At 32.1% G+C, this 57,671-nt stretch carries 56 protein-coding genes and 1 pseudogene (1 of these 57 running past the window's edge); 32 read left to right on the top strand and 25 right to left on the bottom strand.

Translation table 11 applies throughout. From position 1 onward, the window contains the following. The 3 genes in view from ACY3JJ_RS00285 to ACY3JJ_RS00275 are tightly spaced (at most 29 nt apart) and all read left to right on the top strand, a layout consistent with a single transcriptional unit that may run on beyond the window. A protein-coding gene (locus tag ACY3JJ_RS00285) for a competence/damage-inducible protein A (RefSeq protein ID WP_463091825.1) crosses the window boundary here: on the top strand, nt 1-265 show its 3' portion. It extends 971 nt beyond the left edge of the window; only the last 265 of its 1,236 coding nucleotides appear in the window; the start codon falls outside the window, past its left edge; its stop codon occupies nt 263-265. 29 nt (nt 266-294) lie between these two features. After that, a complete protein-coding gene (locus ACY3JJ_RS00280; RefSeq protein WP_463091824.1) occupies nt 295-753 on the top strand; it encodes a TspO/MBR family protein in 459 nt (152 codons plus the stop codon). Between the two features lie 20 nt (nt 754-773). Then, nucleotides 774-1,778 carry a helix-turn-helix transcriptional regulator gene (locus ACY3JJ_RS00275; protein ID WP_463091823.1) on the top strand — a complete coding sequence of 335 codons (1,005 nt, stop codon included), beginning with the start codon at nt 774-776 and terminating at the stop codon, nt 1,776-1,778. A gap of 46 nt (nt 1,779-1,824) precedes the next feature. Here ACY3JJ_RS00275 and ACY3JJ_RS00270 read toward each other — a convergent pair whose 3' ends face one another. The 3 genes from ACY3JJ_RS00270 to ACY3JJ_RS00260 are packed head-to-tail and all read right to left on the bottom strand — an operon-like array spanning nt 1,825 to nt 3,866. Then, a complete protein-coding gene (locus ACY3JJ_RS00270; RefSeq protein ID WP_463091822.1) occupies nt 1,825-2,607 on the bottom strand; it encodes an ABC transporter permease in 783 nt (260 codons plus the stop codon). Between the two features lies 1 nt (nt 2,608). Next, nucleotides 2,609-3,625 (bottom strand): ATP-binding cassette domain-containing protein, encoded by a 1,017-nt coding sequence (locus ACY3JJ_RS00265; RefSeq protein WP_463091821.1) that lies wholly within the window; start codon nt 3,623-3,625, stop codon nt 2,609-2,611. Further along, nucleotides 3,612-3,866, bottom strand: coding sequence for an AbrB/MazE/SpoVT family DNA-binding domain-containing protein (locus ACY3JJ_RS00260; protein ID WP_463091820.1), 255 nt, complete (start codon nt 3,864-3,866; stop codon nt 3,612-3,614). Before ACY3JJ_RS00260 ends, ACY3JJ_RS00265 begins: the two co-directional genes overlap by 14 nt. A 160-nt stretch (nt 3,867-4,026) precedes the next feature. Here ACY3JJ_RS00260 and ACY3JJ_RS00255 point away from each other — a divergent pair, with 160 nt between their 5' ends. From ACY3JJ_RS00255 to ACY3JJ_RS00245, 3 genes are all read left to right on the top strand, one after another. Beyond that, nucleotides 4,027-4,611: a TetR/AcrR family transcriptional regulator gene (locus ACY3JJ_RS00255; RefSeq protein WP_463091819.1), complete on the top strand. Its 585-nt coding sequence runs from the start codon at nt 4,027-4,029 to the stop codon at nt 4,609-4,611. Then, complete coding sequence (locus tag ACY3JJ_RS00250) at nt 4,608-5,621, top strand: NAD-dependent epimerase/dehydratase family protein (protein WP_463091818.1); 1,014 nt, start codon at nt 4,608-4,610, stop codon at nt 5,619-5,621. Before ACY3JJ_RS00255 ends, ACY3JJ_RS00250 begins: the two co-directional genes overlap by 4 nt. A gap of 108 nt (nt 5,622-5,729) precedes the next feature. Then, nucleotides 5,730-7,379 (top strand): Na/Pi cotransporter family protein, encoded by a 1,650-nt coding sequence (locus tag ACY3JJ_RS00245; RefSeq protein ID WP_463091817.1) that lies wholly within the window; start codon nt 5,730-5,732, stop codon nt 7,377-7,379. A gap of 31 nt (nt 7,380-7,410) precedes the next feature. On the opposite strand, the gene ACY3JJ_RS00240 is transcribed toward ACY3JJ_RS00245, so the two are convergent. The 5 genes and pseudogenes from ACY3JJ_RS00240 to dcd form a co-directional block, all read right to left on the bottom strand. Next, nucleotides 7,411-8,811: a mannose-1-phosphate guanylyltransferase/mannose-6-phosphate isomerase gene (locus ACY3JJ_RS00240; RefSeq protein WP_463091816.1), complete on the bottom strand. Its 1,401-nt coding sequence runs from the start codon at nt 8,809-8,811 to the stop codon at nt 7,411-7,413. A 67-nt stretch (nt 8,812-8,878) separates the two neighbouring features. Further along, a pseudogene (locus tag ACY3JJ_RS00235) lies at nt 8,879-9,910 on the bottom strand (L-Ala-D/L-Glu epimerase). 3 nt (nt 9,911-9,913) lie between these two features. Further along, nucleotides 9,914-11,296 (bottom strand): glucose-6-phosphate dehydrogenase, encoded by a 1,383-nt coding sequence (gene zwf, locus ACY3JJ_RS00230; protein WP_463091815.1) that lies wholly within the window; start codon nt 11,294-11,296, stop codon nt 9,914-9,916. Nucleotides 11,297-11,301: 5 nt separating this feature from the next. After that, nucleotides 11,302-12,171 (bottom strand): hypothetical protein, encoded by an 870-nt coding sequence (locus tag ACY3JJ_RS00225; protein WP_463091814.1) that lies wholly within the window; start codon nt 12,169-12,171, stop codon nt 11,302-11,304. A gap of 1 nt (nt 12,172) precedes the next feature. Then, nucleotides 12,173-12,757 (bottom strand): dCTP deaminase, encoded by a 585-nt coding sequence (gene dcd, locus ACY3JJ_RS00220; RefSeq protein ID WP_463091813.1) that lies wholly within the window; start codon nt 12,755-12,757, stop codon nt 12,173-12,175. A gap of 164 nt (nt 12,758-12,921) precedes the next feature. Between dcd and ACY3JJ_RS00215 the strand changes: the two genes are divergently transcribed. From ACY3JJ_RS00215 to ACY3JJ_RS00195, 5 genes are all read left to right on the top strand, one after another. Further along, nucleotides 12,922-13,380 carry a sigma-70 family RNA polymerase sigma factor gene (locus ACY3JJ_RS00215; protein WP_463091812.1) on the top strand — a complete coding sequence of 153 codons (459 nt, stop codon included), beginning with the start codon at nt 12,922-12,924 and terminating at the stop codon, nt 13,378-13,380. 28 nt (nt 13,381-13,408) lie between these two features. Continuing rightward, nucleotides 13,409-13,600, top strand: coding sequence for a hypothetical protein (locus ACY3JJ_RS00210; protein WP_463082782.1), 192 nt, complete (start codon nt 13,409-13,411; stop codon nt 13,598-13,600). An 8-nt stretch (nt 13,601-13,608) separates the two neighbouring features. Further along, a complete protein-coding gene (locus tag ACY3JJ_RS00205) occupies nt 13,609-14,571 on the top strand; it encodes an AAA family ATPase (protein ID WP_463082781.1) in 963 nt (320 codons plus the stop codon). Nucleotides 14,572-14,633: 62 nt separating this feature from the next. After that, entirely contained in the window at nt 14,634-15,668 is a 1,035-nt protein-coding gene (locus ACY3JJ_RS00200) for a DUF58 domain-containing protein (RefSeq protein ID WP_463091811.1), read from the top strand. A gap of 36 nt (nt 15,669-15,704) precedes the next feature. After that, complete coding sequence (locus ACY3JJ_RS00195) at nt 15,705-17,744, top strand: transglutaminase TgpA family protein (protein WP_463091810.1); 2,040 nt, start codon at nt 15,705-15,707, stop codon at nt 17,742-17,744. Here the strand turns inward: ACY3JJ_RS00195 and ACY3JJ_RS00190 are convergent. The 3 genes from ACY3JJ_RS00190 to ACY3JJ_RS00180 are packed head-to-tail and all read right to left on the bottom strand — an operon-like array spanning nt 17,706 to nt 19,247. Further along, nucleotides 17,706-18,125 carry a hypothetical protein gene (locus ACY3JJ_RS00190; RefSeq protein ID WP_463091809.1) on the bottom strand — a complete coding sequence of 140 codons (420 nt, stop codon included), beginning with the start codon at nt 18,123-18,125 and terminating at the stop codon, nt 17,706-17,708. The genes ACY3JJ_RS00195 and ACY3JJ_RS00190 overlap by 39 nt on opposite strands. Continuing rightward, nucleotides 18,122-18,727 carry a DUF6062 family protein gene (locus ACY3JJ_RS00185; protein ID WP_463091808.1) on the bottom strand — a complete coding sequence of 202 codons (606 nt, stop codon included), beginning with the start codon at nt 18,725-18,727 and terminating at the stop codon, nt 18,122-18,124. Before ACY3JJ_RS00185 ends, ACY3JJ_RS00190 begins: the two co-directional genes overlap by 4 nt. After that, nucleotides 18,714-19,247, bottom strand: coding sequence for a CDP-alcohol phosphatidyltransferase family protein (locus ACY3JJ_RS00180; RefSeq protein WP_463091807.1), 534 nt, complete (start codon nt 19,245-19,247; stop codon nt 18,714-18,716). The genes ACY3JJ_RS00185 and ACY3JJ_RS00180 overlap by 14 nt, the downstream gene beginning before the upstream one ends. 185 nt (nt 19,248-19,432) lie before the next feature. Here ACY3JJ_RS00180 and ACY3JJ_RS00175 point away from each other — a divergent pair, with 185 nt between their 5' ends. From ACY3JJ_RS00175 to ACY3JJ_RS00150, 6 genes are all read left to right on the top strand, one after another. Next, nucleotides 19,433-20,350: a peptidoglycan DD-metalloendopeptidase family protein gene (locus tag ACY3JJ_RS00175; RefSeq protein WP_463091806.1), complete on the top strand. Its 918-nt coding sequence runs from the start codon at nt 19,433-19,435 to the stop codon at nt 20,348-20,350. A gap of 18 nt (nt 20,351-20,368) precedes the next feature. After that, complete coding sequence (locus ACY3JJ_RS00170; protein ID WP_463091805.1) at nt 20,369-20,755, top strand: bactofilin family protein; 387 nt, start codon at nt 20,369-20,371, stop codon at nt 20,753-20,755. A gap of 130 nt (nt 20,756-20,885) precedes the next feature. Beyond that, complete coding sequence (locus ACY3JJ_RS00165; protein ID WP_463091804.1) at nt 20,886-21,389, top strand: gamma carbonic anhydrase family protein; 504 nt, start codon at nt 20,886-20,888, stop codon at nt 21,387-21,389. A gap of 6 nt (nt 21,390-21,395) precedes the next feature. Further along, nucleotides 21,396-22,550, top strand: coding sequence for a pyridoxal-phosphate-dependent aminotransferase family protein (locus ACY3JJ_RS00160; protein WP_463091803.1), 1,155 nt, complete (start codon nt 21,396-21,398; stop codon nt 22,548-22,550). 12 nt (nt 22,551-22,562) lie between these two features. Then, nucleotides 22,563-24,140 (top strand): phosphoglycerate dehydrogenase, encoded by a 1,578-nt coding sequence (gene serA / locus ACY3JJ_RS00155; protein ID WP_463091802.1) that lies wholly within the window; start codon nt 22,563-22,565, stop codon nt 24,138-24,140. Further along, nucleotides 24,127-24,714, top strand: a complete 588-nt coding sequence (locus ACY3JJ_RS00150) for a cob(I)yrinic acid a,c-diamide adenosyltransferase (protein WP_463091801.1) — start codon at nt 24,127-24,129, stop codon at nt 24,712-24,714. Before serA ends, ACY3JJ_RS00150 begins: the two co-directional genes overlap by 14 nt. On the opposite strand, the gene ACY3JJ_RS00145 is transcribed toward ACY3JJ_RS00150, so the two are convergent. Beyond that, the gene (locus ACY3JJ_RS00145; RefSeq protein WP_463091800.1) at nt 24,711-25,541 is read right to left on the bottom strand and encodes a hypothetical protein; all 831 of its coding nucleotides are present in this window, start codon (nt 25,539-25,541) and stop codon (nt 24,711-24,713) included. The genes ACY3JJ_RS00150 and ACY3JJ_RS00145 overlap by 4 nt on opposite strands. A gap of 42 nt (nt 25,542-25,583) precedes the next feature. Here ACY3JJ_RS00145 and ACY3JJ_RS00140 point away from each other — a divergent pair, with 42 nt between their 5' ends. Further along, complete coding sequence (locus ACY3JJ_RS00140) at nt 25,584-26,378, top strand: sugar phosphate isomerase/epimerase family protein (protein ID WP_463091799.1); 795 nt, start codon at nt 25,584-25,586, stop codon at nt 26,376-26,378. A 24-nt stretch (nt 26,379-26,402) separates the two neighbouring features. On the opposite strand, the gene fba is transcribed toward ACY3JJ_RS00140, so the two are convergent. Continuing rightward, nucleotides 26,403-27,332: a class II fructose-1,6-bisphosphate aldolase gene (gene fba, locus ACY3JJ_RS00135; protein WP_463091798.1), complete on the bottom strand. Its 930-nt coding sequence runs from the start codon at nt 27,330-27,332 to the stop codon at nt 26,403-26,405. A gap of 152 nt (nt 27,333-27,484) precedes the next feature. Between fba and ACY3JJ_RS00130 the strand changes: the two genes are divergently transcribed. Both ACY3JJ_RS00130 and ACY3JJ_RS00125 read left to right on the top strand, forming a co-directional pair. Further along, complete coding sequence (locus ACY3JJ_RS00130; protein ID WP_463092606.1) at nt 27,485-27,721, top strand: glutaredoxin family protein; 237 nt, start codon at nt 27,485-27,487, stop codon at nt 27,719-27,721. A gap of 22 nt (nt 27,722-27,743) precedes the next feature. Further along, the gene (locus ACY3JJ_RS00125; protein ID WP_463091797.1) at nt 27,744-28,013 is read left to right on the top strand and encodes a co-chaperone GroES; all 270 of its coding nucleotides are present in this window, start codon (nt 27,744-27,746) and stop codon (nt 28,011-28,013) included. Between the two features lie 23 nt (nt 28,014-28,036). On the opposite strand, the gene ACY3JJ_RS00120 is transcribed toward ACY3JJ_RS00125, so the two are convergent. Further along, nucleotides 28,037-28,885: a DUF6941 family protein gene (locus ACY3JJ_RS00120; RefSeq protein ID WP_463091796.1), complete on the bottom strand. Its 849-nt coding sequence runs from the start codon at nt 28,883-28,885 to the stop codon at nt 28,037-28,039. 98 nt (nt 28,886-28,983) lie between these two features. Between ACY3JJ_RS00120 and ACY3JJ_RS00115 the strand changes: the two genes are divergently transcribed. Then, the gene (locus ACY3JJ_RS00115; RefSeq protein ID WP_463091795.1) at nt 28,984-30,651 is read left to right on the top strand and encodes a uridine kinase family protein; all 1,668 of its coding nucleotides are present in this window, start codon (nt 28,984-28,986) and stop codon (nt 30,649-30,651) included. On the opposite strand, the gene cysK is transcribed toward ACY3JJ_RS00115, so the two are convergent. Further along, a complete protein-coding gene (cysK, locus tag ACY3JJ_RS00110; RefSeq protein WP_463091794.1) occupies nt 30,648-31,583 on the bottom strand; it encodes a cysteine synthase A in 936 nt (311 codons plus the stop codon). The genes ACY3JJ_RS00115 and cysK overlap by 4 nt on opposite strands. Nucleotides 31,584-31,692: 109 nt before the next feature. On the opposite strand from cysK, the gene ACY3JJ_RS00105 reads away from it, so the two are divergent. Next, on the top strand, nt 31,693-32,916 hold the full coding sequence (locus ACY3JJ_RS00105) for a hypothetical protein (protein ID WP_463091793.1): 1,224 nt from the start codon (nt 31,693-31,695) through the stop codon (nt 32,914-32,916). Here ACY3JJ_RS00105 and ACY3JJ_RS00100 read toward each other — a convergent pair. The 4 genes from ACY3JJ_RS00100 to lexA form a co-directional block, all read right to left on the bottom strand. Then, the gene (locus ACY3JJ_RS00100) at nt 32,829-33,224 is read right to left on the bottom strand and encodes a DUF1667 domain-containing protein (protein ID WP_463091792.1); all 396 of its coding nucleotides are present in this window, start codon (nt 33,222-33,224) and stop codon (nt 32,829-32,831) included. The two genes, ACY3JJ_RS00105 and ACY3JJ_RS00100, sit on opposite strands and share 88 nt — an antisense overlap. Before the next feature lies 1 nt (nt 33,225). Further along, on the bottom strand, nt 33,226-34,470 hold the full coding sequence (locus ACY3JJ_RS00095; protein WP_463091791.1) for an NAD(P)/FAD-dependent oxidoreductase: 1,245 nt from the start codon (nt 34,468-34,470) through the stop codon (nt 33,226-33,228). Further along, nucleotides 34,454-35,908: an FAD-dependent oxidoreductase gene (locus tag ACY3JJ_RS00090; RefSeq protein WP_463091790.1), complete on the bottom strand. Its 1,455-nt coding sequence runs from the start codon at nt 35,906-35,908 to the stop codon at nt 34,454-34,456. The genes ACY3JJ_RS00095 and ACY3JJ_RS00090 overlap by 17 nt, the downstream gene beginning before the upstream one ends. 121 nt (nt 35,909-36,029) lie before the next feature. Then, nucleotides 36,030-36,632 (bottom strand): transcriptional repressor LexA, encoded by a 603-nt coding sequence (lexA, locus tag ACY3JJ_RS00085; RefSeq protein ID WP_463091789.1) that lies wholly within the window; start codon nt 36,630-36,632, stop codon nt 36,030-36,032. A 245-nt stretch (nt 36,633-36,877) separates the two neighbouring features. Here lexA and ACY3JJ_RS00080 point away from each other — a divergent pair, with 245 nt between their 5' ends. Further along, on the top strand, nt 36,878-38,044 hold the full coding sequence (locus ACY3JJ_RS00080) for a hypothetical protein (RefSeq protein ID WP_463091788.1): 1,167 nt from the start codon (nt 36,878-36,880) through the stop codon (nt 38,042-38,044). A gap of 46 nt (nt 38,045-38,090) precedes the next feature. On the opposite strand, the gene dnaJ is transcribed toward ACY3JJ_RS00080, so the two are convergent. Genes dnaJ through ACY3JJ_RS00065 form a run of 3 tightly spaced genes read right to left on the bottom strand, consistent with a single transcriptional unit; the run spans nt 38,091 to nt 41,570 of the window. Further along, entirely contained in the window at nt 38,091-39,254 is a 1,164-nt protein-coding gene (gene dnaJ / locus ACY3JJ_RS00075) for a molecular chaperone DnaJ (protein ID WP_463091787.1), read from the bottom strand. A 1-nt stretch (nt 39,255) separates the two neighbouring features. Then, nucleotides 39,256-41,070: a molecular chaperone DnaK gene (gene dnaK / locus ACY3JJ_RS00070; protein WP_463091786.1), complete on the bottom strand. Its 1,815-nt coding sequence runs from the start codon at nt 41,068-41,070 to the stop codon at nt 39,256-39,258. Continuing rightward, complete coding sequence (locus ACY3JJ_RS00065) at nt 41,070-41,570, bottom strand: nucleotide exchange factor GrpE (RefSeq protein WP_463083651.1); 501 nt, start codon at nt 41,568-41,570, stop codon at nt 41,070-41,072. The genes dnaK and ACY3JJ_RS00065 overlap by 1 nt, the downstream gene beginning before the upstream one ends. 172 nt (nt 41,571-41,742) lie before the next feature. On the opposite strand from ACY3JJ_RS00065, the gene recF reads away from it, so the two are divergent. Genes recF through ACY3JJ_RS00045 form a run of 4 tightly spaced genes read left to right on the top strand, consistent with a single transcriptional unit; the run spans nt 41,743 to nt 48,232 of the window. Continuing rightward, entirely contained in the window at nt 41,743-42,768 is a 1,026-nt protein-coding gene (gene recF, locus ACY3JJ_RS00060; protein WP_463091785.1) for a DNA replication/repair protein RecF, read from the top strand. After that, nucleotides 42,765-46,148, top strand: coding sequence for a reverse gyrase (gene rgy, locus ACY3JJ_RS00055; RefSeq protein WP_463091784.1), 3,384 nt, complete (start codon nt 42,765-42,767; stop codon nt 46,146-46,148). The genes recF and rgy overlap by 4 nt, the downstream gene beginning before the upstream one ends. After that, nucleotides 46,129-47,472, top strand: coding sequence for a MurT ligase domain-containing protein (locus ACY3JJ_RS00050; RefSeq protein ID WP_463091783.1), 1,344 nt, complete (start codon nt 46,129-46,131; stop codon nt 47,470-47,472). Before rgy ends, ACY3JJ_RS00050 begins: the two co-directional genes overlap by 20 nt. Continuing rightward, nucleotides 47,462-48,232 carry a type 1 glutamine amidotransferase gene (locus tag ACY3JJ_RS00045; RefSeq protein WP_463091782.1) on the top strand — a complete coding sequence of 257 codons (771 nt, stop codon included), beginning with the start codon at nt 47,462-47,464 and terminating at the stop codon, nt 48,230-48,232. Before ACY3JJ_RS00050 ends, ACY3JJ_RS00045 begins: the two co-directional genes overlap by 11 nt. On the opposite strand, the gene ACY3JJ_RS00040 is transcribed toward ACY3JJ_RS00045, so the two are convergent. Then, entirely contained in the window at nt 48,221-48,637 is a 417-nt protein-coding gene (locus ACY3JJ_RS00040; protein WP_463082749.1) for a ferritin-like domain-containing protein, read from the bottom strand. The genes ACY3JJ_RS00045 and ACY3JJ_RS00040 overlap by 12 nt on opposite strands. A gap of 67 nt (nt 48,638-48,704) precedes the next feature. Beyond that, the gene (locus tag ACY3JJ_RS00035) at nt 48,705-49,964 is read right to left on the bottom strand and encodes an alkaline phosphatase family protein (RefSeq protein ID WP_463091781.1); all 1,260 of its coding nucleotides are present in this window, start codon (nt 49,962-49,964) and stop codon (nt 48,705-48,707) included. A 144-nt stretch (nt 49,965-50,108) separates the two neighbouring features. Here ACY3JJ_RS00035 and ACY3JJ_RS00030 point away from each other — a divergent pair, with 144 nt between their 5' ends. From ACY3JJ_RS00030 to hflC, 5 genes are all read left to right on the top strand, one after another. Then, on the top strand, nt 50,109-51,776 hold the full coding sequence (locus ACY3JJ_RS00030; RefSeq protein ID WP_463091780.1) for a sensor domain-containing diguanylate cyclase: 1,668 nt from the start codon (nt 50,109-50,111) through the stop codon (nt 51,774-51,776). Between the two features lie 83 nt (nt 51,777-51,859). After that, a complete protein-coding gene (locus tag ACY3JJ_RS00025; RefSeq protein ID WP_463091779.1) occupies nt 51,860-53,920 on the top strand; it encodes a PEGA domain-containing protein in 2,061 nt (686 codons plus the stop codon). A gap of 44 nt (nt 53,921-53,964) precedes the next feature. Continuing rightward, nucleotides 53,965-54,492: a TFIIB-type zinc ribbon-containing protein gene (locus ACY3JJ_RS00020; protein WP_463091778.1), complete on the top strand. Its 528-nt coding sequence runs from the start codon at nt 53,965-53,967 to the stop codon at nt 54,490-54,492. 14 nt (nt 54,493-54,506) lie between these two features. Then, nucleotides 54,507-55,499, top strand: coding sequence for an FtsH protease activity modulator HflK (gene hflK / locus ACY3JJ_RS00015; protein ID WP_463091777.1), 993 nt, complete (start codon nt 54,507-54,509; stop codon nt 55,497-55,499). After that, nucleotides 55,496-56,344, top strand: coding sequence for a protease modulator HflC (hflC, locus tag ACY3JJ_RS00010; RefSeq protein ID WP_463091776.1), 849 nt, complete (start codon nt 55,496-55,498; stop codon nt 56,342-56,344). The genes hflK and hflC overlap by 4 nt, the downstream gene beginning before the upstream one ends. 1 nt (nt 56,345) lies before the next feature. On the opposite strand, the gene dnaA is transcribed toward hflC, so the two are convergent. Next, the gene (dnaA, locus tag ACY3JJ_RS00005) at nt 56,346-57,671 is read right to left on the bottom strand and encodes a chromosomal replication initiator protein DnaA (RefSeq protein ID WP_463091775.1); all 1,326 of its coding nucleotides are present in this window, start codon (nt 57,669-57,671) and stop codon (nt 56,346-56,348) included.

The following is a 57,671-nucleotide window of genomic DNA, read 5'->3' as shown; positions in this document are numbered from 1 at the left end:
GGCTGTTAGTAAAGAGTGTGCATTAGAGATGGCAAGAAATGTGGCTTTGATGTCAGGAGCAGATATAGGTCTTTCTGCTACTGGAATTGCTGGGCCTGAGGGGGGAACTTCTAATAAGCCTGTAGGACTTGTTTATTTGGGGCTCTACATGAATGGAGCTGAAAATCATAAAGAGTTGAAACTTTCTGGGGATCGAAATAGAATTAGATTATATACTACTATAAATGCGTTGGATTTTTTAAGAAGGCACATTTTAAATTTGTAGAATAATATTTTGGGTGAGGAGGTAATATTATGGATATTCTTAAATTAATAATCAGTATTGCTATTCCTTTATTAGTTGGAGGTATATCTGGATTTTTTTCCAGAAATGCAAAAGAAGTATTTGATAAATTAGTTAAACCAAGTTTTGCTCCTCCATCCTGGCTTTTTGGGCCTGTTTGGACAATTTTGTATTTCTTAATGGGAATTTCTTTATATAGAGTTTTGAAAGTTGGTCAAAATGTTAAATTAGCATTAATATTTTTTAGTATTCAATTGTTTTTGAATTTTATCTGGTCACCAATCTTCTTCGTTTATGAAAAAAGATTGTTAGCCCTTTTTGTAATCTTATTATTGCTTGTTTTTGCTATAATCACAACTATAGAATTCTATAAGATAGATCGTTGGGCAGGGTTGCTTTTTATTCCATATTTATTGTGGTTATCTTTTGCAACCATATTAAATTATTCTTTGTATTATCTGAATAGGTAATATTAGGAGAGATAAATTTAATGAAAAGAACTTTAAAAATAAGTTCTCGAAAAGTTTTTGCAAGAATAAGTCTTATTCTAAAATACTTATCTGAACGTGATAATATAAGCTTGAAAGATATAAAAAGAAGGTTAAAGGAAGACTTAGGATTGTCTGTAAGTGATAGAACAATAAAGAGAGATATTCGTACTTTAAGAGAAGATTTAGGTTTTAAGATTCTTTATAGTAGAAAAAAGAATGGATATTATTTTGAAAAGAAACCTGAATTTTTCTTTCCCAAATTAACTGAAGGTGAAATTTTTACGCTTATTATTACAGCCAATTTAATTAACCAGTTTAAAAATACTCCTCTTGAAAAAGATTTTGAAAGCCTACAAAAGAAATTAGAAGCCATATTAACTGATAAGGTAGTTATATCTTCAGAAAGATTGCGAATGGCTCTTTCTATACCTTTTAACTTTATTAAGCCAAAAGTTGATATTAAAGATACTTTTGAGAAAATTTTTAGAGCAATTACACAGAAAAATAGAATATTAATAAAATATCATACTATTTCTTCTGATGAGGTGAAAGAAAGAAAGGTTGATCCTTACCATATATACAATTATGAGGGGATATGGTATTTTTGTGGATTTTGTCATTTAAGAAATGAGATAAGGGATTTTGCTTTAGATAGGATTGAAAGTGTAAAAATTTTAAAAGAGAAGTTTGAGATGCCTAAGGATTTTAATTTTTATGAGTATATTAAATCAGCTTTTAGAATATATAAGGGCAGTGCAACAACAGTGAAAATAAAGTTTGATTCATATCAAGCAAGATGGATTAAGGAAAGAATATGGCATGAGACACAAAAAATTGAAGAGCTTGATGATGGAAGCATATTATATGAGGTTACAGCTAATGAGGAAGAGATAAAAAGATGGGTCATAGGTTATGGATCACACGCTGAAGTTTTAGAACCTAAATCCTTAAAAGATTCTATAAAAGAGGAACTTAAGAAAATGATTGAGATTTATAATATATAGAATAGATTTTAAAGAGGGGAAACTTACTTTCCCCTCTTTTTTAAATTTAAGCTATACTTCTATTGAATTCATGCCTTGCAATAAATAACATTAATAATGCTAAAAATGTTACATATAAGAACCCTTTTATTAAATCTCCTATTTCCCATCCTGATATTACAAGAGTTCTTAATGGGTTTACTACATAGGTTATAGGATTAAATCTGGCTATAGTAGCGAGCCAGTCTGGCATAACTTGAATTGGAAACATGGCACTACTGGAGAACATAAGAGGCATGGTGAGGAAGTTGATAACTGCAGTTAAAACCTCCATGGTTTTTATTCTTGATGCAATAGCTATAGATAGTCCTGCCATTGTAAAGTTAAAACATGCGGCAAGAAATATTATAATTATTATGCCTGAAATTCCTGTAGAAAATTCTACTCCAAATAAAGTTGCTATGATAATTATTATTAATGATTGAAAGGCTCCTTGAATAGCGGTAGCAAGCATTTTACCAAGTGGTATAGCAGTCCTTGATATGGGAGATGCTAACATTTTATGAAGATATCCCCATCTTCTATCCCATACAACGGAAATACCTCCAAATATTCCCCCAAAAAGAGAGGTCATGACTATAATACCTGGAGTCATAAAGGATAGGTAGTTTGCACCTCCAAAAGCTTGTCTACTAAACGGGTTATCCGTTAATTTGGCCATAACGTTACCCATTAAAGCAAGCCAAATTAGTGGTTGAAATATTGTTACCAATATCCTTACTTTTTGATCAAGCCAATGTTTAAGTTCTCTACACATTACAGAATAAGTATCATAAATTAGTTTCCTCATATTACCTCGTCCTCCTCACTAATCTTCTCATTCTCATGGCATCTTCTCTTGAACCTTCCTCATCTCTGAACTCTTTTCCGGTATATGCTAAATAAACGTCATCTAGAGAAGGTTTTTTCATGGTTATTGATGTTATGTTAATATCCATCTCAAAAGCGATTGAGAAAATGACTGGAATTAATCTCTCAGCATTGGAAGCGACTATATTGCATTTACCATCTTTTGAACTAACATTTTTGACAGGGTCTAAACTTTTTATCTTTTCTCTAAATCTTTCTAATTTTTCTGGTATATTATCTTCTATGGTTAAAAGTATGAGATCTCCTCCAATAGAGTTTTTTAGATTTTTAGGAGTATCTAATGCCTTTATTTCTCCTTTATCAATAATAGCAATTCTATCGCACAAAGAGTCGGCCTCTTCCATATAATGGGTAGTAAGAAATATGGTCATTTTGTTTTCTTTTCTTATTTTTTGTACATATTCCCATATATCTTGTCGTGTTTGAACATCAAGACCTAATGTAGGTTCGTCTAAAAACAGGATTTTGGGTCTATGAATTAGTCCCATAGCAATATCTAATCTTTTTCTCATTCCTCCTGAATATGTTTCTGCTTTGTCCTTGGCTCTATCATAAATTTTAAGTAGTTTTAATAATTCTTCTGCTCTCTCTTTTATTACGTCTTTAGGTAGATGATAGAACCTACCCTGAAGATACATGTTTTCCCAACCTGTTAGAGAATCATCTACAGTAAGGTCTTGGGACACATATCCTATAACTTGTCTCACTTGGTTTGGTTGATGAACTATATCATATCCCAATATTTTGGCAGTACCACGTGTAGGCTTTAGTAGAGTTGTAAGCATCATTATTGTAGTGCTTTTTCCTGCCCCGTTTGGTCCTAAGAATCCAAAGATTTCTCCTTCTTCTACTTCAAAAGATATACCCTTAACTGCTTCTATATTTCCAAAGGGAGAATAGTAAGTTTTTGCTAAGTCTTTTACTTCAATCACCTTCATCCTTTTTACCCTCCTTTAATGTGGAGATAAACTTTTCAATTTCTGAAAGGTCCTTACTAATTTCTGAGAAAATTTCCAATAATTCTTCTGCCTTTATTATCATTAGTCCTGCTTTTGGCCCAAAGCTCATTATGATTAATTTGTCGCCAGGTTTTAAATTAAATTCTTCACGAGCTTCTTGAGGAATTACAATCTGTCCTCTTTCACTGAGAGTAGCTATTCCGAATATTTTTCTTTTCAATCTGTTTTACCTCCTTTATTTATCATATTTATCATACTATTAATTATAGAACTACTAAATATGAAAAACAAGGATAATAAGTTAAATCTGTAGTACATTTTTGTTATTTTTATGTTATAATATAATACCGACTGGTTGGTATGAAGGAGGATATTAAAAAATGGATACAAGAGAAAGGATCATTATGGTTGGAGAAGAATTGTTTTCTCAGAGAGGTTATGATGCTACAAGTGTTTCTCTTATATGTGAAAGGGCAGGAGTTAGTAAAGGGGCTTTTTTCCATTATTTCTCTACTAAGGAGGAGTTTTTTTTAGAGATTCTTGATAGATGGCTTTCAGATCTTTCACAAAGAATTGAAAGTTATTTTAAAGAGCAGGACAAAGTTATAAATGGGTTATTAAGGACCACGATTATTTTTGAGGATATATTTAAAGAATCTAAGGAAAAATTTTATCTCTTTTTGGAATTTCTTAGAAAAGGAATTAACGATGAAAGGATTCTTAATAAGCTTGGAGACTATTTTAGAAAATATAAAGAGTATTTTTCTCTTTTAATAGAGAGGGGGAAAAGGGAAGAAAGCTTTAAAGATATAGATTCAGAAATATTCTCATCACTTATAATTTCTTATTCAATAGGTATTATATTACAGCAGATTTTTGATAGGGATTCCGATTGGGGAAGGATAAGTAGAGAAGGTGTGAATTTGATAATTTCAAGTATAAGAAAGGAGGAATCAAAGTTATGAAGGTTTTTATAACTGGTGCCTTTGGGAACATAGGTTTAAGTGCTATTGAGGAGATGATTAAACAGGGAGATAAGGTAAGGTGTTTTGATTTAAAAAATAGGAGAAATGAGAGGATCTTTAAAAATTTGAAAAAGAAATATGGAGATAGTATTGAGGTATATTGGGGAGATATAAGAAATAAAGATGAGGTAAAAAGGGGTATAGAAGGACAGGATGTGGTAGTACATCTTGCTTTTATTATTCCGAAACTTTCTGCAACAGGAATGGAATCTGAGAAGGTACCTGATATTGCTTATCAGATTAATGTCTTAGGTACCAAAAATATAATCACTGCAATGGAGGAATTACCTTTTCCCAAGAAGTTAATCTTTACCTCTTCTGTACACGTGTATGGTTTCACTCAACATCTTAATCCTCCAAGAAAAGCTGATGATCCTGTAAATCCACCTGAGCATTATTCAAAGCATAAGGTTGAATGTGAAAATATGATTAAAAAATCTAATTTAGAGTGGTGTATATATAGACTTGCAGCTTCTCTTCCTATTAATTTAAAGCTTGATGTGGGTATGTTTGATGTACCTCTTAATAACAGAATGGAGTATGTGCATACAAAAGATGTGGGGTATGCAATTGCTAAAGGTGTTAGAAGGGAGAATGTATGGAGAAAGGTGTTACTTATTGGGGGAGGCCCAAGATGCCAATATTATTATAGGGAGATAGTAGAAAAAGTATTGGAAGGAATAGGAGTAGGAATGCTTCCAGAGGAAGCATTTTCTAATGTTCCTTTTGCTACTGATTGGATGGATACTAAAGAAAGTGAGGAACTTTTACATTATCAGAGGAGAACCATAGATGATTATGTGGAAGATGTAAAGAAAAGTTTAGGATTTAGATTGTTTTTTATAAAACTTTTTAGGCCAACGATAAGATATTTATTACTTAAAAAATCCCCATATTATAGGAAAAGACCAATAAGCTTAAGAGTTATCTGGGAAGGATACAAATTGTAAAATTTTCTTTAAAGATGATTAAAAATATATTAAAAATCAAGGTAGGTGATTTATTAATGGTATAATACGAATGGTCATATAATTTTTACATAAAGGAGAAAGATGTCTATGGAAGGATTTCCTTTGTCTTACAGAGAAGTAGGGCTTCTTTTAGGTGGTTTTAGCCTCTTCCTTTATGGAATCCTCCAAATGAGCTCAGGCCTTGAAAAAGCTGTTGGACCCCGTCTCAGAAGTATTTTTGAAAGACTCAATTCTTCACCCTTTAAAGGACTTTTTATTGGAGCTTTAGTTACTGCTATTGTGCAAAGTAGTAGTGCGGTTACTGTTTTAACTGTTACATTTGTTAATGCTGGACTTTTAACCTTAGAAGGAGCTTTGGGGATAATTTTTGGGGCTAACATTGGTACTACTATTACTGCTCAATTGGTAGCCTTTAAACTTACCACAGCAGCTCCTTACTTTCTCTTTATTGGATTCTTAACTTTGTTTTTAGGACGTAGAAAATATGTAAGAAATGTGGGAGAGGCTATTTTAGGTTTTGGTATGATTTTTATGGGACTTTTTCTTATGGAGTCATCTCTTCATGCATTAAGATCATGGAGTCCTTTTCACAATGCAATAATAGCCATGGGAAGATATCCTATACTAGGTATCCTAACTGGTGCGGGAATAACAGCAATAATACAAAGCAGTAGTGTTACAACAAGTATAGTGGTAGCTCTTGCAGCAAAAGGAGCTATGGATTTTTCCTCAGCAGTACCTATAATTTTAGGCGCCAATATTGGTACATGTGTTACTGCTCTTTTAGCATCTGTAGGGACTAATATTTCTGCAAAAAGAACTGCCCTTGCTCATCTATTTTTTAATGTAATAGGAGTTTTATTAATCTTTCCATTTTTGAATTTCTTTGAAAAAGTGGTATCTATGACTTCTTCAGATGTAGCACGACAAGTAGCTAATGCTCATACCATATTTAATGGGATTTGGGCTTTTATATGGATCTTCTTTACTAAACAATATGCAGGAATAATAAGGAAAATCCTACCAGGAGAAGAGAGAGTATATAAAAAAGAAGCTTCTTTTCTTAAGTCTCAACTTTTAGATACACCATCTGCTGCATTAGAAGCAGCTAAAAACGAACTCGTAAGAATGGTGGAAATAGTTGAAGACATGTATAATCTTACAATGGATGCACTCTTTAAAAATTCCACACAAAACTACAAGGATGTGCTTATTATGGAAGATATCACGGATGGTTTAAAAGCTTCTCTTATAAACTATCTGACTCAGCTTTCTACAGACTCTTTATCTGAAGGGGAAGCTAAAGAGCTTAATGCAATTTTAAGGGCAGTAGACGATGTGGAAAGAATTGCAGATCATCTTACCAATGTAATGGAAAAGGTGGAGGTGAAAAATTCAGAGAGAGTAGAATTTACAGAATTTGCATGGAAAGATTTATCAGAGTTAAGAGAATTGTTATATGAAAATATAAGAGATTCTTACAGTATGATAAAGGATAGTACTGTATCTTATTTGGATGAGGTTTTATTAAGGGAGGAAAGAATTGACTATAAAGTAAGGCAATCAAAAGAAAACCATATTGAGAGAATTAAAAAGGGTATTTGTAATCCTATAGCAGGAATAATATTTAGCGATTTATTGATAGATTTAGAGAGAATTAGTGATCATTGTGTAAATATTGCACAAGAGTTTTATGAAGTGAATCGAGTAAAAAGAGAAAAAGTAATTTTGAGATAAAAATAATAAAAAGGTAGGAACCGTCTGGTTCCTACCTTAATTTTTCTTCTAATTCTTCTTCATCTCTGGTAAATATTTCAATATCTTCATCGAATAAGATATCTCCACTTTGTATCTCAATTATTTCTAAAGGGGTGTCTTCTGCGTTTATAAGTTGGTGCTTTCTCCCTTTTGGTACAAATATACTTTCTCCTTCGTATATAAAATATTTTCTATCATCTATTATTACTTCTGCAGTACCTTTTATAATTATCCAGTGTTCTGACCTGTTTCTGTGAAGATGATAAGTTAGGGATGCTCCTTTGTTAATAGTTAACTTTCTTATAATATAGCCTTTATTTTTTTCAAGAATTTTGTACATTCCCCACGGTCTATATACCTCAGTATGGAATATAATTTCGTTTCTTTTTTCTTCTTCAAGCTTTTCAAGAAGCTTTTTAACTTCTTGTCCTTTACCCCTTTTGCTAATAAGTATGGCGTCATCTGTTTCAATAATTATTGCATCTTCGATCCCTATAACGCTTACTAATCTTTTATTACTAAATATTAGAGAATTTTTAGTGTCTAAGGTATAAACATCTCCTAAAACTACATTTCCATATTCGTCTTTTTCTTTTACTTCATAGAATGAATCCCAAGAGCCTAAGTCACTCCATATTATTTCCATGGGGATCAAAGCTACTTTATTACTTTTTTCCATGATTGCATAATCAATAGAGATATTGGGCATTGAATCAAAGTTTTCAATAATTTCTTTATAACTCTTAGAAAGATTCGAATAAATTTCAGGAGAATGCTTTTTAAATTCTTCTAAGATGGTGGAAATTTTAAAAGCAAAAATTCCAGCATTCCAATAATAGGAGCCTTCCTTTAAATATTTTTCTGCTGTTTCTAAGGATGGTTTTTCAACAAATCTTTCTACTTTTGTGTATCTACCTAAGTTTTCTCCTGCTTTTATATATCCGTAGCCTGTTTCTGGTTTTGTAGGTTTAATTCCAAAGGTTACTATATATCCATCCCTTACTGCAGAAAGGCCACTTTTCATATATTCAATAAATTTTTCCTTTGGCTCTATTAAATGGTCAGATGGGAAGACAAATACCTCTTCATCTGTATCAGTATGTAGTCTTTCTAATATATATTTACAAGCTAAAGCAATAGCTGGAGCAGTATTTCTCCCAATAGGCTCCAATATTATATTTTTTGAAATATCTTTGGAGGACTTATCTGTTATACTTTTTATAAAATAGAAATATTCTTTGTTTGTTATAGTTACTATATCCTGAGGTTGTACTAGATCTAAAATTCTTTCATAAGTTAGTTCTAATAATGATTTGTCAGAGATTAATTTAATAAATTGTTTTGAAAATCTTTCACGAGAAAGTGGCCAAAGTCTTGTACCTTTTCCTCCTGCAAGTATTACAGCCTTCACTGTTACACCCCCTTTTATGATTTATTGATGGATAAAATGCATATATATTATAACATAATATATATGGTTAATTAACTCCGTAATATGGTATCTTTACTTTATATTTACCCCTAAATTTATCTTCTTTTAGCATGAAAACACTATCTAAATCGTGAAAAGTAAAAGCTCCTGTTCCAAGGGCAAAATGAATACTTTGATTAATCCCAAGACTTGATTCTCCCATGCATCCTATCATTAAGCCTATATGCGATGCTTGAGCTATTTCAACTATGGTCAAAGCATCAGATATCCCACATTTCATAAGTTTAATATTTATGTAATCTACTGCCTCATTTTTTATTAAATCCAATACATCGTATTTATTTTTTGCGCTTTCATCAGCTCCTATTGGATAGGGAGAATTAAATCTTACCAACTTTAAACCTTCCTTATCGTGGATAGGAACAGGCTGTTCTAATAAAGCTATGTCAATTCCTTTTTGGAAAAGTTTTTGGGTAAATAGAATGGCTAACTTAGGTGTATAGGAAGTATTAGCATCTAAAATATATGTGGCACCTTTTGTTCTTTTGTATATCTCTTACATAACTTCTAGATCTTCATGAATGTTCTTTCCAATTTTTATCTTTAGTATTCTAAAGCCTTCTTTATAGGCTTTTTCTGCTTCAGTAATTCTTTCTTCTATGGATGCTATACCTATAGTTTTATCTGTTTCAATTATATCTTTCATCCCTCCAAAAAATTCGCAAACATGTATTCCAAGTTCTTCGCATAGGGCATCAAGGACAGCATATTGTATGCCTGTTTTCAAACTTGGATAGGAAAAGAATTTGTCTATTTTTTCAAAGATTCTTTTATATTTCCTGGTATTTTCTCCTTTTAAAGCGTCATTTATTGCCTTCTCTAACCTTAATAATGCCTCTACCCTTTCTCCTGAAACTCTAAAAGAGGGAGATGCTTCACCAAATCCCGTGTACCCTTCTTCTGTTTCTAAAATTACATCTATATTATGAGTACTGACAGATGTTCCTACTGATATGCTAAAGGGTTTGATATATTCAAAACTATTTTTCTTAAATTTAATAGATTTTATTATTCCCAAATATTAAAGATACCTCCATTCCCTGCCATCTTTTCTTATAAACTCTTCCGCCTCTTTAGGTCCGTAAGTGTATGGTTCATATATAGGGATATTGGGATCATTTTTCCAGAAATCCAATATTGGTTGTACAATCTCCCAAGATTTTTCTATCTCATCTTCTCTTATAAAGAGAGTTTGATCTCCTTCTATGATATCTAAAAATAGGGTTTCATATGCTTCAATGTTAGGTCCGCTCCATTCCATAGATGTAGGCATAGGGCAAGAGAGTATACTCCCTCCTAAGGGACGAAGTTGGAAATTTAAAACTATTTTATTTTCAGGTGCTATTTTAAAACCAATAATATTTTCTTGGGGAATGCAATCTAAAATTTTAGAAAATAAGCCTGGGATTTTTCTAAATACTATGATTACAGAGGTTTCTTTTTTCTTTAATTTTTTACCTGTTCTTAAATAAAAAGGTATGCCATCCCATCTTATATTCTCAATATAAAATTTTACTACCGCATATGTTTCCGTGTTTGATTTATTAAGATTTTCATCTATTAGATATCCTTTGTATTGGCCTCTTACTGCAAAGTTTGGTACTTCTTCATATTTTATCTCTCTAATACTTTTTAAAACTTTTACTTTTTCATCTCTTATTGCCTTTTCATCTATACAGCATGGAGGTTCCATAGCTATGAGAGATAAAATTTGTATTAAATGATTTTGTATCATATCTCTTAAAGCTCCTACTTTATCATAATATCCGAGCCTTCCTTCAACTCCTATGTCTTCTAAGGCGGAGATTTGAATATGATCTATAAAGTTTCTGTTCCATATACCTTCAAATATTATGTTGGAGAATCTTAAGCCAAAGATGTTCTGTACTGTTTCCTTACCGAGAAAATGATCTATTCTATATATCTCATCCTCTTTGAAATAATTCTTTAAAAGTTTATTTAGTTTTATTGCTGATTCAAGATCGTATCCAAAAGGTTTTTCAATAACAATTTTTTTCTTATTTGGATAATCTTTTAGAAACTCACCTAAATTTTTAATTATATTTTCAAAGGTAAAAGGAGGAGTAGCAAGATAAAAGATATATTCATCATCTTTATAATTAGATATGACGGTTTTGAGGTTAATATAATCTTCTGGTTTTTCTAGATCTAATTTAACAAAATCGAAAAGGGCTGAAAAATTGTTATCTTCTGATTTTATAGATTCCTTTAATATCTTATAAAATTCTTCCTTATTTATATTAGGTCTTCTTCCTGTACTTATAATTTTTATGCAATTTACAAGCCTATATTTTTTATAAAGACTATAAAGTACAGGATATATTTTATTCCTTGCCAGATCTCCTAATCCGCCAAAGATAACTATTATGAATTTCTTTTCCATTTAGGTCACCTCAAGATTTTTCTCACCTCATACCCATTTTGGGGATCTACTTTATAGGGAAGTAGAATCCATTCTTCATCATGCATGACCTCAGCATTTGGAATGAGAGTATACATGGGACTTAAAGTCTCTAATTCACAAAAATTAGATGATGTATAAACTTCTATAGCACAGTTATCATCTGGATAAAGAGCTCCTTCTATATAATTAAACTTCTTTATAAAAGTATAATTATCCGTTGTAACTCCAACGAAACCCTCGTAACCAGCGGTACCTACTTTTCCTTCTTCTCCTGAAGGATAAATGAAAAAGAGATCTTCTTCTGGTACAAATTGACTACTTTTTATATTTGTACTACTTGATTCACCCCATTTTTGCCAATAAATAATCTTTTTAAGCTGCCAATCTCCTCTTGTGCCCCATGGGAAAAAGATAATGCCCTTTTTAGGGGGAATACAGGTTAAAGCCCATATGGCTCCAGGATATAGAGTTTTACTTTTGTTTGTTAGGATATGTCTTACAATAAAATTACCATTTTTCTCTAAAATGCTTAATTTCTTTTCCATTTGGGTGATAGGGTCAAAGGAAATGAAGCTTATTTTATCCTCTTCTTCTACTACTTTACAAGGGCTATTATCAGGATTATAGGTATCCTTAGATTCTGGGGATATCCAAAAACGATGTCCTCCATAAAGTTTCATTTCGCCAATGGATAGTTTTTCTTCTACATCATGAAATAGAACGTTTTCGCCATCCTTAAAACCAAAAAAGAGTATCCTTGGTCCTACATCTGCAGTAACAATCATTTTTAAGTTATTTAATGTAATTTCATAACAAACCTCTCTTTTTCCAAAAGATACTTTTCTCCACTCCATTTTATTTTTCCTCCTTTTTGCAAAAATCTATATCAAGCCTACTGGCAGTTGGCCCTTTTTGATTTTGGTATTTACTTCCCTCTTTTTTATAGTATGGAAGCTCGGCGGGAGATGTGAGTGTATAGAAAGATATTTGGCATATTCTCATGCCTGGATATAGAGCAACAGGTACCCGATTTATATTTGAAAGCTCTAAAGTGATTTGTCCACAGAAACCTGGATCCACATATCCTGCCGTTGCATGTACGATAATACCAAGTCTTCCCAGGCTTGATCTACCATCTACCCTTGCCACTAAATCATCAGGCAGTTTAACTGTCTCAATAGTGGTACCAAGAACAAATTCACCAGGTCTTAAGAAAAAGGGTTTTCCATTTTCTACCTCTATTTTTTCCATTAAATCTTGGGGTTTATCTTGAGAAGGATCTATATATGCTCTACCTTCAACTTTAAAGTGGAGGAAGATATTTCCCAATCTTAAATCTACAGAAGATGGTTGAATCTGTTTTTCTGGGTCATCTAAGGGATGTATGTTTAGTTTTCCTTCTCTTAGATATTTTTTAATATCTCTATCGCTTAATATCAAGATTTGCCCTCCCTTCTTATCTTTTAACTAATTATTATATCACTTTTTATTAGATCAACTATTGTTTAGTTTCAATTTTTATAATTTACTAATAGTAAAAATATACTTGAAAATTTTTCAAATAGTAAATATAATATAGAAAATTTTATGGGAGGAAGGGAAAAATGAATGTAGAAATGTTATTCTTGGCTTATAAACCATTGCTTTACAAATATTTAGGGCTTCTTTTTACAAAGGATATAGATTTTGAGGATTTTAAACAGGAAGGTGAATTAGCATTATTAGAGCTCCTAAAAAGGTATGACCCTCAAAAGGGAGAGTTATCTTCTTACTTAAAAAAGTCTCTGTATTATGCTCTTTTAAGAATAAGGACAAGATTAAAATATGAGGAAGAATATGTGGAGGAATTAGGTGAAATTGAGGTTTACAAAGAAGAAGTACAAGAGGAAAAGATAATTGATTTTTCTTGTTTATCGAAAAGAGAAAAGGAGATATTAATGTTAGTTTATTTCAATAAATTAAGCATAAGAAAGACTGCAAAGATTTTAGGGCTTTCTCCGAGTAGTGTAAAGGTTTATAAAAAGAGGGCTATAAATAAGTTAAGATTTTGGTGTAAAATTTAATTGTGAAAATATTTAAGGAGGTTATGGAATGGAATTTTATAGAGGAATATTAGTTATCCTCTTTATGGGTCTTATTTTAGAGATAGTGGTTTTTATTCATTATATCTCTAAATGGTTTTTCCCATTTGAATTTTATCTAAACATTTTTAATTTTGTCATGACTGTTGGTGGTATCATAGCAGTTATAAGACACATGATTAATAGGTTAAGGAGAGGATAATAGTTATTATGAAGAGTACTATTTTAAATGAGATAATAGAAAAAATAAAGGTTTTAAGAGAGAATGTTAAGAGGGTTATTATAGGAAAAGATGAAATAATTGATTATATGATTGTAGCGTTGATTAGTAAGGGAAATGTACTTTTGGAAGATGTGCCGGGAGTTGGTAAAACTGTACTTGCTAAGGCTTTGGCAGAAAGTATTGAATTAGATTTTAAGAGGATTCAGTTCACACCTGATACTATGCCTTCTGACATTATAGGAGTAAATGTTTTTAATCCTAAAACCTTAGAATTTGAATTTAAGCCAGGACCTATTTTTACTAATATACTTTTGGCTGATGAAATTAATAGAACATCTCCGAGGACTCAAGCAGGTCTCTTAGAGGCTATGGATGAAGGAAAAGTAACTATTGACGGTGTTTTATATTTCTTACCTAAACCCTTTATGGTTATTGCTACGCAGAACCCAAGAGAGCATTTTGGAACTTATCCTTTGCCCGAATCCCAATTAGATAGATTTTTTATTTCCCTTTCTATAGGATATTTACCTTTGGAAAAGGAAGTGGAAATGTTGGAAAATCAAAAACTTTACCATCCTCTTGAAAAAATAGAACCGGTATGGAAGAAGGAAGATCTCTTAAAGGCTCAAGATATAGTGAAAGAGGTTTATATTGATAGGGATATTCTTAAATATATTGTAAATATAACTGATGCTACAAGGAAAGATTCTAATTTTTCCCTTGGGGCAGGGCCAAGGGCCTCTATTGCTTTGATGAGGGGATCTCAAGCTTTTGCTCTACTTGATGGAAGGGAATATGTGATACCAGAGGATGTAATTAAAATGGTTATTCCTGTACTTGTGCATAGAATAGTGCCAGCGGAAGGAGATAATACAACTAGATCTCGTAGAGAAGAGCTTGTGAAAGATATTTTAAAGAAGGTAAAGATACCAAAGGTAAGGGTATTGTGATTTATATTAATTTCACACCATTAGGATTTTTACTCTTTTTTTTAGATGTAATCATTCTATTGGTGAGTATTAATGTTTATTCTGTACCAGTAATTCTAATGTCTTCTTTCATTTTTAGCCTTTTCCTATGGAATCTTTTAGAATTGATATTACAACCTCTTTTTCTGACGTTGGAGATTAAAACTCCAAAACTTGTAATGGAAGGAACTTTAGAAAACATATGCGTATTTATCGAGAATAAAGGTAATATTCCTAAAAGTCAGATTTATATTCTTTTAGGGAAAGATAAGGTTTTTGTGGGAGGATTAAGTAGAAAAGAGAAAAAGGAAATTTCTTTGATGTACAATTTTGAGAAAAGGGGAGTTACATCCTTTAATAAATTGAGAGTCAAATTTACAGGATCCTTAGGACTTTTATATCTTTACAAGAAATATGGAGTAAATGGTATTTCATATGTTTATCCTTTATATTATCCATTGTCTAAGGATCTCTATCTTGTTGGTGAAGGGGGTACAAAAACTTCTTTTTCTATCCCTTCTGTACAAGGAGAAGAATTTCATTCTTTGAGAGATTATCAACCTCAAGATCCTCTAAAAGTAATAGCTTGGAAGGCTTCTGCTAAAAAGGGAAAGCTTCTTTCTAAAAGTTTTGAAAAGTTAACGAGAAAAGAAATTTATATTTTAATAGATAATAAAATAGGTAAGAAGGATAAAGTGGCAGAAAAAGAATTTGATGAGCTTTTAAGATTTGTACATTCTATTGCATTATTATCTTTTTTCTTAAATACCAAACTATTCATAAGGGCTTTGACAGATAAAGAATATATTAATCTAAAAAATATAGAAGATCTAAGGATTTATCTGGCAGAAATGGATCTTAAGGAGAATTCAAAAGAAGATTGTTCATATGATCATAATAAGGTAGATTTGGTTTTCTCACTGGATTACTTATTCTGGGATGGGAAAATTGGCCATAAAAACTTTATAGGGGTTGAATTTCATGAAGAGAATATTTTTAGCAAGAATTTTATGATCTATACATTAAAAGAAGATCCTCAGGAATTTTTAAATAGGTTTTTGTTTATTACACAAGCTTGAAAAAACTTATTGGAGTGAAGTAAAATCATTAAGGTTATGGAAAGGAAGAGAATAGATGTTAGAGATAATAGAATTGAAGACTCTATTGCAATAAGACTGGCGATCTTTTATCTTGTTTTTATGTCTATCCTTTCGGTTTGGTATTTCTTAAATCTTTCTGCAGTATATATTGGGGGTATTCTTTTATTTACAGCTTTTGGTTATATTTTTAGTTATCTTCGAAGGAGAAAGAATAATGTAATTCTAAAAATATTTATGACTATTGGTATGCTTTATCTTTTAAGACAGTTTTTTGTGGAACTCATTAAAAATCCTTTTGATCCCAGGTTACCATTAGGAGTTTTTCTTATAAATCTTAATACTCTCCATAGCCTCGATTTACCAACAAGACTTGATTTGTCTTTTTCCTTCTTTATAAGTTTAATTTTGATGGTTATTTCAGGAATTTTTGCCCGTGAAAGCCTTTTTATAGTCTTTATATTATTTTATCTCTTGGGTTTTGTAATTACCTTATTTTTATTAAATAATTACAAACCATCATTTTCAAGGGTAGCAATCTCATTTTTTATCGTATTACTTATAGGTTTTCTACTTTTTCCCATCTTGCCTAAGAATATTCATATAGGTTTTAGACAAGATATAATGTCTCAATTAATTACACGAATTACAAATATTCAAGGAGAATTATCTTCACCTTATAGTATGCAAAATACAAATCTCTATAAATTGCCTGAGGGAAGAAAAATCCCTCCTTTACCTTTTGATAAAGAAGAATATTATGGGTTTGCACCTTTTGTAGATTTAAGACAAAGAGGAATGTTATCCTCCACATTAGTATTTAGAGTACTAACTTCCTGGGAGGTATATCATCGGGGAATTGCTTTGGATACATACAATGGCTTTGGATGGTATCAGAGCGAAGAGGAAATAAAAGATGTGACTACTATGTCTCAGCCATTTCTTTTAAAGAATAATCCTCCCACTGAAAGTATGTTAAATAGAGCTACATATTTTATTGAAAAGGATATACCAAGTAATATAGTATTTTTACCCCATAATAGTCAAAGACTTTATTTCCCGTCTCCCCTGATATTTATAGATGGTGAAGAGGGATGTAGAGCGCCTTTTGATTTACCAAAGGGTCTTATATATACAAGTTTTTATAAGGATATCTATCCGTTAGCTAAGGATCTACTAAATGCTAAAATTCCAGACAAGTATAAGTTTAGAAGATATCTTCAGTTACCAAATCTTCCCAGAAGAATATATGATTTAACCTTTGAAATTACAAAGAGTTACGAAAAGCCATGGGATAAATTGATGGCAATAAAAAAGTATTTAGAAAAATACGAGTATTCTCTTGATATACCTCCCCTTCCAGATGATATGGATGCAGTGGATGATTTTCTTTTTGTTACAAAGAAGGGATATTGTGAACAATTTGCTTCCGCTTTTGCTGTTATGGCAAGAATTATTGGGATTCCATCAAGATTTATTACTGGTTATGGTCCTGGAGATTTGAATCCTTGGACTGGAATGTATGAGGTGAAGGTAAAAAATGCACATGCTTGGGTAGAGGTTTATTTAGAGCCAGTAGGTTGGATTCCTATTGATCCTACACCTTTCACTCCCTTAATAGAAGAAAGAGATAAGTCCCTCTCTGTCAATCTATTAAGTGTACTTTTTGCTTCTATGGGTAAGGTAATTGAGGGTTTATTTGTCCTCTTATATAAGATAACCTTAGAGTATAGATATGTTGTATTTGCTTTATCTATTCTGTTCATTATATGGCTTTTCCGTTATTTAATGGATAGGATTAGGCTTATTCAAGAGGATAGGATTTTTAGAAGAGTTATAAAGAAGCTTAAAAAGAAAGGTTTAATAAAGGATAATATAAGTTTATATGAGATGATGCGCCCTTTGGGAGAAGATGGTATAAAATTTGCTGGTCTGTATTATGCTTTGAAATTTGCTCCTCTTTCTGAAGAAGAGAAAAGAAATTATTTAAATGAGATGAAAGATTATGCTAAGAAAATATTATCTAATCTTTCTGCCCGTTCCCAAAAGAAGATCTAATATTTCCATTACATAATTTTCTTTTAATGAAGTTTGGTTATAACTATAGCTTTCAATGACATTATGTATATGTTTTAAATAATCTTCCCATTCTTTTATTAGTATCTTCCAGGTATTTTCTGGAATTTTATCTTCAAAAATTTTTAGATGGTAAAGGCAAAGATCTGAGAAATCACCATTATAGTATGAAATAATCTTTTTTTCTAATTCGCATATTGGGCATATATCCTCTTTTTGAATTTCTTTATCTTGGTACAATCTGGGATTTAATAATAGGACTTCTTTTAAATGTTCTTTACATAGATAAATGGGTTTATTTAAAGATTTATAGAATTTTTCTTTTTCCTCTTTTATTTTTTTACATATGGGGCATTCTTTCATTTTGCTTTGTTATACCTTATCATTTGAAGTTTTTTTAAGAAAAGCTCTGCATAATCTCTATCCCATGTGAAAGCTTTATAAATATGTTCTGGGTATTTTTTTCTTTTTGTGTTTGAGAAAGGTTTTATCTTTGCATATAGATCTGGAGCTATATTTTTAATAATCTCTTTATGGGGTTGGCAAAAGTCATAGGCATTCTCTTTCCATAATTCAAAACTATCCTTATTTCTAAGTACATCTTCTAAAGCAAGAATATATAGTCTTTCGTATTCCTTTTCCTTTTCGCAAAATATACAAGAGATATTATTAGCTATTATTTTCTTTTTTAGATTTGGTAAGGTGTAATTTTTTATTATATCTTCGTAGATGATACTTATACCTAAGAGGTCATTAAAGGTAATTAGTTGCAAAGAATGCTCCTCACAAAATCCACCTTTTTCTCTTATCTTTCCTCTCAGAGATGGATCATTAACGCTTTCATATAATATATTTTCTATATAACTTCTTAAAGATTTTTGTACTAAAAAGCATAAAGGACAGCCTTCCCAAAAGAAAGCTGTTTCCCAAGATAGATGTAAGAGGCTTTTACTATTTTTTTTCATTTTTGAATATTTTCTTTATTCCTTCAATAAACTCTGGTACCTTTTCTTTTGGAAATCGAGGCCATGTAATAATTATAAGCAGAATTAAATATATTACAATAGAGATTCCTAAAGCTAAATCATTTTTAATAGAAGTATAAATTATCAATCCGTATGGTACTGCTTGGATACCATCTGCTATTGCTTTTGCCTTAAGCCAAGTAAGTAGAATTATAGAGATGATAAGAAAGGATAAAGAAAAGGTTATGGATATAAAGCCTGAAGAAGTAAGATAAAAAAGTACTCCTGCAGATACTGTCATATCTGCATAGAGATCATGTTCTCCGATCCAATCCTTTGGGGCTTTTGACTTTCTTGCTAAGAAACCATCAAGAACATCTGTTATCCAAGCAATTATTAGCCAAATTACAGCATGTTTTAAACCAGCTTTCTTTTTTAAAACCCCTAAATACGATATGATAAATCCTATAAAAAATCTGGTTATTGTTAACGTGTTTGCAAGGTTCTTTAACAAAGTCATATTTTGTTCCTCCTGTAATAGATACCTTATTTTAATAAATTATACTCTTTTTGTTTCATGAGTAAATATGAGGTAAATAAGATAAAATCTTATTTCTTGACACATCTTGTATTCTTTGGTATAATTTTTTACAAAATTTTAATATTTGCTTTGTTAACTTTAATTTTTAACTATATGAGGTAAATATGGCTAAAAAAAGTAGGTGGTGGAAAAGAAAATTTTTTACTATAATGATAATTCCCCATGATGCTTCTACTGCAAAAACACGAAGGATTCATCTCAGTATAATTCTCTTAGTCATATTTGCCATTGTTGGTATAATTAGTACATCTTTAACTCTATATAGGATTGCATCAAACAAATTCAGTAGGGTTAAACATTTGGAAGTATTAGAAGAGGTTACAGAAAAACAAAAAGCTCAAATTAAAGAGATAGAAATATTAAGAGAGAAATTAAAAGAACTGGAGGAAACAGAGAAAAAACTTAAGAGTATTCTTGGTATAAAAGGAAGTCTTCCTCCTCCCAAGGATAAAAAAGTGGTTTCCTTAGGTATTGATTATGCACCTGATATTGATACATATGATTTTCAAAGAAAGATAATAGAAGTAAAAACATTAATTGATGAAAAACAGAGAGAATTGGCACGAGTAGAAAACGAGATTCAACGCCGAAAGAGTCTTCTTGCTGTAACACCTTCCCGTTGGCCTACCTTTGGATTTATATCTTCAGGATTTGGTTGGAGATTTCATCCCATATTTAGGAGGGTTAGATACCATACAGGTATAGATATTGTAACCTTTTGGGGGGCTCCTGTATATGCTACTGCAGATGGGATAGTTTCATATGTGGGATGGGAAAGTGGATATGGAAAAGTTATAAAAATAAACCATGGAAGAGGTATTACTACTTACTATGCTCACCTCTCATCTTATGCTGTAAGAGTTGGCCAATATGTGAAGAAAGGACAATTTATAGGTAGAGTTGGAAGTACTGGAACTAGTATAGGACCTCATTTGCATTATGAGGTAAGAAGAGGGGGTAATCCGGTAAATCCATCCACATACCTTTCGGTGGATATTATTAAGGTTGGTAAATTATATTAGTTTAGGGAGGAGGAAAAGATGTTAGGAAGAAAAGAAAAGCCTGAAGTTATGGATACAGTTGTAGGGGGACAGTCAGAGCTTGAAGGTAAACTTGTTTCTAAAGCTTCTTTAAGAATTGATGGTAGATTTAAAGGAGATATAGAGGCTAAGGAAGCAGTCATTGTAGGAAAGACAGGATTTGTTGATGGTAATATAAAGGCTAATAAGGTGATAATTATAGGTGAAGTGGTTGGCAATATAATCTGTAGAGGTTCTTTAGAAATTCTTTCTACAGGAAAATTTAAGGGGGACTTGAAACTGGGAGGGAAAATATCGGTAGAAGAGGGTGGAGTGTTGCTTGGTAAAACTGAAATTTTGGAAGAGGATAAAATATCTGAGTTTTTTGATATAAATTTATCATCTTAATTAAATTTTAATCTTTACTCTATTGTCACCTTAAATTAGTTTATATTAGAATATAAACCAAGAACTTTTCAATGATGAAAAGGGGAATTCTCGTAGGAGGTTCCCCTTTTTTGTTAAGGAGTATTAAATTATGTTAAAGTCTTTTGAGGGTTTTTATCCTGTAATAGGGGATGAGGTTTTTATTTCTGATAGGGCTGTCGTTATTGGTAAAGTCACACTTAAGAAGGGGGTTAATATCTGGGATTTTGCTGTAATTAGGGGTGATCTTGATTCTATTTTTATTGATGAGTTCTCAAACATACAGGAAAATGTAATTATTCATGTGGATGAAGAAAAACCTGTATATATAGGTAAATATGTTACTGTAGGTCACTCTGCAGTTTTACATGGATGTAAAATTGGGGATAATACTCTTATTGGTATGGGAGCAATAATTCTTGATGGGGCTATTATAGGTGAAAATTCCATTATAGGCGCAGGATCATTAGTACCTCAAGGCAAAGAAATTCCTCCTTATTCTGTTGTTTTGGGAGTACCTGGTAAAGTTGTACGTAGTGTCACAGAGGAGGAAGTTAAAATTATTAGAAAGAATGCGGAGTTATATTATGATTTAAGTAAAAAATATTGGAGGTGAGGATTCATGCCTAAAAACTTTCTACTGATTCCAGGTCCAACTCCGGTACCACAAGATGTACTCTTAGAGATGGCAAGAGAAATGATTAATCATCGTGGTTCAGAGTTTGCCAATATTTTAAAAACTAACACAGATCTTTTAAAGAAAGTATTTAAAACAGAGAATGATGTACTAATATTAACAGCTTCTGGTACTGGTGGTATGGAGGCTGCAGTTGCCAATTTCTTTTCTCAGGGAGATGAGGTTTTAGTAGGAATTTGTGGAGTTTTTGGTGAGAGATTTGCAAAAATATGTAAGGCTTATGGATTAAATGTTAAAACTATAGTTACTGAGCCTGGAAAAGGGATAGAACCAGATGTACTTGAAAAAGCTTTAAAGGAAAATCCTAATGTTAAAGCTGTATTTTTGACCCATAATGAGACTTCCACTGGAGTTACAAATAATTTAAAAGAGCTCGCACCTATTGTAAAAGAAAATCCTGAAAGACTTTTAATTGTAGATGCAGTGAGTTCTTTGGGAGCTATAGATTTACCCACAGATGAGTTAAAGATAGATGTGGTGGTTACTGCTTCTCAAAAAGCATTAGAGACTCCTCCTGGTCTTGCTATGGTATCGGTAAGTGAATTGGCTTGGAAGTTTAATGAGAAGGCAAATTTACCAAGATTTTATTTTGATTTAAGACAAGCAAAGAAATTTTTAGAGGAAGGAGCTACTCCTTTTACTCCAGCTGTTTCTATTTTCTTTGCCTTAAAAAAATCACTTGAAAATATTTTAAATAGAGGTCTTGAAAATAACTTTAAGAGACATAGTTTATTAGGTAAGGCTGTAAGAGAAGCTATAAAAGCTATTGGTGTAACTAAACTTCTTGCAGATGAAAGATGGGCTTCTGATGCAGTTACACCTGTAATTCCTCCTGAGGGTGTGAATCCCGATGATTTGAGAAAATATATAAGAAGTAAGTTTGGAGTTGTTTTGGCAGGAGGACAAGGCAATTTAAAGGGTAGGATATTTAGAATAGGACATGTAGGCTATGTGGAACCTACAGATATAATAGTAGCATTATCTGCAGTAGAAATATCCTTAGAAAATGTAGGATATAAGGGAATAAAAGGGAGAGGAGTACAAGTAGCGGAAGAAATTTTTGCCCAGAATACTAATTAGGAGGGGGGAAGAATGGAAAGGTATAAGGTATTAGTTTCTGATCCATTAGCTGAAGCTGGCTTAAATAAATTAAGAGAATATTTTGATGTAGATTATAAGCCGGGGCTTCCTAAAGAGGAGCTTCTTAATATCATTGAAAATTATGTTGCTTTAGTGGTTAGATCTGAGACAAAAGTTACAAAAGAAGTTATAGAAAGAGCTAAAAACTTAAAAGTTATTGGTAGAGCAGGGGTTGGAGTTGATAATATTGATGTAGAGGAAGCTACAAGGAAGGGAATTCTTGTCATAAATGCGCCTGAAGGTAATACTATAGCTGCTTGTGAACATACTATTGGATTAATGTTGGCTATCTCTCGTAAAATTCCTCAGGCATTTTGGCTTTTAAAACAAGGTAAATGGGAAAGAAAAAGTTTTATGGGTAATGAACTTTATGGGAAAACATTAGGTTTGATTGGACTTGGAAGAATTGGATCTGAGGTAGCAAAGAGAGCAAAATCCTTTAGAATGAGAATTATTGCTTATGATCCTTTTATATCCTTAGAGAAGGCAAAAGAACTTGAAGTTGAGCTTACTAATGATCTTTATTATCTTCTAAGAGAAGCGGATTATGTCTCATTACATTTACCATTGACCCAAGAGACGAAAAACCTAATTGGGAAAAAAGAATTGGAAAGCATGAAACCTACTGCTTATCTTATTAATTGTGCAAGAGGTGGACTTGTAGATGAAACTGCTCTTTATGAGGTGTTGAAGGATAAAAAAATAGCTGGTGCAGCCTTAGATGTATTCAAGAGTGAACCTATAGAGCCTGATAATCCTCTTCTAACCTTAGATAATGTAGTACTTACGCCCCATTTAGGTGCTTCTACTCAGGAAGCCCAAGAAAAGGTTGCTCTTATTGTGGCTGAAGATATGATAAGATTCTTTAAAGGAGAGGTTGTTACCCATGCTGTTAACTTACCAATCCAAGTTTCTCCAGAAATTGTACCCTTTATAAGGCTTGGAGAGAAACTGGGGAAGTTGTTAGCCCAAATTGTCAATGCTAATCCTGAAGAATTAGAGATACAAATATGTGGAGAATTAGCTAATAAAATAGAGACCTCTCTTGCGTCTGCAGTAGTTAAAGGATTTTTGGAGCCTATATTAGGAGAAGAAGTAAATCTAATAAATGCTCTTCCTATGGCAAAAGATAGAAAATTAAAGATTAAGGAAGTAAGGACAGAAGAAACAGATACATACAGGACTTCATTAAGATTAAGATTGAAAACAGAAAAGGGATTTATAGAACTTTCTGGGACTGTAAGTAGAGGTCAAGAGAGACTTTTGAAGATACAAGACTATTATTTAGATCTTGCTCTTGCCCCTTATCTTTTAATCGCATTTCATATTGACAAACCAGGTATTATTGGTCAAGTAGGTACTATTTTAGGTGAAAATCAAATCAATATTGCTGCAATGCAAGTAGGAAGAAAAGAGATAGGAAAAGATGCAGTAATGGTACTTGTAATTGATAATCCTGTAAGCGAAGAAGTATTAAATAAAATAAAAAGATTAGAAAATATCATTGACGTATATTATGTCTGTATCTAATAGGATACATGGATTAATACAGGTATATACGGGTGATGGGAAAGGAAAAACAACAGCCGCTTTAGGGCAAGCTGTAAGGATTTTAGGGCACGGATTAAAAGTACTTTTTGTACAGTTTGTAAAAGGAAATAGTTTTACAGGCGAATTTCTCTTTGCTCAGAAAGTAGAAAATTTAGATTTTTGGCAGTTTGGAAGAGATTGTGTTTATTCTTCGGGCATAAGAGAGAATATTATTGAATGTTATGGTTGTGGGGAATGCTTTATAGGAAAGGAAGGACCTACAGATAAGGATTTAGAAGTGGTGAGAGGGGGATGGCAAAAGGTGTTAAATAATTTCAGCAAGTATGATCTATTGGTGTTAGATGAAATCAGTCTTGCCATATATTATGGGTTAATAAAGGAAGAGGAGGTAATAGATTTTCTAAATAAAAAACCCGAATATCTTGAAGTAATATTAACTGGAAGGTATATGCCTGAAGGTATAAAAGAAAAAGCTGATTTAGTTACAGAAATGAAAGAGATAAAACATCCATATCAAAAAGGAATTAAAGCGAGATGGGGTATTGATTATTAAAATCTTAATGTTCCTGTGAGCTTGTATTTTAATTTTGAATTTGATGAGTCTTCCTTATCAAGAAAAGTGCTAAAATTAAGAGTTAATAGATTTAGATTTAAGCCTACCCCTAAGGTATAATTTTGGATATTTGTAATATTTCCTGTGCTTCCCAATCTTATTACCAGTATATTTCCCAGATTTTGTTCAAGGCCAAATCTTAAAAGATTCAAATCTTTTGTATTTGAAAATTTCTCTACATCTACCACATCTAAATAAAGGTTAGTTGTATCATTAAAAAGGGAAAGGTTTAGGCCTAAGCTATATTTTAAAAGTGTTGTTACTTTATATTCATTATCAGATAATTTTTCTATGATAATTCCCTCTCCTACAACTCCTGTTCTTATGTTACCAACTTTTAGAAGTATACCTAAATTACCCTTTATCAAATTTTGTCCTTCCACATAATTGGCTGATGTTCCAAAATAAAGGTAATTGGTGAGAGGAAAGGATATAGCTCCCCTTATATTTTTAAAAGTATATTGCTGGGTATTGGGATCAAAGGTTAAGTCAACACTTAAGGCGTAAAAAGTAGTAGATGGATAAAAGTATGATATTTTTACAGTTTGATTATTTGTAGAATCTATAGAAAAGGAAAGATAGGAGAATTTTTTTAGAGATAAAGTAGCGGGGCTAAAAAAGTATGTCTCTCCGTCACTATTAAGGGTTACAAAAGTAAATCCTAAACCTGCTGATTTAGCATCAAAAAGTGTAAGATCCTCTTGTGCAAAAGAGGAACCGAAGATAGAAAGATATAAAACTATAAATAGTAAAAGTATTTTCTTCATAATGTTATATCTCCTAATAAATTATAGTATAATATTTCAAATATGAAAATAGGATTTTCTTTCTTATCTTTAAAAACTTATTCAGTAAGAAAAGCTATTGACATTACTCAAAATTTAGGGGGTAATACTTTAGAGCTTTTTGGAGATCTTGTCTTATTTTTTAATGGAAGACTGTTAGAGAAACCAGAAAAAGTGAAGGAGTACGCAGAAAATAGGGATTTCTTTCTTACTATGCATCTTCCTTATATAGATATTAATTTAGGATCCGTTAATGACTTTATATGGAAGAGTAGTATAGACGGTGTCTTGAAGGTATTGGATTATGCATATAAGATAGGTGTTAAAAGGACAGTATTACATCCTGGGCTGGTCCCTCTAAGAATTTTTCTTCTAAAATATCTCGCAAAGAAAAGACTGAAAAAATCTTTAGAAATAATAATGGATAAAGCAGATAAATATGGTATAGAGATTACCCTTGAAAATACCTACTTTGATGATAATGATTTGTTTGAAAATGTAGAGGAGTTTAAAAAATTTATTGACACATTTAGAGGGAAATTAAGAGTTTGCTTTGATTTTGGGCATGCAAATATTTCTCCTCATGGTCTTTATAAATCTTTTGAAGTATTAAGACCACTTATTAACCATATTCATATACATGATAATAATGGAACAAAAGATGAGCATCTTTCCTTAGGAAAAGGGAAAATTCAATTTGAGGAATATTTAGGTTTTATCAGAAATTTTAAAGGATCTATTATTTTAGAAATTAACTCTTTAAAGGAAAAACGTGAGGATTTAAAAAGAAGTATACAATATTTGAAGGGAGAGAGATAATCTCTCTCCCCTTTTTATTTTATATTATATCTGTCCGCTTGAGCCAAGAACGTTTCTTAATTTATGTTTGACTAATTTTTTGACTTCATCTCTTGCTGGACCAAGATATTTTCTTGGATCAAATTCCTCTGGATGTAATGCAAAAATTTCTCTAATAGTAGCAGTAACAGCAAGTCTTAAATCAGTATCTATATTTACTTTACAGATTCCCATTTTTGTAGCTTCCCTTATCATTTCTTCTGGTACACCTTTTGCTCCTCCAAGTTTGGCTCCATATTTATTTGCCTTTTCTACATATTCAGGAAGTACTGAGGATGCTCCGTGTAAGACTAATGGAAATCCTGGAAGTCTTTTAGCAATTTCTCTTAATCTATCAAAGTCTAATTTAGGTTCACCTTTAAACTTATAAGCACCATGGCTTGTACCGATAGCAATAGCGAGAGAATCTACTCCAGTTCTCTCAACAAATTCAACTGCTTTATCTGGATCAGTATAGGATGCTTCTCTCTCAGACACTACTACATGTTCTTCAACACCAACTAATCTTCCAAGTTCTCCTTCTACTGCTACTCCTCTTGGGTGTGCATAATCAACAACTTCTTTTGTAATTCTCACATTCTCCTCAAAGGGAAGATGAGATCCATCAATCATTACAGATGTGAAACCAGCATCTATAACTTCTTTACAGAGTTCCACACTATCACCATGGTCTAAATGCACTGCTATTGGGATATCAGGAGCATCTTGTACTGCTGCTTCGATTAACTTCATTAGGTATACAAGTTTTGCATAGTTTCTTGCACCTTTTGATATTTGTAGGATTAAAGGTGATCTTTCTTCTTTTGCTGCTTCAATTACTCCTTGTAAAATTTCCATATTATTTACATTAAAGGCTCCTATTGCATATTTACCATAGCATTTTTGGAATAATTCTTTCGGGTTTACTAAAGGCATTTTTATACCTCCTTAAAATTTTAGGAATTTTACTTAGTATAGCATGACCTTTTATGAGAAAACTTTAAAAAAATTTTAAATTGACTTAATAGATATATGTTTCTATAATATACCCCATAAAGTATATATCTGGAGGTGAAGTAATAATGAATATGCCAAGAGTAATAGTATACTCAACTTCCTCTTGTCCTTGGTGTAATGCAACTAAAAGATACTTACAGGAGAGGGGTATAAGGTTTTATGATGTAGATGTTTCTAAAGATAAAAAAGCAGCAGAAGAAATGGTAAGAAAATCAGGGCAAATGGGGGTTCCTGTTATAGATATAAATGGACATATTATTGTAGGATTTGATAGAGCTAAAATAGATAGGTTATTAGGTCTTAAGTGAAAAATATAAGGAGGTGAAAGACGTGAAAAGAGTAATCCCATTAGAGGATAGGGTACTTGTAAAGGTTACAAAGGAAGAAGAAAAAACGCCTACAGGTATAATTCTTCCTGATGTAGCAAAAGAGAAGCCTCAAATTGCTGAGGTGATTGAAATTGGAGATGATGAGACTATAAAGGTAAAAAAAGGAGATAAAATTATATTTGCAAAATACTCTGGAACAGAGATCAAGGTTGATGGTGAAGATTATCTTATTTTGAGTAAGGCAGATATTCTTGCAAAAATAGAGGAATAAGGGGCATTTCTGCCCCTTATTCCTTATTCTTTGATCACTTTTAGTACAAAGGAATTAACTTCTTCATCGTCAAGGAAAACTTTAACTAAGTAATCTCCTTCTTTTTCAAATGAGAAATTAGATATTTCATCAAACAAAGTAATAACAGAGCCAGCATTTATTTCAAAGCTTTGAGGCTCTGTTTTATATAGCAATTCATTATCAGGAGAGAAGATCTCAATATGTTGGGTAAACTCACCCTCTCCAGACATCCAACCATTTGCAATAATAAATGAATCTGTGAATGGTAGTTCATCAGTGGCGTAATATTCGTAAATTCCTTTTAAGGATGTAAGACCATAATCATTTTCGTAAATCTCAAGAGCAGGAAGAGTAAAGGCTAAAATAGGTTTTTGTGTTAAATTTTCTGGAATATCTATATCTTCATCATTTTCTAAAACGAATAATGGTATTTCCTTGAGAAGTTTCCCGTCTGCTTTTACTTGTATCCAATAAACTCCTGGTTCATCAAAGGCTATATCTTCAAAGTTTCCCCAAAAATAAAATACTTCATTTTCTCTTGTCAATTCAAAACTATCATCGATAGTGCCTAATATTTTCTCTTTACTTGGGTTTAATAGATTTATTTCTATGTCGTATTTTCCATTCCCCATCCACCGAGAATATAGGGAAAAAGTATCTGTTTGAGGGAGACTGTCAAAATTAATTATACTAAATATTCCGTCAATTAAAGTAAGACCATATTCGTCTTCTTCTATACTTGAAGCTATTGCTACACCTATTAGTTTTATACTTTTGGGATTTTCTTGTGCATAGGATAGGCTAAAAATAAAAAAAATAGAAACTAAGAGAAAAGTGATAAACTTCTTCATGAGATTTTCAACTCCTTCCTTTAAATCTTCTTGGAAATATTATAAACTAAATTAAAAATTTTTTAAATAAGAACTTAAATATCTGGGAGGTTCTTATCATGATAAATGTGGAATTTAGAGGGGCAATAAGAGCAGAGATAGAAAATCCTCAAAGAGTTATAGAAATTTTGAATAACAATAAAGAGATAGCTTCTAAGCTTTTAAACGAAGGGGAGATTCCTATTGGAGTGAGGGTAAATGGAGAAATAGAAGATCTTAATTTTATGGTTGCTGAGGATATTAGAATAGATATTATCGGTAGTAGATCTAATCTGGGTAGGAGAATATTAGAAAGAAGTTTTATATTTCTTTTAAACTTAGCAGTGTCCAAGGTTTTTCCTGATCAAAAGGTTTTGGTAGAGCATTCATACCATAAGAGTCTTTATGGTAGATTTAAGAATTATACACCTAAGTGGGAGGATATAGAAAAAATAAAAGAAAAAATGAGGGAGCTTTCAGAGAAAGATATAGATATCCAAAAAAAGTATGTGGGAAAGGAAGAAGCCCTTTTATTGTTTAAAGAGAAAAATGAGGAAGATAAAATTAGACTTATAAAATACATACCTTTTTCAAAGGTTCCCATATATCATGTAGACGACCATTATGAATATTCTTTTTTACCTTTAGTACCTTCTACTTCTTATTTAAAAACCTTTGATTTAAAGCTTTATCAACCTGGTTTTATATTGATTCTTCCAGATGATAAGGATATGGAAAAGCTCAGTGAATTTAAGGAGATAGTTAAGTTATTCCAAGCTTTTTATGAATATAAAAATTGGCTTGAGATATTGGGACTTGTAGATGTCTCTTCTTTAAATGATTCAATTGAAAGAGGAGAGGTTTCGGAAGTAATAAAAGTGGCAGAGGCTTTACATGAAAAAAAGATTGCTCAGATAGCTGATGAAATCTGTTCAAAACTTCCAGATTTAAGACTGGTGTTGATAGCAGGACCTTCTTCCGCAGGTAAGACTACTTTTAGCAAGAGATTGCAAATTCAGTTAAAGGTGAACGGTATAAGACCTATCGTCATAGAGATGGATGACTATTTCTTACCACCCCAGTATATATCAAGGGATGAATATGGAAATTATGATTTTGATAATCCTAAGGCTGTAGATATAGAACTTCTTAATGAGCATTTAAATATAATAATGAATGGAGGAGAAGTGGAACTTCCAAAGTATAATTTCCAGAAGAAGAGAAGGGAAAAATCAGGAAAAATAGTAAAATTAGATGAGAGAAGTATTATAGTGATGGAAGGAATTCATGCTTTAAACCCAGAAATGACAAATCTTATCCCTGGCCATATGAAGTATCATATTTTTGTAAGTGCTTTGACCCATCTTAATATAGATAATCAAAATAGGGTACCTACAACTGATTCTCGCTTGATAAGAAGAATTGTAAGGGATAGTATTTTTAGGGGATATGGTGTGATTGATTCTATAAGACAATGGCCTTCTGTAAGAAAGGCAGAAGATTTATATATTTTTCCAACCCAGGAAAGGGCTGATGTGATGTTTAATTCTGCATTGGTTTATGAGTTTCCAATTCTCAAAACTTTTGCTGAGCCAATGCTTAAAGCTATTCCTCCATATTATCCAGAATATCCTGAGGCAAAAAGGCTTCTTGATATTCTCTCTCATTTTCTGCCCTTGTCTCCTACAGAGGTTCCTATGACTTCTATTTTGAGAGAGTTTATAGGAGGGAGTTCTTTTACATACTAAAATCTATATTCTTCAAAGAGATCTGTAGAAATATATCTTTCTCCAGTATCAGGTAGTATTACTACTATATTTTTGTCCTTATTCTCTTCTCTTTTTGCAACTATTAGTGCGGCATAAGTGGCAGCTCCTGATGAAATACCACATAATATTCCTTCTTCTCTAATTAATTTTTTTGCTGTTTCTATAGCATCTTCGTCTGAGACTTGTATTATTTCATCTATGATATTTAAATTAAGCACCTTTGGTATGAAACCAGCACCTATACCTTGAATTTTATGAGGAGAAGGATTGCCTCCAGATAGTACTGGAGATTTTGATGGCTCCACTGCAATGATTTTTATACTATTTTTTCTACTTTTAAGTGTTTCTCCTATGCCTGTTATAGTTCCCCCTGTACCTACTCCACCAACTATTATATCTACCATTCCGTCAGTATCTCTCCAAATCTCTTCTGCAGTGGTTTTTCTGTGAATCTCTGGATTTGCAGGATTTTCAAATTGCATAGGTATAAAATATTTTTCAGGATTTTCTCTTACTATTTCCTCTACTTTTTCTATGGCACCTTTCATACCCTTCTCTTTTGGAGTAAGAATAAGTTCTGCACCAAAAGCTCTTAATAAAGCTCTTCTTTCAAGACTCATACTCTCTGGCATTACAAGTATTAATTTGTAACCCTTTATAGCACAGACCATGGCAAGACCTATTCCCGTATTTCCTGAGGTGGGTTCAATAATTGTCTTTTCTTTGGATATTAAGCCTTCCTTTTCTGCCTTTTCAATCATGGATAAAGCTATTCTATCTTTTATGCTTCCCCCTGGATTAAAAGATTCTAATTTTGCAAATACATTTGCAAAGCATCCTTGTGTGATTTTATTTAATTTAACTAAGGGGGTGTTTCCTATGAGTTCTAATATATTATTTGCTATTTTCATTTTTCCCTCCATATTAGCTTTTATCTATCTTAGAGTAATTATATCATACTTATTTAGTATTTTTTCAGCCTTTGGTATAATTATCTAAAAAAGTTTAGGAGGTTTACTTTTGAGGAATAAGAGAAATTATATTTTAGCTTTTTGGGATCCAGTCTTTTTTATAAATGGGATGATCTTTTTAAATGTTAATACTGTGATTCCTTATTTTATAGTTGCTCTTTCTGGTACTACTTTTCATATAAGCTTGGCAAATTTTTTGGCTGTTCTTGGTAGTTTCTTACCTTCAATTTTTATTGCAAGATATGTTCAGAGGTTAAGAATAAAAAACAAAGTTTTTGCTAAAATTCTTTTTATTCAAAGATTTAGCTTCTTAATTTTTATCTTTTTATTTCCTTTTATTCTTAAATATATTGGAAAAACAGCTACTATTTATTTATTCCTACTTTTTTACGGAGTATTTAACTTATTTGTGGGAACTTATGGACCCTTTTATTTTAGCATTTTGGATAAAATACTGCCCTTTGAAGAGAGGGGACGTGTAGTAGGTAGAGGTAGTGCATTAGGAAATTTGATTGCTATTTTTATGACCTTCCTCTTAAATTTTTATATAAGCAAAATCCCTTTTCCTTATAATTTCTTTTTTATATTTCTTACTGGAACCTTTATTCTCCTTTTAGATGCACTGTTTTTTTATTTTATGGAGGAAAAAGAGGGAGACTTTTATGAAGATAGTTTGTCCTTTTCCCAATTTATGAAGAGGGCTTTTTCTATTTTAAAAATTAACCCTATCTTTAGGAAAGTTGTAGTATCTCTTATATTTTTAGGACTTTCTCTTACCACTTTACCCTATTTTATTGTTTATGCTAATAAAAGTTTTGGATCTTTAAATAATATAGTTACTGCTTTTAATTTTGGGTATATTTTTTCCAGTGTTTTGGGAAGTTTTATTTTGGGTGAGTTAACAAAAAATTTAGGATATAAAAAAGTATTATCCTTAGGTATGGTTCTTGGTTTAGTTGGATTTATTGTAGTTTTTATATTTAGGAATTTAATTGGTACAATTCTTGGTAGTATTCTTGTTAATTTAACTTTTGTCTCTAACATTCTTACCTCTGGGTTTATAATAACAGGAGTATCTCCTAAGGAAGAGCTCCCTGTATATTTGGCGGTAAATAATACTATAGTGATGGCTTTTTCTTCTTTAATGCATCTTTTTAATGGGGCTGTAATAAAATATTTGGGTTTTTATGTGCTCTTTTTTGTTTCCTTTATTTTTCTAGTATTTTCCTTTGTTTCCATAGGGCGAGTGGTTATTACATCTACCGATAACTGAAATATATTTTCTAATACTTTATAGCCCATAGGAACTGGTGCAGTAATCTCTTTTTCCGATAATTTTTCAAGTAGAGGGAAAATGTATTCTTTAGGAATAGGAAATGTGGTTTTTACTGGTACAACTTTATATTTGCCATTTTTTATTTTTACTGTAGTAGTTAAAGTTCTTTTAGGATTTTTAAACTCCTCTATAGCGTAATTTTTTCCCTTTTCACATTTATTTCCTTTAACCATAATATCTTCTCCTATTTCTAACTCTAAACTGCAACCTAAGGGGCATACTATACAAGTTATTTCTTTTTTCATGTTATCCCTCCATGTAGAATTTAGGACTTTCCATATCTCTTAAAAATTCAGGTTTTACTTTTATAACTATCATTTCTGCTGGTTTTACTACTGGAAATCTCCATTCTTTTATCCTTTTATCTTTATCTTTTAGTGTTAAAATGGCTGATTTTTGAGGCTCTTTTACCCTGAAATAAAAAGTGATATCTTCTAAAATAGGAAAACTTAAATATTGAGGTACTACAAGTCTTAAGTTTCCATCAATCTCAATATGTACTCTTTTTTCCATATTTGTTTCATTATTTATGTATTTTGCTGCAGATTTTCCTGCTAAAATTCCTTGTAAAGTTACATAGTCTACTAAGTCGTTTACAAGCAAAGAGTTTCCACATGAGAAAATACCTTCTTTTAAAGTAGAGAGATATTGATCTACATAAGGTCCTTGAGTTCTTGGATCTAAGGGTATATTAATGTTTTCTAATAAATCATTTTCTGGAATTAAACCTGCAGAAAGGAGAAGGGTATCACAATCTATAAATTTTTTATCCTCTATTATAGGATTTCCATTATAATCTACGGGAGCTATATATACACCTTCCACTCTATCTTTTCCTAAAATTCCAATTACTGTGTGTTTTAGATAAAGAGGTATATTATAATCTTCTAAGCACTGTACTAAATTCCTTGTGAGTCCTCCAGGATAAGGGAGTTTTTCTACTACACCTATAACTTCTGCTCCTTCCCATTTTAACCTTCTTGCCATAATAAGTCCAATATCTCCAGATCCTAAAATAAGTATTTTTTCTCCTGGAAGGTATCCTTCTATATTTACTAATCTTTGAGCAGTACCAGCTGTATATATACCTGCTGGTCTTCCGCCAGGAATTTGCAAATTTCCTCTCGTTCTTTCCCTACATCCTGTGGAAAAAATTATGGCTTTTGTTTTAATTTCCCAGATGCCATCTCTATTTATAGCTGTAATTTTTTTATCCTCCGTTATATCTACCACCATTGTTTCAAGCCATACTTCTATATTAGGATATTTTTCCATTTCTTTTATGAAACGGTATGCATACTCAGGACCTGTGAGTTCTTCTTTGAAATATATGAGGCCAAATCCGGGATGAATGCATTGATTTAAAACTCCTCCCAATTCTTCATTCCTTTCTAAGATTAATATGCTTTTTCCCCTTTCTGCTGAAGAAATACTGGCTGAAAGTCCTGCTGGTCCTCCCCCTATTATTGCTATATCAACTTCTTTTTGCATATTTCCACCTCACTTTATTTTCTCCATTAAGTAAGAAAGATTTACCACCCCTTAAGGTAATCATGTTCATGGGTATCTCTAATTCATCGGAAAGGATTTTCATAATGTGATAACTACAGAAGGCACCTTGGCATCTTCCCATACCTGCCCTTGTTCTTTTTTTAATAGCTTCTAAGGTACAAGCGGGAAGAGGTGAATTAATTGCATTTCTTACTTCCATCTCACTAACATGTTCACACCTACAAATTATATGTCCCCATCTTGGATCTTCCTTTATAAGATTTTCCTTTTCTTCCTCAGTTAATTCTTTAAAGGATACTATTTTTTCAAAATTTTTTATATTTCTCTTTCTTTTTATATTTTCTTTTTCCATGAACCATTCTACCGCCATTTTGGCAAGAGATGGAGCAGAGGTAAGCCCTGGTGAATCTATGCCTGCAAAATGTAAAATATTTTTAAATTCTGGAATCTCTTGTACAAAGAAATCTTTGTATGTACTTGATGCTCTTATTCCTGAAAAAATATTTATTACAAGGGTAAAGGGCACATTAGGGGTTAATTTTTTTACTTTCTCCTTTATTTCAGAAAGTCCTTCCATGGAAGTGCTTTTATCTTCTCTGTCCTCTATATTTTCTGCAGTAGGGCCTAATAAGATATTACCGTCTACTGTTGGAGTTACAAGGACTCCTTTCCCTTTTTGAGTGGGAACATGGAAGATGGTGCTTTTTACAAAGTTTTGAGCCTTTTTATCAAGAACAAGATATTCTCCCTTTCTTGGGGTAATTGCAAAAGGATAATCAGGATCTAATAAATGGATTATTTTATCAGCGTTTATACCTGCACAGTTTATTATGTATTTACAATAATACTTTGATTTATTTGTTGTTACTTTATATACCATGTCCTTTTTCTCTATTCCTATTACTTCTTCTCCAAGTTTTACTTGTACCCCATTTTCAATAGCATTTTCTAAGGCGTGAATGGTAAGAAGAAAAGGATTAGTTATACCAGAAGTAGGAAAAAATAAGGCATATTTTACTTCTCTATTTATGTTAGGTTCTCTTTTTAAAATTTCTTCTCTTTTTAAAAATTGTATCTCTGATACTCCATTAATTTTTCCTCTTTCTTTTAGCTCAAGAAGAATTTTTAGTTCCTCATCATTAAAGGCGAGCACATAGGCTCCTATTCTTTTAAAGGGTACTTTTAATTCATTACATAGATCTTTGTATAATCTGTTTCCCTCCACATTAGTTTTAGCTTTTAAAGTACCAGGTAGAGGATCATATCCAGCATGAACAATAGCACTATTTGCCTTTGTTGATCCCATAGGTATATCCTCCTCTTTTTCTAAGAGAAGGACAGAAATCTCATAAAAGGATAGTTCTCTTGCAATTAAGCTACCTATGACTCCTCCCCCAATTATAATTACATCTTCCATTTTTCCCTCCTTTTATAAAAACAAAAACCGCCCACACTTTCATAAAGTGGGGCGGTTCTCCTTATCTCCTCGCCCTTTTGGTATTTAATTTTTTATTAATTATACTATAAAGATCAATTATTTAAAATACCCTAAGAAGTCCAATAACCTTCCCTATAATGGTAAATGGAGGATAGATTACAGAATATCTTTTATTTGCAGGTCTTAAGCATGGTATTCCATATTCTTCAGATAGATATTTTATAGTGGATTCCCCATCTTTCAATGCTACCACAATATCTCCCTTTTCTGCTGTAGGTTGTTTCTGTACAACGATAAGATCTCCTTCTATTATATGGGCTTCAATCATACTATCTCCTTTTACTCTTAATAAGAAGCTTAAGTCTGGATTTTTAACAAGTCTTCTTGGTACTGGTATAAACTCTTCTGTATTTTCAGGAGAATCAACAGGAACTCCTGCTCTTATAGTACCTACAAGGGGTAAGATACAATATTCTTCTCCATCATTACCTCTTAAATGAAATCTTCCCTTTTTATCTTGTACAAGATATCCTTTTTCTACAAGAGCTTTCAAATGAAAATAGGAAGATCCTGAAGATTTTAAACCAAGAGCCCTTGCAACTTCTCTTACAGTAGGCATTCTTTTCTCTTTTTTCCAATAACTTATTACAAATTCTAAAACTTCTTTTTGTTTTTTGCTTAAATATGTTTTGTAAACTCTCATAATTTATGATATTATAACATAACTTTTTTGTATAAAATAAGTTTTTTCAAGGTACTTGACATAAAAAAGATTTTTAGTAAAATAACAATCAGTTAATGTTTTTTCTGAGTGGCAAGAAAGGAGGTGAAGAAGGGACCTTTAGGTTGCCACTCATGAGAGGCAAACTGGTAAGGTAAGTTAACGACACTTACCAGGTAGTTATAAAAAAATATAAAAAATTTAAATCCTAAGGGGGTCAAGGAAAGATGAAGAAATTAGTATGGTTAATGGTTTTAGCTCTTCTTGTGGTTCCTGCATTTGCTGCTAATTTAAGTACTTCTAATTGGATTGGTGTAGGTTTCCATACTAGATTAGTTCCATATAATAATCAATACTATGTAATTTGGGGAACTTGGGCTTCTGGAAATATCAACTACTCACTATCTGGAAGCTCAAATCTTGGCAGTGTAAATGCTAATATAAAACTCAATTTACCAGTAAAAACAAAAACTTTAAACTTCAATAATGATGTAGTTAATGTAGTTTTAGCTGAATCATTCTCTGATAACTGGGTATCTGGAACAATTACATTCTCTAAAGTATTTAATACACCATTATCTGTGTCCTTCCATAAGGGAACATTAGGTGTTTCTGGAACAAAACTTGTAGGTAGTGTAGTAGGTAGTACTGGTATAAGTGTTGTAGCAGATGTTGCTCCAGTAAAAGTAACCGTTGGTGTATCACCAAACGATGATTGGTGGGTACCTTCTACTGGTGGAATGCTTGATGACTTCACATTAAATGCTGCAGTAACGGCAAGAGCAGATGTTTCTGTTAATGTACCAGTTGCACTTTCAGTATATGGATTAATAAATAAAGCTACAGGAACAATGTCTGTAACAGACTGGGCAGTAGGTGGTTCTGTAACTCCTGTTACAACACCTGTAAGTCTAACTATTTATGGAGAGGCTGCAGATGCTCCTGAGCAACTTGTTGGCGCAACAGTTAAAGCTCTTGGTGGTAAAGTAACTGTTGATGCTAACTACAAAGTTCAATCTCAAAAAGTAAAAGTCTCTGTAAGCGGAGATAATTTAGTGCCCAACGTATCTAAGGTATATGTTGAATACAATACTGCACAAACATATACATTATTTGGTTATGTCTCTGCTTCTTTACCAGTACCAGTAGGATCCTTATCCCTTGGGGCAGCCTTAGCTAATGGTCCAGATACACTCTTTGGTGGATTTGGAAAATGGTCTGTATCCCTTGGTGGTGGTGTATCTCATGACCTCTTAGTAGGTTACGGATTTGATTGGGAAGATTATAGCAATAATGGTTTTAATAGAGGTAATTTAACAGGAGCAGATAATCTCTGGGGCTTCAATGTAAAAGGCAAACTTTATGCAGAAAGCAAGTTAATGATAGGATTCTAACCACTCAAAACATAAAGCCCCCGAGTTTTCTCGGGGGCTTTTTTATTTACTTCTTAAATGCATCCCTAATCTGTTCGAAAAAGTTTTTATTTTCTTCTATCTTTACTCCTCTTATTTTTGCAAGCTCAAGAAGGAGTTCTTTTTCTTTCTGGGATAGATTGGTAGGTACTGTGATATAAACTCTTATTTTTTGATCTCCTCTTTTTCCAGGGTTATTTAAATTGGGTATTCCTTTGCCTTTTAAAGTTATTATTTCATTGCTTTGAGTTCCTGGTTTTATTTTTATCTTTTCCTTTCCTTCTAAGGTAGGAATCTCTATTTCTCCCCCTAAGATGGCTGTAATAAAATCTATGGGAAGATCCATCCATATGTCTTCTCCATATCTCTTAAATATTTTATGGGGTTCTACATGTATATAGATATAAAGGTCTCCATTTGGCCCTCCATTTTCTCCTGGTTCTCCTTCTCCTGCAAGTCTTATTACGTAGCCTTCATCTACACCTGCTGGTATTTTAAACTCAATCTTTCTCTTTTTTCTTACTTTTCCTGTACCGTGGCATTCATGACATGGATTTGTGATTATTTTTCCTTCCCCATGGCATTTTTGGCATGTGGTAATCTGGACAAATTGTCCAAATGGGGTTTGTCTTGTAGTTCGTACTTGCCCTGTACCATTACACATATCACAGGTTATAGGATTAGATCCTGGCTCTGTCCTTGTTCCTTTACATACGGGGCAAGTTTCTAATCTTGTTACAAAGAATTCCTTTTTTCCCCCAAAAGCTGCCTCTTCTAATGTAATGTTAATATCATATCTTAAATCTGCACCTTTTCTTGAAGTTCTTTGCTTTTCTCTTCTTCCAAAGATATCCCCAAATATACTGTCTCCAAAGAAATTTTCGAATATGTTTTCAAAAGTTCTTCCAAAGTTTCCAAAATCAAAATCTCCAGGGTTCCACCCTTCTTGGAAATCTCCATATCCTGCAAAATCTCCTACACTTCCAAATTGATCATATTGGGCTCTCTTCTGAGGATCAGAGAGTACTTGATAGGCTTCATTTATTTCTTTAAATTTTTCTTGTGCAGATGGATCTTTATTAAGGTCTGGGTGGTATTGTCTAACAAGCCTTCTGTAAGCTTGTTTTATTTCATCCTGGGTGGCATTTCGTGGCACACCCAGGATTTCATAATAATCTTTTTTGGTGGGCATATTAGTTCACCTTGTATTCTCCGTCTATGGTTTTTCCTCCTGGATTTTCAGAGCTTCCTCCTGGATTTGAGCTTGAGCCTGCAGATTGATACATTACTTGTCCTATCTCTCCAAGAGCTTGTGTTAACTCCTCCATTCCTTTTCTTACCTGTTCCACATTAACTCTATCTGGTTTTATTAGTTCTTCTAAATTCTTAATCTTATCTTCTACTTTTTGTACTAAATCTTTACTTACTTTATCTCCATAATCTTTTATAGTCTTTCTTGCAGTATAAATAAGGTGTTCTGCTTGGTTTTTGGTTTCAATTTCTTCTCTTCTTTTTCTATCTTCTTCTTCAAATTTCTTTGCCTCTTCGGTCATTCTTTTAATTTCTTCTTCTGAGAGTCTTATGGCATTTGATATGGTTATTCTTTGTTCTTTTCCTGTAGCCTTGTCCTTCGCAGATACATGGACAATTCCATTTACATCAATATCAAAGGTTACCTCTATTTGAGGTACACCACGAGGGGCAGGTGGAATTCCATCCAATATAAATCTTCCAAGGGAGATATTATCCTTGGCAAGGGCTCTTTCTCCTTGTAGGACATGAATCTCCACACTTGTCTGATAATCAGCAGCTGTTGTAAAGATCTGACTCTTTGATACAGGTATTGGTGTATTTCTTTCAATTATCTTTGTAAATACGCCACCAAGAGTTTCAATTCCAAGAGAAAGAGGAGTTACATCTACAAGAACTATGTCTCTTATCTCTCCACCTATGACTCCTGCTTGTATAGCTGCACCAAGCGCAACAGCCTCGTCTGGGTTTACATTTCTTTGGGGTTCCTTACCAAAATGTTTCTTAATCCATTCTTGGATGCATGGCATTCTTGTAGATCCACCTACAAGGATTATTTTATCAATCTGAGAAGGAGAAAGTCCTGCATCTTTTAATGCCCTTTCTGTAGGCTCCTTTGTTTTTTCTACTAAGTCATATGTTAATTCCTCAAATTTTGCTCTTGTGAGTGTATAAGAAAGATGAAGTGGAGTATTTCCTTTCATGGCTATGAATGGAAGGTTGATCTCTGTAGATAATTTTGAAGAAAGTTCTATTTTTGCTTTTTCTGCAGCTTCGTATAATCTTTGCAGAGCTGTTCTATCTTCTCTTAAATTAATTCCATGTTCTTCCATGAAGTTATCTATAAGCCAATTTACAATTCTTTCGTCAAAATCGTCCCCTCCTAATCTATTGTTTCCTGCTGTTGCTATCACTTCAAATACACCGTCTCCAATTTCTAAAATGGATACATCAAAAGTACCACCGCCAAGATCGAAAACAAGAATCTTTTGGTGTCCTTCTTTGTCAAGTCCATAGGCAAGAGCTGCTGCTGTAGGTTCATTTATAATTCTTACTACTTCTAATCCTGCAATGGCACCTGCATCTTTTGTGGCTTGTCTTTGGGCGTCAGAGAAATAAGCGGGACATGTTATTACTGCCTTTTCTATAGGCTCACCTAAGTAGGCTTCTGCGTCTTTTTTGAGTTTTCTTAATATCATGGCAGAAATTTCTTGTGGAGTATATTCTTTGTCATCTATCTTTACTTTATAATTGGTTCCCATGTGTCTCTTGATTGATTTTATAGTTCTTTCTGCATTTACTATGGCCTGTCTCTTTGCAGGTTCTCCTACTAAAAGTTGTCCATCTTTGGTAAAAGCAACAACAGATGGGGTAAGTCTGCTCCCTTCTGCGTTTGGAATAATAACTGGTCTACCACCTTCTAAATAGGCGATTAGAGAGTTTGTAGTTCCTAAATCAATTCCTACAATTTTAGCCATTATTCTCTACCTCCTTTTTCTATTTTTTTTGATACAATAACTTTTGCAGGTCTCAGTAATTTATTTTTAAATAAATATCCAGGTGCTATCTCTTTAACTATTAAATTATCCTCTCCATCCTCAATCTCTTCTATACCAACTGCTTCATGAAGAGATGGGTCAAAAGGTTTTCCTAAAGTATCAATCCTTGTAACTCCTTCTTTTTGAAGGAGATTTTCAAATTGTTTATATATCATTTGGACTCCCTCTATAATAGCATCTTTTTTTCTTGTATGCTTCATACTTTCTAAAGCTAGATGAAAATTATCCATTATATCTACAATTTCTTTTAAAAGTCTTGCATTGGCGATTTCTTGCCATTCTTCTTTTTCTCTCCTAAGTCTTTGACGAAAATTTTCAAATTCTGCTTGAAGTCTTACATATTTAATTTCCCAATCTACCTCTTGGGGGGCCTCTGAGACTACCTCATCTTTTTTAACTTCTATTTCTTTTTCCTCCATATCTTTCACCTCTATTTTTAATTTTAGCACTCTTTAACGGTGACTGCTAAACCATATATAAGTTTATAATTTATATTAATAATGTCAAGAGAATATAAAGCCTATTGATTTCAATTATATAAATAGCTAAAATATATATAGTAAAAATTAATATATATGAAGGGGGGATATTATGGATAAGAAGAGAATGCTTATCGAAGAATTAAAATTAAAAAATTTTAGAAATTTTTCTGATTTTTCTGTAAATTTTAAAGATGGAGTAAATGTAATTTATGGTCCAAATGGTTCTGGAAAAACTTCCATATTGGAGGCTATTGCCTATCTTTCGAATCCCAGATCTTTTAGAGGAGCGAGAGATTTTCAAATTTTAAAAATTGGAGAGAATTATTTTGAGGTAGAAGGTAAAGTATTAAGTGGAGATGAGAGACATGTAATAAAGATAACCTACTGGCAAGATGAAAGTAAAAAAGAAAAGATAGCTTATCTTGATGGATTTAAAGTTAAAAGGTTCAGAGATATTCAAGAGATTTTTATTGCCATACCTTTTAGCTTTAGAAACTATTCTATGACTGATGGGTCTGCAACTCAAAGGAGAGATTTCTTTGATGATATATTCTCTCTGATTGATTTAGATTATTATGAGACACTAAGAAATTATGAAAAACTTTTAGAAGAGAGAAATGAAAATCTTAAAATGGATGAAATAGATAGAAATTATGTGTTATACTTAGCAAAAGAGATGCAACCATTGGCAGAAAAGATTGTGGAGAAGAGGGAAAAGATGGTAGAGGAATTATCTCAATATCTTGATCCCATATTTAAGATAGAATATAAGAGTGAGTTCAAAGGTAAAAATATAGCAGATTATATTGAGGAAGATATAGCAAGGGGTGTTACTACTGTGGGTCCTCACACTCAGGATGATTATATTCTGTATTACAAAGGAAACCCGGCTAAACATTATGCTTCAGAAGGGCAAAAAAGATTATTCTATCTATCTATTGTCCTTGCTTTTAAGAGTTTAATAGAAAAGACAAAGCATTACGAGCCAGTATTCCTTTTTGATGAGCCTGTAAATGTTTTAGATGCACATTTATTGGAAAGATTTATTTCTAATCTTTCAGGACAAGTTATTATTGCTACTTTATCACCACTTCTTGGAGCTCATAATATAGGCCTAACCTTAGAGGAGGAATGATGGAAGCGATATTTAGAAATCTTTGCCCGAACTGTGGGGGAGATATATCTTCAGAAAGGCTTCTTGAAGGGCTTCCCTGTGAAAACTGTATGCCTGATAAAAAGGTCGGGGAAGCCCTTTGTAATTTGATATCTCTTAAAGGTCTTAGGGATTATTGTAAGCTAAAGGATGAGTATGAAAAGTGGGAAGAAATATTTAGAAATTTTGTCGGTTTTTATCCATGGGAATTACAGAAATTCTGGGCAAGAAAACTCCTTCTTGGTAGATCTTTTGCTCTTCTTGCTCCAACAGGTATAGGTAAAACATCCTTAGGGCTTGCATCTTCTATATACTTTGCTAAAATGGGGAAAAAGTCTTATATTATTCTTCCTACAAGACTTTTAATACTTCAAAGTTATGAAAAATTGAAGGATAAAGTGAGAGAAAAGGACCTTTTGGTTTTTGGTCTTGATGAAACTAAGAAGGAAAAGGAAGAAAAAAGGGAAAGGCTTATCAAGGGGGATTTTAAAATTCTTATTACAACCTCCATGTTTCTTTATAAAAATGTGGATATAATTCCTCGAGATTTTTCTTTTATATTTGTAGATGATGTAGACTCTTTTCTAAAAACTGCAAAAAATATTGATAAGGCTTTATATCTTTTAGGTTTTACCGAAGAGGATATAGAGAAAACTTTAAAGTATATTAGACTAAAAAGAAATTATAGCGAAGAAAATCAAGAAGATATAAAGGCTCTTCAGGAAGAGGTACGAAAGATAAGCAAAAAAGCAAAAGGTGTAATGGTAGTATCTTCTGCTACCAGTAATCCAAGATCTGAAAGAATTAGATTATTTAAAGAGCTTTTATCCTTTGATGTGGGTAGGCCTGTATTTTACTTGAGAAATGTGGAAGATGTTTATGAAGAGGTGGAGGATTTAGATAAAATTCTTATTGAGAGGGTAAAGAGGTTTGGAAAGGGTGGATTAGTATTCTTATCATCGGATTATGGAAGGGAGCATATTGATAGAATAAAGAATCTTTTAAGTCAAAATAATATTTCTTGTGAATCTTATGATAATCTTACAGAAGAAGTTTTAGAGGATTACAGACAAGGGAGGATACAAGTTCTTATTGGTATATCCTCTTATAGAAATCCTTTAGCAAGAGGACTTGATCTTCCTGAAGTTATTAGATATGCGATTTTTTATGGTGTACCTAAAATTTCAGTAAACCTTGATCTGGAAGGCAATGTAAGGCATTTACTTTTAGCTTTATCCTCTTTAAGACCACTTATAGCAAGGGACAAAAATCTTGAAAAATACATAGCTACAGTTGATAGATGGTTAAAAACTTTAAATAGGTTCTCTAATGTGATAAATCCGCCAAAGGATAAAATTGATGAATTAAGAGATAATATAAAAAGATTTATTCTATCGAGAGAGATATATCATAAGATAAATACATCTGATGATATATCAATTAGAGAAGAAAATGGAAAGTGGTCTCTTGTGGTAGCTGATATTACGGGATATTTGCAGGCATCAGGTAGAACTTCAAGATTATATGTAGGGGGAATATCTAAAGGTTTGAGTTATATACTCGTGGACGATAGAAAGGTATTTAATAACCTGATAAGAAAAGCACGCTGGTGGTTTAGTTCAGATATAGTTTTTAAGAATGCAAATACAGTAGACATAGATAAGATACTACAAGAGATAGATGAGGATAGAGTAAGAGTTAGAAGAAGAGAGGGAAGAAGAGATGACTTCCTAAAACCTGTAATGGTAATAGTGGAATCTCCTCATAAAGCAAGGACTATAGCAAATTTTTTTGGGAAACCTATTTCTAGAAATATAGATGGTCAGGAACTCTATGAGGTTATTACTGAAGATAAATACTTGGTCATTACATCATCCTTTGGGCATATTTTCGATTTAAATAAGGAAGTGGGATATTTTGGGGTGTTAGAAAATGGAAAATTTATACCAGTCTATGAAACAATAGAGGGAAAAGAAAATATTATAAATGCCTTAAGGGAAGCCAGTAAGGAATTTGATCAGATTCTTGTAGCTACCGATCCTGATACCGAAGGAGAAAAAATATCATGGGATCTTAAAAATCTTTGTGCTATTTTTGCTAAGGATATTAAGAGAATGGAATTTCATGAGGTTACAAAGAGAGCCATATTAAATTCTTTAAAAGAGTTTAGAGATGTAAATGAAAATTTGGTTAAAGCTCAAGTAGTGAGAAGAATATCTGACAGATGGGTAGGATTTGAGCTTTCTCAACTTATTCAAAAGGTATTTTCTCGAAACTATTTATCTGCTGGAAGAGTACAGACTCCAGTTCTTGGTTGGGTAATAGAAAGGGCTAAGGAACATAACAAAAAGATATATTTGGTAATTATTAGAAAAGAAGGGTTGGAATCGAGATTTGAATTTGAAAATAGGGAAGAAGCCCAAAAGTTCTTTAATTCTTTAACTAAGGTAGAGGTATTAAAGGAGAGAGAAAAGATTGAAGAAAAGGCCCCTTTACCTCCATATACGACGGATGTAATCTTGAAAGATGCTTCTGATAGATATAAATTATCAGTTTCTCGGACTATGGAAGTTTTACAGGATCTTTTTGAAAGGGGATTTATCACCTATCATAGAACTGATTCTACTAGGGTATCCGATACAGGAATAAATATAGCTAAAGAATATATAAGTGAACAATTTGGAGAAGAATATTTTAGAGGTAGAACATGGGGAGAGGGAGGAGCTCATGAATGTATAAGGCCTACAAGAGTCCTTGATGTGGAAGATATTAAATCTATGATATATTCGGGAGAACTGGAAGGTTTTACTAAGGATCATTTAGCCATTTATGATCTTATCTTTAAGAGGTTTGTTGCATCTCAGATGAGAAATATTGTACTTAAAGGCTATGATATCACAATAAAGGTACTTGATAAGTTGCAAAGTATGGAACTATTTGAAGAGATAATACAAGATGGTTTTAATAAAGTTGTTCCTGTAAAAGTTGTGAGAGTTCCAGAGGGTGAGGTAGATGTTATAAATAATAAATTCTTCTATACCGTACCTAAGGTACCTATGTTTACTCAAGGATCCTTAGTGGAAGAAATGAAAAAGAGAGGTCTTGGTAGACCATCTACTTATGCTACCATTGTAAGTAGACTTCTTGAGAGAGGATATGTCATAGAGAAGAATGGATATTTGATCCCTACACCACTGGGTGAGAAGGTTTATAACTATCTTATTTCTAATGAAGATCGTTTTAGGTTTGTCAAGGAAGATTTTACACGTGAGTTAGAAGGTTTAATGGATAAAGTAGAAAATGGTGAGGTAGATTATCAGAAGATATTAGAAAGTTTAAGAAATGAACTTAGAAAAAATTAAATTTTATTTAGCATTATTTGTAGGAAGACTTGTGTATTTGTTTATGAAAATCTTAGGGTTGGATGCAACAACCTTTCCTGGTAAAGTAGTTTTGAAAATAGATCCCCAATTTTTAATAAAGATAAAAAATAGGTTTAAGAAGATTATTCTTGTTACAGGTACGAATGGTAAGACCACTACTAATAATCTTATTTTTCAGATAATTACAAAATCAGGTTATAAGGCTTTAGGAAATCTGGAGGGTGCAAATTTAAGAACTGGTATTGCTACTGCTTTTATTAGAAATCCATCCTATTATGATTTTGGGGTTTTTGAAGTGGATGAAGGGATATTCCCTTTTGTTTATAAAGATCTTAAACCCCATTATGTTGTTATTACTAATTTTTTTAGAGATCAATTGGATAGATATGGGGAGATAGATACTACTGTTGAAAAAATTAAAGGGGCTATAAAAGATAGTAAGGAACATATATTAATACTTAATGCTGATGATCCTTTTGTTTCCAGGTTTTCCGACCTTCCTAATAGAAAAATTTATTATGGCATAGGAAATAAAGTAAGGAAGAAGGATACAGAAGAAATAAAAGAGAGTATATATTGTCCTAAGTGTGGAAAAATACTTAAGTATGAATTTTTTAATTATGCTCAACTTGGTAGATACTTTTGTGAATGTGGTTTTAAAAATCCCGATTATGATTACTATATATTATCAGCAGAATATAAAGAAAATTATTGGCTTATTCATATAAAAGATAGGGATGAAGATGTTTTTTTAAACTTTAGATATCCTGGTGTCTATAATTTATATAATGTAATCTCTGCTTACTCTGTTGGTAGGATTTTAGGTATTGATAAAGAAATTTTAAAAAATATAATTTCTAACTTTTCTTTTAGATTAGGAAGGCTGGAAAGATTTAACTTAGAGGGATATGAGAGGATTCTTGTACTTGTAAAAAATCCTGCTGGTTATAATCAAGTATTAGATACTATTAAAGATGATCCTAATGAAAAAGTACTTCTTTTAATACTAAATGATAATGTGGCAGATGGTAGAGATGTATCCTGGATATGGGATGTAGATTTTGAGAAGATAAAAGATGATAACATTTCTACCGTAATATGCTCGGGAACAAGGGCTGAAGATCTTTTGGTTAGATTAAAATATGCAGAAATACCCCTTAATAAGATTATTTTAGAGAATAATCTTAATACTGCTATTCTTAAAATATTAAATTTTAAAGCTAAAACATATATTCTTCCTACCTATACTGCTCTCTTTAAAAGTAGAAAATTGATAATGAAGAGGTTGAGGAATGGAACTTAAGATTCTTCACATGTATCCTGATCTTTTAAATCTTTATGGGGATAGAGGAAATATTATAGTCCTTGAGAGAAGGGCAAGATGGAGAGGGATAAAAGTAGAGGTTTTAAATTTTACAAGAGATAGAGAAGAAGATATAGAGAAGGCAGATATTATTTTTTTAGGTGGAGGCTCTGATAGGGAACAAGAGCTTCTATTTTCTCATATAATTAAGTTCAGGGATATACTAAAGGATTTGATTGAGGAGAACATAGTATTTCTTGCTATATGTGGAGGATATCAGCTTCTTGGCGAATATTACTTGAATGCTTATGGGAATAAGATTGATGGATTGTCTATATTAAATTTTTATACAAAGGCTGAAAAAGGAAGACTTATAGGAAATATACTTATAGAAGTAGATCTTCCTATATATCCAAAGACTCTTGTTGGATTTGAAAACCATGGTGGAAGAACATATCACAATTATAAGTCCTTAGGTAAAGTTATTAAAGGATATGGGAATAATGGAAAGGATTTTACTGAAGGTATTATCTATAAAAATCTTATAGGTACTTATCTCCATGGACCTCTTCTTTCAAAAAATCCTCATCTTGCCGATTATATTATAAAAAGAGCATTAGAAAGAAAGTATAATATGGAAATTGATCTTCCTAAATTGAATGATAAAGAAGAGTTTTGGGCTCATTGTAGGATTATGAGGAGGATATTGAAGGAAGGAGGGAGATTTTATATCTCCCTCCCCAAGAGGCTATTTCTCTAATAAAGAACTAAAGGTATCGTGATGCTCTTCCTCATCTTTTAATATTTCTTCAAAGATCTTTGCTGTAGTGATATCTCCTTCCGATCTTGCCTTCTCAATAATCTTTTTATAAAGATTTATAGCATTTTCTTCATCTTTAACATCTTGTTCTAACATCTCTTTCAAATTTTCTCCTACGAAGATAGGAGATGGTTTAGTGGTAGGAATTCCTCCAAGATAAAATAATCTTTCTGCTATAATTTCTGCATGTTTCATTTCTTGAATTGCTATTTTTCTTAGTTCATCTTTTACAGCAAAATGTTCAGGACCTCTCCATTGTACATGCTGCCAAATATATTGAATGGATACTTGAAGCTCTCTTGCTATAGCGTCATTTAAAAGATCTAACAGTTCTTTTGAGGCCATCTTGTTCACCTCCCCTTAAAATGTTTTTGTATTTATTATAATTTTATTTCCTTTTAAAAGCAACTTCTTATTCCTTTGCGATTTTTACAAGCAAAGGCATTAATTCGGTTCCTTTAATCCTTCCAATGCTTCCTTTTGCACAAGCACTCTCCCCAAAATAATCTAAGCCATCAGGTGTAATTCCCGAAGTTATGACCATTAATGGTACAGGATCTTCAGAATGGGATTTTAAGGAGCAAGGAGTTGCATGGTCAGCAGTTACAGCAATTACTACATTAGATAGATCCAATTTAGGTATTAAATTTTCAAAGAAAACAGAATCTATCTTCTCTATACTTTCGATTTTTTTATCATATAGTCCATCGTGTCCTGGTACATCTGGTCCTTTTAGGTGAGCATAAACTCCATCATAATGTTCCAATGCATATAACACTTTGTCTGCCCAAAGTTTATAATCAGTGGAATCTTCTATGGGTACTTCTTTCATACCTGTAAGAAGAGCTATTCCTCTTTCTACAGGCATTTCTACAATACTTCCAAAGTTAACTCCATATAAACTTTGTAGTGTAGGAACCTTCGGTAGAGAATCACCAGCATCTCTCAAGAGAATTATATTTGCTGGTTTTTTACCTTCTTCCTTTCTCTTTTTATTTATCTCAGAATTTTTTAATACCTCAAAAGCTTTCATTACAAACTCATTAGTAAGTCTTGCAGATTCTTTTGCTTCTTCTGAATCATCAAGAGGCACACATTTTTGAACTTCCTTAGATGGATTTGCAATAGCAATGCTATAAGGTCCATGTCTCTTATACCCTGGATCTATATTTTCTACATTAGCTGAAAGTTTGCCATCCTTCTTTCTTATAACCAGAACTCCTCTGTGCCCTACTGTCGCTTTAAAAATAAAATCAGCACCATCTAATTTAACCTTTTGATTTACTTCTTCTGCTAAGGCTTTTGCTTCTTCAGTTGATAAATTTCTTCCAGCTCTTCTGTCTAATATTTCAAGAGTTTCTTCATTTACTGTTGCAAAATTGGCTCTCCATGCCAAATCTCCATCTCTTACTTCAATATCAGCACCATGAGCCTCTAATGGACCTCTTCCAGTATAGTATTTATCTACATCATAACTTAAGATACTAAGTACTGCTGCATCTGATTCAGGAGCTATGCCAGGCCCAATAGGATCCATAAGCCCAAGTTTTGCCTTTTTGGCTAATGCATCCATATTGGGAGTTTTGGCTACTTCTAATTCGGTCTTTCCATTTAGTTTTGGATCAGGAGTGCCTCCCAGTCCATCTAAAACTATGTAGAGTATTTTTTTCATTTTTCTCCTCCTTTCTAAAGATTTGATTTAACATAGTAAAATTTTATCATGAAGATTATTTGAATGGTATTGCATTTTTTTTAAAATTTGTGATAAATTAAAAGAAATTATTCGAATGATTAAAGAGGGGGAAGGTATAAAAATATGGTTATAATGCAATGGCTGAAATTAAAAGATCTCTTACCTACATTCATATATAACCATATAAGTTGTCCTGTTTTTTTTACAGATGATAATTTAAAATTAATCTTCTATAATAAGGCTTTTGAACAAACTTTTCTAAAAAGTAATGAGAAGGTTATAGGGAAAAACCTTTTTGATGTAGTTCCTCAATTTAAGGATAAATCCCTTTACTACATGAGAGCTATGAATGGTGAGAAAATTGACTTATATGAGAGTTATAAAGAGTTTTCTATTTATCCATTGGCTAATGATGGGAAAATAATGGGAACGGTTACAACCATAGAGGAGAAGATTGATGAAATAAATTTTAATAATTTGGTAGAGGTTTTTCAGGGATTAGGAAGAAAAAACAACTTTGATAATGAAAAGATCATATTTGATAAGATTATCCAAATGTATGAAGCAAAATTTGGTTGTGTAATACTTTTGGACAATGGAGATTTAAAATTTAGGCATTTTACTGAATCCTTAGAAGGAGAATTTAAAAAAGATGATGATAGATATGCATATTATCATGTAATAAATAAAGATAAAGTAATGTATTTTCCAGATGTGAGAAAAAGCCAAATAAAGACAATGACAATAAAATCGTTATCCACTATTGGAATCCCTTTAAGGAAGAATAATTCTATTTTTGGAATACTTATTTTAGAGTTTAAAAAGATAGATCCATTGGATGATAAACTTACATCCTATCTATTGATATGGTCAAATTTACTTGCAGATGTGATTTTTGAAAATCTTCTATGGGAAAATTATAAAGAGTTAGAAGATAGGTTTAGACTTCTTTCGGAGCAATCACTAATTGGGGTCTGTATTGTTCAAGATGAGAAGGTTGTATATGTCAATCCTCAACTTATAGAAATTTTGGGTTATCCTTTAGAATTTAACAATATTAATGATTTGGCAAAGTCGGTGGTTTCTGAGAATAGGCAGAGATTCTTATTAAGGTATAAGGAATTGACTGAAAGAAAGCTTGGTTATATTATTGATGAATTCAAGTGCATAAGAAGCATAGATAGAAAGCCTGTTCACATTGAGGTCTGTGCTGTAAATACCACATATAAGGGTAAACCGGCTGTATTATATACATTTTTAGATATCACTTATAGAAAAGCCTTAGAAGAAGAGTTAAAACAGATCTCTAATACTGATCCCCTAACATCCCTATATAATCGTAGGGGATTTATTACATTGGCTGAACATACCATAAGTTTGACAAAGAGATTGAAGAAAAAGCTTGTGCTCATATTTATTGATCTTGATAATTTGAAGATAATAAATGATAATTTGGGGCATAATGTGGGAGATATGGTTCTTAAAGAAACTGCTGAAATTCTAAGAAGCACATTTAGAGAAAATGATATTTTGGCAAGAGTTGGTGGAGATGAGTTTGTGATATTAGGAATTATAGAAAAGGATGAGGATAAGGATGAACTAATTACAAGATTAAACAAGAAGATTGAGGAGAAGAATAGTATGGAAAATAGAATGTATAGACTTTCTTTGAGCTATGGAAGTATCATCTTTAGCCCAGATGAACAAAAATCTATTGAAGAGCTTCTTAATAGAGCGGATATTTTAATGTATGAAAATAAAAAGAAGAAAAAAGCATTAACTAACGGTTGATAAAAGTGAGCTACATCACTTAAAGAGACTTCTAACTTATTGTATACTCATCTAAAAAGAACTTCAAAGGGAGGTTAGAGTGTATGAGGAAAGGTGTGTTTGTTTTTCTTTTATTGTTAATCCTTTCTATAGGTATTTCTTATTCTCAGGAAAAAATACAAATTCAACCTGAAAAAGAATGGGAAAAAATTATAATAGTACCAAATCCTGAAACATCTTTAAGTCTTGATTTGTGGTTAAATAAACCAGAAGGAAGCATATATAAGGTTGGGGAAAATTTAATAATATATGCAAAGGCTAATGATGATGCTTATCTTTATATTTTTGATATAACACCAGATGGTCAATTTACTTTGATATTTCCTAATTCTTATTCAAAAGATAATTTTATAAAAAAAGATAGAACATATACTTTTCCTGATAAGCCGACTTATAGCTTTAAAGTAACTCCTCCCTATGGTAAGGAGTATATTGTAGGAGTTATAACTAAAAAACCTATTGAGTTTTTTCCTGGTAAGAAGTTTGAAACTATGGCTCCTGGAAGTGTTATAGAAAAAAGTATAGAGAAAGCATTAGAAACTCTTCAAAAGTCTCTAAAGAAGGAAGAAGGAAAAACATGGGCTCAAAAGGTCACATATTTTTATGTACAACAAGAGGTACAATCTAAATCTAAGATAAATATCTATTCTAATCCTTCGGGAGCTCGTGTATATCTCGATGGTCAATTACAAGGAAATACTCCTGTTACCTTAATGCTATATCCTGGGAACTATAGGATAACTCTAAAAAAGGAAGGTTATGAAGATTATTCAACAAATATAGTAGTTCAAGAGGGTAGAGATAGAGATTATACTTTTAATCTTAAACCTGTGTATGGAAATCTAAGAGTGGACACTGAGCCTAAAGGTGCAAGTGTTTACTTAGATGGTTCCTTTAAAGGATATACTCCGTTGACATTATATAATTTACCTGCCAATAAGACTTATCAATTAAAGGTAATCTATCCTGGTTATCAAGAAAAAGTTGAGAATGTCAATGTATTACCTAATCAAACAAACTATGTATTTTATAGTCTCGTACCTCATTATGGATCACTAAATATCAATTCCTATCCACAGGGGGCAGATCTTTATCTTAATGGAGTTTATAGAGGAAAGACGCCAATTGTTATCAATAATGTATCACCTGGAAGATATCAGGTACAATTGAGGCTAATTGGTTATAAGGACTATGTGAGTTTTGTTGACGTATATGCAGGTCAGGTATCTACTTATAACTTTACTCTTGTTCCTTTACCCGCCACATTAAATATATTCTCTAATCCTTCCTCGGCAGATGTTTATATTAATGGTGTATATAAAGGAAAGACACCCCTATCCCTTACTGATCTTTCTTCGGGTACCTATAATGTGAAGATTTCTTTAAGTGGATACGAAGAATATAATGAGGCAGTCTATCTTGCTCCAGGAGATCTTAAACAGATAAATGTTACATTAAAACCTATGAATTTAGGAGAAGTGTATATAGATTCAAATCCTAAAGGGGCAAAGATATTTATTGATAGTGTATATAAGGGAACAACTCCTTTAAATTTAACCCTTATAGAAGGCAGATATAAACTTACGTTATCTCTTGATGGCTATATAGATCTGGATACTGATATATTGGTAAGAAGGGGTGAAAAAAGCAGTTATATCTTCACTCTTACACCAATAGTGACTGTAAAAAGATATTACATTAATTTTACTAAAGGTGGATATGATGGAAATCTTATCGTGGTAAAAGCGGAAAATGTGTTTATGGATAAGGAAGGTAAAGATTATGTTTTGGCTATTCGTCCTTCAGGAAGATTTGAGGTTAAAGTACCTCCATTATCTATTTTTAGGGATGTGATTTTAAAAATAAATTTCATGTTTGATGAAAAAAACAAGAAGAAAGAGGAAATTGATCCATCCTTAGTTATATACATTAATGGAAAAGCTGTAACGTTACCTTTGGCTATTGAGGATAAAGATTTTATCTTTCTAAAGTACAATGTGAAGGATTTATTTAATATAAATCAGGATAATTTAATATCAATTCAGCTATTGGAAAATTCAGGGACTAATGTTAGAATAAAAGAAATTGTGGTAGAGGTGAGATAAAATTATGGGGAGGACATTAGTCCTCCCTACGTAAATAAAATTCAATGAAAAATTGTCCATGTTGTTCAAATGTTCTTATTCCTAAAAAGGTTTCATCCCACTATGGTGTTTATTTAGAGATAGATCAATGTGAACATTGTGGGGGGATATGGTTTGATAAATATGAATTGGTATCTATGAGGCCTGATGATGTTTATTCTTTAGATATAGATTTTAAGGATAAGATAAATTGTAATTCTCTTAAATGTCCTAATGATGGTACATCTTTAAAACTTTTGAGAGATCCTATAATTCCTAAGGATGTTTTAATTTATTATTGTGATAATTGTTTTGGAATGTGGGTACCTATACTATCTTTAAGGAGATATAAAGAGTATCAAAAAATACGTATAGAAACCAGAAGGAAGCAAAAAGAAACGAATTTGCCAAAAGATTTAGATTTAAAAATAGAGGAAATATTTTCAAGGAATGTTGAAAACAACAAAATTGAAAATATGGAGATGGAAATATCTAAGTTTATTTCAATAGTGATTTTGGTTTTGAGAATTCTCTCCTTTTTTATAAGAAAATAAAGGGGGTCTAAAATATGGAAAATTTTAAAGATTATCCTCCTTTTTTTAAGAAAAAAGTGTCTTTAAAAAGTATAGTATGGATCATCTTATTTGTTTTGATATTGGTATTTTTTTTATTAAGTTTTTACTTTGTGGGACCTGCAGAAGTGGGAATAGTCAAAAGATTTGGAAAGATTATAGCAGTGCATGATCCTGGTTTACACTGGAAATTGCCCTTTATAGATCAGGCAATAAAAGTTGATGTAATGTCTATTAGAAGATTAGAGATAGGATTTAGAACTATAACTTTAAATCCCCCTCAATATAGAAATGTTCAGGAAGAATCTCTTTTACTAACTAAGGATGGAAAAATTGTGGATTTAGATTTCGTAGTTCAATATCAAATATCTGAGCCTGTGAAATATATTAGTTATGTAAAAGAAGGAGAAAAGTTTTTGAGGGATCTTGCCCAAGCATCTATGAGACAAGTAGTGGGGGGTTATCTTTTTGATGAAATTTTGACTGTTTCAAAGGAAGAAATTCAAAATGATGTAAAGATTTTATTACAAAATATCCTTAACAGTAATAATTTTGGAATTAAGATTCTCAATGTACAATTACAAGATGTGATCCCTCCAGATCCAGTACAACCTGCTTTTCAAGATGTAATAAATGCTAAATCTGAGAAGGATAAATTAATATTAGAGGCTCAAGCTTATTATAATAAGATTGTTCCAGAAGCAGAAGGACAAGCAGCAAAAATTATTGCGGAAGCAGAGGCTTATAGAATGGAGCAAATAGAAAAAGCGAGGGGAGATGCTCAGAGATTTAGAGCTTTACTTGAAAGATATAATAAAACACCTTCTCTTATTAGGACAAAACTTTTTATGGAAGCAATGGAGATGATACTTCCTCAAGTAAAGATTGTAGTTATAGATGATCCTAAGGGTGGAATGAAGATATTTAATCTTCCTGGAGATTTATTTACTCAAACCACTACTATTAGACAGGAAGGTGAGAATAAATGAAGTGGGGAATTACTATTCTTGTAGTAATAATAATATTTTTTGTGATTTTTATATTTTCTGCTTTTACTGTAGATATAACTAAGCAAGCAGTAATATTAGAATTCGGTAAACCAGTAAGAGTTATAAAAGAGCCAGGTTTATATTTCAGAAAACCATTTATACAACAAATAGTATTTTTTGAGAAAAGAGTTCTTGAATATGATTCAGAACCTACCTTAGTGGTAACTAAAGACAAAAAGTCCATGATTCTTGATTCTTTTGCTTTATTTAGAATAGCTGATCCTGTATTATTCTTAAAAACTGTAAGAAATGAGATTGGGGCTCAAGTCAGACTTGATGATATTATCTACAGTGAAATGAGAAGAATAGTAGGACAATATGATTTTGATGATATTGTTTCTATAAAGAGAGAAGAAGTATTTGATGAAGTTACAAAATCATCTCAAGAAAAGGCAAAGGAGCTGGGGATCGAGATAAGCACTGTTAGAATGAAAAGAGTATCTGTGCCAGAAGAAAATTTAAGAAAGATATATGATTCCATGATTGCTGAAAGGGAAAGACAGGCTTCTCTTTATAGAGCAGAAGGTCAAAGAGAAGCACAAAGAATAAAATCAGAGGCTGAGAAGAAAAAGGTATTTATACTTTCTGAAGCTTATAGAAAGGCTCAAGAGTTAAAAGGTAGTGGAGAAGCTGAGGCAAGTAGAATTTTACAGTCAGCATTATCTTCTAATCCCGAATTTTATCAATTTTTAAAGAGTCTTGAGATATATAAAAAGACTCTTCCTGGTAATGTATTAATTATTACGCCAGATTCTGAGCTTTTTAAATATTTAAGAAGTAAATGATTTAAGAATTAGAATTTCTAAGTTTATTTTGAATATCTTGTATGGCCTTTTTTATAGAAAGGTCTGACTGATAGAGCTCTTGGATTTTTTCATAGGCATGTAGTACCGTAGTATGATCTCTCCCTCCTAATTCTTCTCCAATTTTGGGAAGGGAGAGATCTGTTAATGTTCTTGCTAAATACATAGCAATTTGTCTTGGTATAGCGATCTCTTGAGATCTTCCCTTTCCTTTTAATTGTTCTATACTTATGTGAAAATATTCAGCTACAGCTTGCAAAATATTGTCTATAGTAATATTCTTTATTTGGGGTTGAATAATGTCTCTTAGTACAGTTTTAGCTAGCTCTAAATTTATAGGCATACTATTTAGAGAGGCAAAGGCTATAGTTCTTATTAAAGCTCCTTCCAATTCACGTATGTTAGATTGTATTTGAGAGGCAATAAATTCTATAACCTCGTCAGGTACTTTAGCTTTTTCGGCTTCTGCTTTCTTTTTCAATATAGCAATACGGGTTTCTAAATCAGGAGGTTGAATATCTGCTATAAGTCCCCATTCAAATCTTGATCTTAATCTATCCTCTAAAGTAGGAATCTCTTTGGGAACTCTATCGCTGGTTAGTACAATTTGTTTTCCAGCCTCATATAATGCGTTAAAAGTATAGAAGAACTCTTCTTGAGTTCTTTCCTTACCAGCCAAGAATTGGATATCATCAATGAGTAAGACATCTATATTTCTATATCTACTTCTAAATTTTGTCATTCCGTCTTCTTTGATGGCATCAATTAACTCTACTGTAAATTTTTCCATAGAGGCATAAACTACTCGAGTTTTAGGGAACTTCTCTTGGATAAAGTGACCAATAGCATGGATTAAGTGAGTTTTTCCTAATCCTACGCCTCCATAGATAAGAAGGGGATTATAAGCTTTACCTGGATTTTGACTTACAGCTAACGCAGCTGCATGGGCAAAGCGATTGCTATCACCTACTACAAAGGTGTCAAAAGTATACTTAGGATTTAAGTTATTATATGATGTAGAAAAATATTCGTTTCTCTTTTCTTCTGGGATTGTTTCTTCCTTTTCATCAGCTAATATTTCAACTTTTAGATCTTTCTGGGTTACTTTCCTAATTACCTCTTCAATAAGAGGTAAGTAGTATTCTTCTAACCATTCTTTTGAAAATTTATTTGGTGTTTGGAGTATGACTTTTTCTCCCTCTATATAAAGAGGTTTTAAGGTTTTAATCCAAGTTTCAAAACCAGGTCTACTTATCTCCAAGGACAAATATGATAGTGCCTCTTCCCAGATATTATTAATATCTTTCAT

This window comes from Dictyoglomus sp. DH, assembly GCF_055181375.1.
Note: the sequence above shows the minus strand (reverse complement) of the source record. Positions and strands in the feature narration are given on the sequence as shown.

Excerpts from the sequence above, each read along its gene's own strand:
- ACY3JJ_RS00280 (WP_463091824.1), top strand. The coding sequence starts at position 295 with ATGGATATTCTTAAATTAATAATCAGTATTGCTATTCCTTTATTAGTT.
- ACY3JJ_RS00275 (WP_463091823.1), top strand. The coding sequence starts at position 774 with ATGAAAAGAACTTTAAAAATAAGTTCTCGAAAAGTTTTTGCAAGAATA.
- ACY3JJ_RS00270 (WP_463091822.1), bottom strand. The coding sequence starts at position 2,607 with ATGAGGAAACTAATTTATGATACTTATTCTGTAATGTGTAGAGAACTT.
- ACY3JJ_RS00265 (WP_463091821.1), bottom strand. The coding sequence starts at position 3,625 with ATGAAGGTGATTGAAGTAAAAGACTTAGCAAAAACTTACTATTCTCCC.
- ACY3JJ_RS00255 (WP_463091819.1), top strand. The coding sequence starts at position 4,027 with ATGGATACAAGAGAAAGGATCATTATGGTTGGAGAAGAATTGTTTTCT.
- ACY3JJ_RS00250 (WP_463091818.1), top strand. The coding sequence starts at position 4,608 with ATGAAGGTTTTTATAACTGGTGCCTTTGGGAACATAGGTTTAAGTGCT.
- ACY3JJ_RS00245 (WP_463091817.1), top strand. The coding sequence starts at position 5,730 with ATGGAAGGATTTCCTTTGTCTTACAGAGAAGTAGGGCTTCTTTTAGGT.
- zwf (WP_463091815.1), bottom strand. The coding sequence starts at position 11,296 with ATGGAAAAGAAATTCATAATAGTTATCTTTGGCGGATTAGGAGATCTG.
- ACY3JJ_RS00225 (WP_463091814.1), bottom strand. The coding sequence starts at position 12,171 with ATGGAGTGGAGAAAAGTATCTTTTGGAAAAAGAGAGGTTTGTTATGAA.
- ACY3JJ_RS00215 (WP_463091812.1), top strand. The coding sequence starts at position 12,922 with ATGAATGTAGAAATGTTATTCTTGGCTTATAAACCATTGCTTTACAAA.
- ACY3JJ_RS00210 (WP_463082782.1), top strand. The coding sequence starts at position 13,409 with ATGGAATTTTATAGAGGAATATTAGTTATCCTCTTTATGGGTCTTATT.
- ACY3JJ_RS00205 (WP_463082781.1), top strand. The coding sequence starts at position 13,609 with ATGAAGAGTACTATTTTAAATGAGATAATAGAAAAAATAAAGGTTTTA.
- ACY3JJ_RS00195 (WP_463091810.1), top strand. The coding sequence starts at position 15,705 with ATGGAAAGGAAGAGAATAGATGTTAGAGATAATAGAATTGAAGACTCT.
- ACY3JJ_RS00190 (WP_463091809.1), bottom strand. The coding sequence starts at position 18,125 with ATGAAAGAATGCCCCATATGTAAAAAAATAAAAGAGGAAAAAGAAAAA.
- ACY3JJ_RS00185 (WP_463091808.1), bottom strand. The coding sequence starts at position 18,727 with ATGAAAAAAAATAGTAAAAGCCTCTTACATCTATCTTGGGAAACAGCT.
- ACY3JJ_RS00180 (WP_463091807.1), bottom strand. The coding sequence starts at position 19,247 with ATGACTTTGTTAAAGAACCTTGCAAACACGTTAACAATAACCAGATTT.
- ACY3JJ_RS00175 (WP_463091806.1), top strand. The coding sequence starts at position 19,433 with ATGGCTAAAAAAAGTAGGTGGTGGAAAAGAAAATTTTTTACTATAATG.
- ACY3JJ_RS00170 (WP_463091805.1), top strand. The coding sequence starts at position 20,369 with ATGTTAGGAAGAAAAGAAAAGCCTGAAGTTATGGATACAGTTGTAGGG.
- ACY3JJ_RS00165 (WP_463091804.1), top strand. The coding sequence starts at position 20,886 with ATGTTAAAGTCTTTTGAGGGTTTTTATCCTGTAATAGGGGATGAGGTT.
- ACY3JJ_RS00160 (WP_463091803.1), top strand. The coding sequence starts at position 21,396 with ATGCCTAAAAACTTTCTACTGATTCCAGGTCCAACTCCGGTACCACAA.
- serA (WP_463091802.1), top strand. The coding sequence starts at position 22,563 with ATGGAAAGGTATAAGGTATTAGTTTCTGATCCATTAGCTGAAGCTGGC.
- ACY3JJ_RS00150 (WP_463091801.1), top strand. The coding sequence starts at position 24,127 with ATGTCTGTATCTAATAGGATACATGGATTAATACAGGTATATACGGGT.
- ACY3JJ_RS00145 (WP_463091800.1), bottom strand. The coding sequence starts at position 25,541 with ATGAAGAAAATACTTTTACTATTTATAGTTTTATATCTTTCTATCTTC.
- ACY3JJ_RS00140 (WP_463091799.1), top strand. The coding sequence starts at position 25,584 with ATGAAAATAGGATTTTCTTTCTTATCTTTAAAAACTTATTCAGTAAGA.
- fba (WP_463091798.1), bottom strand. The coding sequence starts at position 27,332 with ATGCCTTTAGTAAACCCGAAAGAATTATTCCAAAAATGCTATGGTAAA.
- ACY3JJ_RS00130 (WP_463092606.1), top strand. The coding sequence starts at position 27,485 with ATGCCAAGAGTAATAGTATACTCAACTTCCTCTTGTCCTTGGTGTAAT.
- ACY3JJ_RS00120 (WP_463091796.1), bottom strand. The coding sequence starts at position 28,885 with ATGAAGAAGTTTATCACTTTTCTCTTAGTTTCTATTTTTTTTATTTTT.
- ACY3JJ_RS00115 (WP_463091795.1), top strand. The coding sequence starts at position 28,984 with ATGATAAATGTGGAATTTAGAGGGGCAATAAGAGCAGAGATAGAAAAT.
- cysK (WP_463091794.1), bottom strand. The coding sequence starts at position 31,583 with ATGAAAATAGCAAATAATATATTAGAACTCATAGGAAACACCCCCTTA.
- ACY3JJ_RS00100 (WP_463091792.1), bottom strand. The coding sequence starts at position 33,224 with ATGAAAAAAGAAATAACTTGTATAGTATGCCCCTTAGGTTGCAGTTTA.
- ACY3JJ_RS00095 (WP_463091791.1), bottom strand. The coding sequence starts at position 34,470 with ATGCAAAAAGAAGTTGATATAGCAATAATAGGGGGAGGACCAGCAGGA.
- ACY3JJ_RS00090 (WP_463091790.1), bottom strand. The coding sequence starts at position 35,908 with ATGGAAGATGTAATTATAATTGGGGGAGGAGTCATAGGTAGCTTAATT.
- lexA (WP_463091789.1), bottom strand. The coding sequence starts at position 36,632 with ATGAGAGTTTACAAAACATATTTAAGCAAAAAACAAAAAGAAGTTTTA.
- ACY3JJ_RS00080 (WP_463091788.1), top strand. The coding sequence starts at position 36,878 with ATGAAGAAATTAGTATGGTTAATGGTTTTAGCTCTTCTTGTGGTTCCT.
- dnaJ (WP_463091787.1), bottom strand. The coding sequence starts at position 39,254 with ATGCCCACCAAAAAAGATTATTATGAAATCCTGGGTGTGCCACGAAAT.
- dnaK (WP_463091786.1), bottom strand. The coding sequence starts at position 41,070 with ATGGCTAAAATTGTAGGAATTGATTTAGGAACTACAAACTCTCTAATC.
- ACY3JJ_RS00065 (WP_463083651.1), bottom strand. The coding sequence starts at position 41,570 with ATGGAGGAAAAAGAAATAGAAGTTAAAAAAGATGAGGTAGTCTCAGAG.
- recF (WP_463091785.1), top strand. The coding sequence starts at position 41,743 with ATGGATAAGAAGAGAATGCTTATCGAAGAATTAAAATTAAAAAATTTT.
- rgy (WP_463091784.1), top strand. The coding sequence starts at position 42,765 with ATGATGGAAGCGATATTTAGAAATCTTTGCCCGAACTGTGGGGGAGAT.
- ACY3JJ_RS00050 (WP_463091783.1), top strand. The coding sequence starts at position 46,129 with ATGAACTTAGAAAAAATTAAATTTTATTTAGCATTATTTGTAGGAAGA.
- ACY3JJ_RS00045 (WP_463091782.1), top strand. The coding sequence starts at position 47,462 with ATGGAACTTAAGATTCTTCACATGTATCCTGATCTTTTAAATCTTTAT.
- ACY3JJ_RS00040 (WP_463082749.1), bottom strand. The coding sequence starts at position 48,637 with ATGGCCTCAAAAGAACTGTTAGATCTTTTAAATGACGCTATAGCAAGA.
- ACY3JJ_RS00035 (WP_463091781.1), bottom strand. The coding sequence starts at position 49,964 with ATGAAAAAAATACTCTACATAGTTTTAGATGGACTGGGAGGCACTCCT.
- ACY3JJ_RS00030 (WP_463091780.1), top strand. The coding sequence starts at position 50,109 with ATGGTTATAATGCAATGGCTGAAATTAAAAGATCTCTTACCTACATTC.
- ACY3JJ_RS00025 (WP_463091779.1), top strand. The coding sequence starts at position 51,860 with ATGAGGAAAGGTGTGTTTGTTTTTCTTTTATTGTTAATCCTTTCTATA.
- ACY3JJ_RS00020 (WP_463091778.1), top strand. The coding sequence starts at position 53,965 with ATGAAAAATTGTCCATGTTGTTCAAATGTTCTTATTCCTAAAAAGGTT.
- hflK (WP_463091777.1), top strand. The coding sequence starts at position 54,507 with ATGGAAAATTTTAAAGATTATCCTCCTTTTTTTAAGAAAAAAGTGTCT.
- hflC (WP_463091776.1), top strand. The coding sequence starts at position 55,496 with ATGAAGTGGGGAATTACTATTCTTGTAGTAATAATAATATTTTTTGTG.
- dnaA (WP_463091775.1), bottom strand. The coding sequence starts at position 57,671 with ATGAAAGATATTAATAATATCTGGGAAGAGGCACTATCATATTTGTCC.